Below are 57,671 nucleotides of genomic sequence, written 5' to 3' on the forward strand. Positions count from 1 at the left end.
AATCTTATTTACTTCTTCAAATTTTACAATATCAAAATGGTCTACTAAAAACTCTGGGAGTAATAATTTCAAGATTTCAGTTTCGTTTAGCATCCTACAAATTTACTACTTCATTTTAATTTCTCCCCAAGTTTTGAGACTGATCCCGTATAACCTTGATTTTTCTAGTGTTCTGAAGATAGATTTGTACGTGTTTTCCAAAAAAAAACCACCTACATTACTGTAAGTGGTTTCAAAAAGTAGCTCCTCCTCTTGGGCTCGAACCAAGGACCCTCTGATTAACAGTCAGATGCTCTAACCAGCTGAGCTAAGGAGGAATTTTTGCCTTTTTTAATTGCGTGTGCAAATATAGGAACTTTTATCTTTCCACCAAAATAAATTGAAAGAAATTTTAAAATTTATTCATTATTAATTTATAAATGTCATTTCCGAAGATTAAAAGCATCAATCCCAATAGAAATACAACGCCAATCATCTGTGCGCTTTCCAAAACTTTTTGAGGTACAGGTTTTCCTGTTATCATTTCCCAAAGCGTGAAAACTACGTGACCGCCATCTAAACCTGGTATCGGCAATAAATTTAAGAAAGCCAACCAGACAGAAAACATTGCTGTAAAACTCCAAAATTTAGTCCAATCTATGCTAAAGTCGCCAGATTTGCTTTTATCAACAGGCATCATGTTTACGATAGCAATTGGTCCACCAACGCTTTCATATCCTTTAATTTTGGAATTAAAAATCAATCTGAATTGTTTTACCTGCTTGGTCAAAGATCCAATGGTTCTTTCAAAACCTCTTGGGATGGATTGTAGAAAAGTATAATTTTCTGTAGTTCCCATATTTCGGAAAAAACTGGTATCTGTAGTTAAGCCTATCTTTCCGTTTTTATTAATTGGAACATTTTCTATAACTTGTTGTTGCCCGTTTCTCTCTATGGTTAAATTTATATTTTGTCCTTTAAGTTTTTCTAGATATCCAGAAGCTTCGTCAAAAAATGAAATTTTATTTTCACCAATGGCTACTATTTTGTCATTTTTCTGCAAACCAGCTGCCGTTGCACTTGTACCTACAGAATCCAAAACCATCGGGATTCTAGGCGTTAAAAATAGGCCTGCTTGTTTTTGTTTTATCACATCGCGTATACCATCTTCATTTACGGCGAAAGTTTTTTCTTGTCCGTTTCTTTCAACAGTTACATTATTACTTAACAAGATATCAAACGAAGATTCTTCTAATCTGGTAACGGGTTTTCCGTCTACTTTTAATATTTTATCACCACTTTCAAAGCCCATCTTTTTGGAAGCTTCAGTTACGCTCAATCCGTGATCAAATTTTCTAAAATCTGTGTAAGATTCTCCATTAAAATAACTTAAACCAGAAAAAATAAGCCACCCTAAAAAGAAATTCACAATTACGCCACCAAGCATTATAATTAATCTTTGCCATGCTGGTTTACTTCTAAATTCCCAAGGTTCTGCGGGTTTTTTCAGCTGTTCTATATCCATACTTTCATCTACCATACCAGCAATTTTTACATAGCCTCCCATTGGAAGCCAGCCAATTCCCCATTTGGTGCTCTCGGTATGTTTTCTCCAATCGCTATCTGGAAGATTTTCTAAATTAATAGCAACTTCTTTTTCCTTTCCATCTACAATTATTTTTTCTGTATCTGGTTGGTTCATCGTAAAGAATTTTGTTTCCCATTTCCCGTTTATTTTTTTCATAGAGAAAAGGGAAAAGTAAGGATCAAAGAAAAGATAAAACTTTTCTATTTTGGTTTTAAACCATTTTGCGGGTAAGAAATGCCCCAATTCATGCAAGACAACTAATATTGATATGCTCAAAATGAATTGACCAATTTTTAATGCTAATTCCATTTATATTTTTAAAATTTAAGTATGCAAAGGTACGCATTCACGATTTCTATGCCAAATAAAAAAAATCCTCAAAAATTTGAGGATTTTCTTAGTAAATTGAAGATGAAAAATTTTATAAATTAAAAGAAACACCGATGCTTCCATTATTTCCAGCCTCTAAATAGATTCCAACTTTTGGAGTGAAATAATATCTTACACCAATGTAGCCACCAAGTTCAGTGCTATCTCCTAATACACCTAAATTTATTCCAGGATAGATATCCCATTTCTCTGGCAAACCAAGAGGATCTTGTAAATGAAATCCTAATCTACCAAAAAGATATACATTATTATCTTTGTTATCATCTTTATATCCGTCAAAAATCAGATTTGCACCTGCTCCAATAGATATTATTTTTGATAAGCCGTAATCGTATGTTCCAGTAATCCCTGTTCCATAACCGTATCCATTTAATCCTATTTGAATTTTTTGGTCGCCTTTTCCGTTCCAAGCTTGTGCAGAAGCCGTAGAGCAAATGAACATCATCATTAATACAATCGCTAATTTTTTCATAATTTTACTTTTTTAATTAACCTGCAATGTAAACATTTTTTAATAATAATATTAAAATAATAAAAACTCAACAATATTATGATCGTAAAAGGTATCAATTTAGACATCAAATGGAAAAGTAAATCTGAAAATTTTAAAATTATTGAGGATGCATTTTCGAGTGAGGAATCAGATTTGTTTGTGCTTCCAGAGATGTTTTCTACTGGTTTTTGTATGGATGCAGAGGAAATTGCGGATAGAACTGAAGAATCTTTATCTTGGATGAAATCTTTTGCAAAGCAAAAAGGTGCCGCAGTTTGTGGTAGTGCTTCTGTGGAAGAAAAAGGAAGGTTTTATAATAGGATGTACTTTGTAGAACCTAGTGGTAATGTTGTTTTCTACAATAAAAAACATTTGTTTTCCTATTCTGGAGAGCATAAAATTTATACAGCAGGAAACGAACGGGTAATTGTAAACTACAAAGGTTTTAGAATATTGCTTCAAGTTTGTTTTGATTTAAGGTTTCCTGTTTTTTCTAGAAATAATAATGATTATGATGCCGTTTTGTTTGTTGCAAATTGGACAGAAAGTAGAGTTGTAGCCTGGGAAAGCCTGCTAAAAGCTAGAGCAATAGAAAATCAGGCCTACGTTTTTGGCTTAAATAGAATTGGCAAAGACGGGAATAATCTTAATTATATAGAGAGTTCGCACTGTTTTTTTGCAGACGGTGCAGAAATTTCTATCAAAAATAATAATTTGGTAGAAGCAGAATTCAATTTGGAAAAACTAGAAAATTATAGAAATCAATTTCCATTTTTAGATGATAGAGATGAATTCTATTTTAAATAAATTTTAAATCGGTTACAAATAATCTACTATTCCGTATGATCGGAAATAATCTTCCATCCGTTTTTAAATTTTTGGAAGATCAAAGTATAAATTCCACCCAAATCTCCTTCTGTTCTTTGTAGATGCCACTTGCCGAAAACTTGCGCATAATCTTTGCCTAACATTTTTATTTTTTGATCTGTGAAAGAAAGTGTTCCCATTTTTTCTTTCGTAGGATACGATTTTTTATAATTATCCAAAGTTTTTTGCCAACCATAGTTTGGTCCACTTTTCCCAATAAACATCATTTCCTCGCTGTTCCAATAGCCTTGCATAAATTGGTCTAAATTGCCTGCATTCCAAGCAATTTGTTGATTTGCCATTACTTTTAAAATATTTTCTTCTTGAGCCGAAAAAATTTGTAGTACGCTAAAAAATAGAAGCAGAAGAACTTTTTTCATTTTTATACGTGTTGATTGATCAATTTCGTCAAGGTATCTACATCATGCACACCGCTTTCTTTCCAAAGTAATTCTCCTTTTTTGTAAATAGCTAATGTTGGAACACCGCGAACATTGTTTTCTGACGCAATTGTTGGGTATTGATCGATATCAATTTTCACAATTCTAGCTTTATCTCCGATATTTTCTTTTACAGAATTCAAAACTGAAGATTGCACTTTGCACGGACCGCACCAAGTAGCAAAAAAATCTACCAAAACTGGACGTTCAGACTGTATTAATTCTTGAAATTTTTGTGACATAATTTTTAATTTTAATTAATTTTTAAATTAGAAAATTTAAGTTTTTTAATCTTCTATTTTATTTTTCTTAGGTTCTAACGTGCAATTTCCTGCAGCACAACCGAAACCAAAAACCGCCATAGAAACTGCATAAATTCCTATAATGGTTACGATCCAAAACTGATCTATAATACTTGAAACAATAAAGAAAATACCCACCAATAGATAAATAAATCTCTTTATATTCCAATTTGTTACAATATTTTTCATCCTAATTTATTTTTTAATCCAGACCAACTACCGCCGTTATATGCTTCATAGCCTTCATTTTGTAATATACTTTTCGCTGATCCACTTCTTATTCCACTCGCACAAATTGTGATTACTGGTTTCGTTTTATCAATTTGTTGAAAGCTGTTTCTCAGATTTTGCAATGGTATGTTTTTCGAATTTCTAAGGTGTTCGTTTTCATATTCTGCTACAGTTCTCACATCTATAATTTGTGCTCCATTTTTCACCAGATTTTTAAAATCTACCGTTTTTATACCAAAGAATTTTTTAATAGAATTAAGCATTTTCTTGTTGTATTTTAGATTTTTTAAAAATAGAAAAGGTTAAATATCCCATTAACATTCCATAAGCGGTTGAATTGAAAGGCTTAGAAGTAATTGCGCAAGTGCCTGTAGAACATCCAATAAAATGATAATAGGCATAGCCTAAAATTCCGCCGAAAAATATACCGACAATTCCTAATTTATATTTATTGATAAATGATTTCATGATTTTTCTATTTTTTTGAGATTAATAAAAACCTCGCTTCCTTTTCTTGCTTCTATGCTATTGTAGCATTCTTCCATGGTGAGAATTTCAAAATATTTTTTAAATATAAACTGATATTCTGCGATACTTCCACCAAATGGCGGACCTTTTTTTTCGAAGTTTCTATTGAACATTACTCCGATTATTCTACCATTTTCTTTTAATAAATAGTGCATCTTTTCTGCATACTTCGATCTTAATAATGTTGGTAGTGCACAAAAAAAAGTCTGTTCTACCACCAAATCATAATTCCCAATATGATTGAAAAAATCTTCACAAATTATAGAAACACCTTCTAAATCTTTGTATTTTCTTTTTAAAATTTGCACTGCATTTGGTGCAATATCTACTACGGTAATGTTTCTAAAACCTTGGTCATAAAGGAATTGAACTTCATAAGCATTGCCACAACCTGGAATTAATACACTTGCTTCTTTGTTGGTGTACTGCAAAAGATATGCCTCTATTGCTGGCGAAGAATAGCCAATATCCCAACCTGTTTCTTTGTTTTGCCATTGGTTTTCCCAGTAATTTTTATCCAGATTTGTTTGGCAAGATATTGTACCACAAGAAAGTTCTTCCATTTTTATAGTTCTTGAGTAAGCGTAAAAAGGTTTTCATTAGAAACGCCAGTTACTTCATGTTCTACATTTACAGGTATTTCAAAAATATCAAACTGACGAAGTTGAGTTTTTTCTTCTCCAATCATGAAATTTATTTCACCTTTCAAAACCAATAATGTGGTTGGAACTGGCGCTGTATGTTTTTTCAAAACGGCATCTCTACCAAGTGCAATTGCGATATATTTTATCTTATCAGATTTTTTAAGAAGAAAAACGCTGGGCTTTTCATTGTTAAAAGTGATATTTTCTATTATATTATTCATCTTAAATTATTTTAAAGTTTTGCTCTGGCAAACGAAATTAGAAACGGGCACTTTTCCAGTTTCTGCTATCGCTTTGAAACCACCTTCTATTTCAGAAAAATTTCTAATTCCACGAGCATTTAATATACTTGCCGCAATCATACTTCTATATCCACCTGCACAATGAATGTAAAAATGTTTTGTATCATCTAAAGTTCCAGCCCAATCTGCTATAGCGTCCAATGGTTTGCTGTAGGCTTCATCTACGTGTTCCGCTTCATATTCAGCTGGTTTTCTTACGTCTATTACTATAGAATTTTCATTAAATTCTTCATTAAATTCTTCTGCAGAGATTCTATTAATTTCATCTTCTTCTTTTCCAGAATTTTTCCAAGTTTCAAAACCTCCATCTAAATATCCAACCACACCATCAAAACCAACTCTGGATAATCTTGTAATAGCTTCTTCTTCCTCCCCAATTTCTGTAATTAATAAAATTGGTTGTTTCACATCTGCAATCATTGCTCCAACCCAAGGTGCAAAATCTCCTTTCAAACCGATGTTTATAGCATTTGGTATGTAAGATTTTTGAAATTCTGCAGCATTTCTGGTATCCAAAATTACGGCGCCAGTTTCTTCTGCAGCAGTTTCGAAATTATCTGCAGAAAGTGCGGTATTTCCTTTGTTCATCACGTTTTCAAAACTCTCGTAACCACCTTTGTTCATCGCTACATTCATCCCGAAATATTTTGGAGGTGCAGAAAGTCCATCTAAAACGGCTTCTACAAAGGCTTCCTTATTTGGTTGATTTAAAGCGTAATTGGTTTTTTTCTGATTCCCTAGTGTGTCTACAGTTTCCTTCTGCATATTTTTTCCACAAGCAGAGCCAGCTCCATGTGCAGGATACACGATGATATCATCTGCTAAAGGCATTATTTTGGTTTGCAAACTATCATACAGAATTCCAGCCAGATCTTCCTGTGTTAAATGTCCTACTTTTTGAGCTAAATCTGGTCTGCCTACATCGCCAAGAAATAAAGTGTCTCCGGAAAAAATGGCGGTCTCTTTTCCATTTTCATCTATTAAAAGGTAAGTAGAACTTTCTAAAGTATGACCAGGTGTATGTAAAACTTTAATTTTAATTTTCCCTATTTCAAAAATTTGCTCGTCTGTTGCAATAATTGCTTCAAAGTCTGGTTTTGCGGAAGGTCCAAAAACAATAGGTGCTCCAGATTTTTTGCTCAAATCTAGGTGGCCAGAAACAAAATCTGCATGAAAATGTGTTTCGAAAATATATTTTAATTTCACGAAATCTCTATTTAATCTGTCTAAATAGGGCGAAATTTCTCTCAAAGGATCTATAATTGCAGCTTCTCCATCCGAAGTAATGTAATACGCACCTTGCGCAAGACAACCTGTATATATTTGTTCTATCTTCATTTTTTCTTTATATGTGTGCAAATTTCGGGAATAATAATTTTTGAATCAGACATTTAACTGCTGATAAGAATCAATTTAAAATTCTAAAATTCGTTAATTTTTATTTAAGTTCCTTTTAAAATTATTTCATTAATAACAATCCAAAGTCCTAATATTAATACAATCCAACCAAATAATGGTTTTAGTTTTCTGCTTTCTATTTTTTTTGCAAATTGAACTCCCACCAAAATTCCAACTACCGAAATGGATGTAAATATTAACAAAAATGGCCAGTCTACAACTATTTTATCAAGTGATGATGCAAAACCTATCAAAGAGTTAAAAGAAATAATGAATAAAGATGTGGCTACAGCCTCTTTCATAGAAATTCCAAGTAGCATTACCAATGCTGGTACAATTAAAAAACCACCTCCTGCTCCCACAAATCCTGTTACAATCCCGACCAAAATACCTTGGGAAATAAGCAAAGTATAATTCGGTTTTTCAGATTTTTTGATGCGTTCTCTATCAGATTTTTTAATCATTTTTATAGATGAAATCAGCATCAAAACGGCAAATAACAATAGAATAAACATGTCTTTTGTTAATTCTATTCCCCATCTATTGATAATGAAATGCGGCAAATGTGGCAACACAACTCTTCTAGAAAATAAAATTCCTAAAACAGATGGCAAACCAAAAAGTAGCGATACTCGATAATCTACAATTTTGCGTTTCATGAAATCTATAGAACCTACAGAACTCGTAACTCCGACTACAAATAGGGAAAATGCCGTGGCTGTAGTTGCGTCTATTTTAAATAAATAAACAAATACGGGAACACTCAAAATGCTTCCGCCACCACCAATTAATCCCATTACCAAGCCGATAATTATTGCAAAAAAATAGCCTACAATTTCCATTTTTTAAAATAACTAATTGATGGATTTAATTTCTAATTTCTGATCGCCCATCATTATTGTATCTCCGATTTTTTTATCTTCCACTATTTTGAAAATTGGCGCATCATCAGAAAATGAAACTACTTTTTTACCCTCAAATTCAAAAACTGGAACGGAAATGCCAACGAATAAATAATTTTTTTCTGTGGAAATGAGTGCGCCATTTTCTATTTCAGTGTGGTTTTCTTCCATTTCAGTTTCCACAAATGCTAAATTTTGCTCTTCTATTCTCAACATATTTTCATAGCGAAGTTGCATATCTTTTGCTTCCGCTTGATGAGATAATTCTTCTGGATCTGAAGCACTGTTTTCTTCCAAATTAGAAGCGATTTTATATCGTGCTACAGAATTTTCTAGATTTTCTATAATGTTGTTTTGCTCTTCTATTATTCTTTTTAATATCTTTTTTCTTTCCATAATATACTATTTTGTTGTCTTTCAAATTTACTCAATATATTTGGAATTTTCTATTTCTTACGGTCTAATATTTACAAATCCTTTTAATTTTACCAATTGAAATTGAAGTTGACAAAGAAATTTCTTCCTGTTCGTGGAATTTTGTTCCAATCTGAATACGTGGTAAAATTGCGATCGAAAATATTTTCAACCCCAATTTTTGTGAAAATTTTCGTTTGACTAAGAGGAAATAAATAGCCAAAATTAGCATTGAAAATCGTGTAATCTGGTGTTTCAGATTCGCCATATTGCGGTGCAAAATCCCGATGTTCTGTGTTTCCTAAAGCGGAAATTTCTGTAGAAAATTTATTTTTATCGTATCTTAATGAGGTTTGATAACTAAACGGGCTCATAAATGGTAAATTGCCATTGTTATTGTCTTTTCCACGAGTGTATACCAATTGTGTAGTCCATTTCAAAGGTTCTATCACTTGCAATTCTGTGGATAAACTTATATTAAATAAATTGGCATATTCTAATGCTGTATAGCTTTTTACTCCACTTCCACCAATCGTCATCGGAACGAGATTATTGATGATTTTCCCCACGATATAATCTGAAATATGAAAATAAGAAGTAGAAATTTTGGCGTTAAATTTCTCTTTTTTCATACTAATGAAAGCATTGGCTTCCATAGAAGATTCATTTTTAAGATTCGGATTTCCGATGTAATCATACTTCTCGAAACTATTGAATAAATAAAACCCATACCCTTCGGAAACGGAAGGAGCGCGATCTCCATATCCTAAACCAAATCCTGCTTGAAATGCATTTTTATCCAACTGATAATTAGCCGCAAAACTCTTCAAAATTCTGGATTTTTCAGCAGGCATTTCTGGGTAAAAAATCTGCAAACTATTCAAGCCAAATTCGCTTTCTATCTTATTTTGATGCATCGTTGCAGAAGCAGATATTTTTAAACTAGAATTTTGGTTAAATTTTATTTGATCTTCCAAATAAAGCGATTGAGCAAGCGTTCTTACATCTGGCCAAGTCAACATAAACATGAGTTTTTCGGATTTATTTACAGGATACATCGTCATTTCTGCACGGGATTTATTTAAAAATCCGTTGATATTTAATAGAAAATTGTGCTTATTTAAAACCGATTTCAAGTGAGAATAATAACCGTAAGTTTTGCTCCAACCAAGCATATCCATGTGTATTGCTACGTTTGGTCTTGTGGTATCGTCCATTCTATGCATGATGGTATTGAAGTAAATTTTGGTTTCCCAACTTTTCAGGAAATCACTTTCAGGAAGCATTTGAAATTTCAAAGACGTTATTAATGCTTCTGCAAGAGAAACATCCATTGGTAATGCGGGATAACCTACATCATTGGCTTTGTCGTAAATAACGGAAGCTTCTACTAATTTATTTTTTCCCAATTTAACCCCAGGAATCCCCGAAATATTAAATTTAGAAAATTGAGAATAAGGAATTTCTACATTTCCGCCGGCTTTATAATTTTCTGCATCTCGCATCATAAAATTCACATCGGTATAGAATTTTTCTGTTTTAAAATTGGTTCCGATTCCAAAAATCTTTTGCTGATTTGTAGTTTCATACCCTGTATTTACGTTGAAATTCCATTTTTCCTGACCAAACATCATTTTGTTTCTTTTCAAATCGATAGAACCGCCAATCGTATTACCATGCAAAGAACCTTCTTGTCCAGAACTGATTTTAGCTTCCGACAAATTAGAAATTTCGAGATAAGAAGTAATCGGATCCATTTTATCGGTACATGCTCCAAAAATCCGCATTCCATCCATAGTTACTAAAGTTCTTTCCGTTGGCAAACCATTGATTAAAGGTTCCCAAGCATAAGCTCCCCGTTTTACCATATCTACTTTCGCAGATTTTTGCAAATATTCGTCTATAGAACCTAAAGGTTTATTTTCCGTGGTAGAAATTTTGGAAGTTCCAAATACAATTACTTCTTGAATATGTTGTGTTTTTGTAGAATCTGAAGGATTTTCCTGTGCAAAACTATTGGAAAATAGCAATACAAGGAAATTCGCAATTAAGAATCGTTTCATAATTTTGCGTATTAATTAGAAAGATGCATTACATTTTAATTAAAAAAATAAATGCATCTGAAAATTGGAGGAAAATCAAAACTATCTGGCAATCAATTAGTTTTGATTTATGTGTATTGAATTTTAGAACTCAATCTCGAAATACATACTGCTTTCAGTAACGGTACCTGCGATTTCTTCACCTTTCAAAATGGTACCATCAGCTTTTGCTAATTGAAGATTAAGCTTCCAGTAACCCGTCATCGTTAAAGATAGTTTTCCGTTGTACAAATTTCCTGCAGAAGTTTGCGTTAGGTTTACATTATTCGGAGAACTGTGATTTCCCATTCCTGGCATTCTTGGGTCTAATTTTACGATATAACCATCTACCATTGGAAAAGTCATCAAATCTTGCGTTTTCCAAACGCCAACTACCATATCATTGATGGCAACTTTCGGCGTTTTTGGATCTACATAAGCAACTACATATTGCACATTATCTGTTCCCTTAAATGATGTCACAACTTGTTTAGTTGCAGCAGGTACGCTTACTCCAGTAGTTGCTGTGTAAGTAGTAGTTCCAATGGTGTAATCAATTTTTAAATCCCAATATTCAGAAGTGTTTTCTGGCATTTGGAAAACGATATATCCAGAATAAAGAGAACCATCTGCTGTAACTTTTTGAATTGTTGAACGTGGGCAAGAATGCATCATAGAAGTCATGTGCATTAATGGCGTCCAAGTGATGCTTGCATTTTTCTCATATTCACTGCTTGCAAGGTTTTTTATACGAATTTTAATATCGTTATAGCCTTGTTTGGTTGTTCCAGTTTGTGAATACAATTCAATTTTATGGGTGCTATTGGTAACTTCTTTTATCAGAACTAAACCTTCTGTTTCAGAAGTTGGGACAATTATTTCTTCGGAATCCGATGTTCTACAAGAGATTACAAGGAATGCCATTGCCAAAACGGCAAATATCGATTTTAAGGAAAATTTCATTTTGTTTGATTTTAAATATAATTTGTTTCGAAAATTTTTCTCCATTTTTAGAGAAGGTGAGACCACTTCAATTCTATTAAGAAATGAAGAAGTTTTAAAAAAAAGTTCAAATTATATTTGCGGAGGAATCGCCGGTATTTTCAGGAATATTGTAGGAACAAACAATTCCTGATATTTAAATTTAGAAGTTTCTGCTTTCAACAAGGGTTGATTTTCTACTAAAAACTTAAAAGGTGCAGAAGGTAAAATTTTGAATTCAAAAGAATATTTTACTTGGCTAAATGGGTTGGACGTTTTTTCAGTTTCCTTCTTCGCCTGACATTTTCCGTGACAATCGAGCTCAGGTTTTGCCTTATTAATACAATGAATTTCATAAAAATCTTGATTAATTTTATAGTCTATCATAAAAAGAGAGTTCTGAAAACTTGCTCCAAATACAATTAATGAAAATAAAAAATTGATTACGATTTTCATAATCTGCAAAATTAGAACTTTTTTAGAATAAATAAATCATTATATGGGAGTATTTGACGCAAAAATTTAGCTCAAATAAAATATTACTCTTTTATATTTTTTATCTTTATACCTTGAAAATAAAATCACATGGCAGATAAAGCAAAATTCATCCAAGAACTATCCACCAGATACACTCCAAAAGGCGAATTTATTACCTTAGGAAAGGGAATGTTCAATGGTGAAATAGTAACCGAAGTTGATGTAACTATTCCATTAAAAACAATCAACCGACACGGATTAATTGCTGGTGCAACAGGAACAGGTAAAACCAAAACTTTGCAGGTTTTTGCAGAGCAACTTTCTCATCACGGAATTCCAAGTTTGGTTTTAGACGTGAAAGGAGATTTTTCTGGTATTGCAGAAGCTGGGTCAGAAAATGCAATTATCGAAGAAAGGTATGGAAAAACGGGTTTCTCCTATGAACCACAACCATTTCCAGTCGAACTAATGACTATTTCTGGTGAAAAAGGCGTACAACTTCGTGCAACAGTTACCGAATTTGGACCTTTGCTTTTAAGTAAAATTTTAGATCTGAATGATACGCAAAGTAGCATTATGTCTATTGTTTTCAAATATTCTGATGATAAAGGATTGCCATTAATTGATCTAGAAGATTTAAAAAAATTATTACAATACGTAACAGATAATGACCAAGGAAAAGCAGATTTAAAAAGTAATTATGGCTCAATTTCTTCCGCTTCTTTAGGAGCAATTTTGCGTTCAATAGTTGCTTTGGAACAACAAGGAGCAACAGGATTTTTTGGTGAGCCGAGTTTTGATGTGCACGATTTGCTTCAAACCCGAGATGGAAAAGGCGTCGTGAATATTCTACGAGTTCAAAATATCCAAAGTCAGCCACAGCTTTTTTCCACATTTATGCTATCGCTCTTTGCGGAAATTTACATGACATTTCCCGAAGAAGGAGATTCTGGAAAACCAAAATTTGTATTGTTTATAGATGAAGCGCATCTTATTTTTAATGAAGCTTCAAAAACTTTATTAGCGCAAATAGAAACTATGGTAAAACTCATCCGTTCAAAAGGAGTGGGAATTTATTTTATCACGCAAGTTCCAGGAGATGTGCCAGAAAATGTATTGAGCCAATTGGGAATGAAAATTCAACATGCTTTGCGTGGTTTTACTGCAAATGATAGAAAGGAAATTAATAAGGCAGTTCAAAATTATCCAATTACTGAATATTATGATTCTGGCCAGCTTATTCAAAATTTAGGAATTGGAGAAGCATTTATCACAGCTTTGGACGAAAAAGGAATCCCAACTCCGCTTGTGCACACCTATTTACTTTCACCAGAATCTAGAATGAATATCTTATCAGATTTAGAGGTTGCAGAGCTTACAAGCAAATCTGCTCTTGTTGCCAAATATGAACAAGCAATAAACAAAGATTCTGCTTACGAAATGCTTACCAGCAGAATGGAACAAGCCGTAAAAGAATCTGCGCCCGTTGTGAAAAGTAAAGCTACGAAAGCAGAGCCAAATGTTTTTCAAGAAGTGATAGGAAGTAGAGCGGGCAAAAGTTTTATGACCACTTTGGCAAGAGAAGGAGCAAAATTTGTTTTGGGAATGTTGACTGGAAAAAGGTGATAATTTTTGAAAAAAAATTAAAAAAAATTTAATTAAAGAAATAATAATTGTACACAATCATAGACATAGAAGGAAACGGTGCTCCTTTTAGAAAAGAAAAAATAATAGAAATTGCTATATATCGATATGATGGCCACAAAATTACAGATCAGTTTTTATCTTTGGTAAACCCGGAAAGTAAGATAACTCCTTATGTTCAAAAATTGACGTCCATTTCCGAAAAAATGGTAATTACCGCCCCAAAATTTCACGAATTGGCAAAAAGAGTCGTGGAGATTACAGAAGGAACAACGTTGGTAGGCCACAATATAGATTTTGATTACAGAATGCTGCGCCAAGAATTCAAAACATTGGGTTATGATTTTGAAATCGATACCATTGATACCATTCCGCTTGCTAAAAAATTGCTTCCAGACGAAGAAAGTTATTCGTTAAGTAAACTCGTGAAATCTCTTGGAATACCATTAACGAATGCGCATAGAGCAAGTGGAGATGCAAGAGCAACTTTGGATTTATTTAAATTATTATTGATAAAAGATCAAAATTCAGAGATATTGCAAATGCACAAAGAAGATGTGCATTCCAAAATTTATTTAAATAAAATAAGAGAACTTACCCATGATTTGCCCAATGATAAAGGCATTGTTTATTTTCAAAATAGAGAAGGTAAAATTCTGCACATGGATTTTACAGACAGTATTAATAAATTTGCAAAGAAAATCTTGAGTGCAAAATCTTCCGATTGGGAAAATGTACAAGAGGAAATAGGCCAAGTTAATTTTGAATTCACCGGAAGCACAGTAATCTCTAAACTAATTCTTGCCACGAAAGGGCTGCAAAAAGAAGAAATATGGAAATTTGGATTGCACTATAGAAACGGAAGATTTAGAGTAGAAAAATTAAAAAATAACGAAGAGCCATTGTTGAAATTTAATTCCTACACACAAGGTTTGAAGGCCGTGAAGTATATTAATTCTCTAGAAAAATTTCAAAACTTAGAAGAATTTCAATTATTTTTAAAGCTTGAAAATAGAAACGAACTTTGGCTTTCTAGCGGAAGAACTTTGGGAGAAAAGTGTTTTCTAATTTTAAAAAATGGAAAGGTAACTTCTTATGGTTTTTATGAACTATACACACAAATAAAAAATGAAAAAGCTATTTCCAAATTAAAAATTGAGGTGGAAATTAAAAATTTAGAAAACGATCTGAAACTAGCTTTATTGAAAAATGAGTTTCAAATTTTACCTTTACCTGAGAAAATTTGATTATAAAAAATATATTATTAAAAAATGACAAATAAAGATTTACTAAAAATTGCCTCAGAATTTGGCACTCCAACCTATGTTTACAACGCGGAATCTATTAAAATTCAATATAAAAAACTAACAGACTCTTTCACCCAAAACACGAGATTTTTTTATGCTTGCAAAGCACTTTCTAACATCAATATTTTAAAATATATCGAGAAATTGGGTGCATCTTTGGATTGCGTATCCATAAGTGAAGTAAGATTAGGAATAAAAGCAGGTTTTACTTCAGATAGAATTTTATTTACACCAAACTGTGTAGATTTTGCAGAAATTGAAGAAGCTGTAGCTTTAAATGTACACGTAAATATTGATAATATTTCTATTTTGGAACAATTTGGAAACAAATTTGGAGATTCTTATCCTATTTTCGTTCGCATCAATCCGCATATTTTTGCCGGCGGAAACTACAAAATTTCTACCGGACATATAGATTCTAAATTTGGAATTTCTATTCATCAATTAAGGCATATAGAAAGATTGGTGAAATCTACAAATCTACGTGTAGAAGGACTTCACATGCATACGGGAAGCGAAATAAAAGACACCGATGTATTTGTGCAAGGTTTAGAAATTTTGTTTGAAATCTCCGAGCATTTCCCAGATTTAAAATATCTAGATATGGGAAGTGGTTTCAAAGTGCCTTACCAAGATGGAGATTTGGAAACAGATGTAAAATCATTAGGCAAAAAAGTAGAAAAAGTACTTTCAGATTTTAATAAAGAACAAGGCAAGAATTTGGAACTTTGGTTTGAGCCAGGAAAATTTTTAGTAAGTGAAAGCGGACATTTTGTGGTAAATTCCAATGTGATAAAACCAACTACAGCAACTACTTTTGTGGGGATTAATTCTGGATTTAACCATCTAATTCGCCCAATGTTTTATGATGCTTACCACAAAATAGAAAATTTATCCAATCCAAAAGGTGCAGAAAGAATTTACACCGTTGTAGGTAATATTTGCGAAACAGATACTTTTGCGTGGGATAGAAAATTGAATGAAGTTCGCGAAGGCGATGTTTTGGTGTTCCGCAATGCTGGAGCGTATGGTTTTGAAATGAGTTCTAATTTTAATTCAAGACTGAAGCCAGCCGAAGTTTTATTTCTAGATGGTAAAGCACATCTGATCAGAAAAAGAGATGAATTTGAAGATTTATTGAAAAATCAAATTGAAGTTTTATAAATTATAAAATTAAAAAATTATTTTAATTTTCAAATAATTATATGAATTCCACAATATCAAAATATTTTGCAACCGCTTTACTTCTTGCTTCAACATTATTTGCGGCGCAAGATGTTTTATTCCACTATCCCGATGGTCAAGAAAGCTATGTAGGCGGGAAAAGACAATTTTATAAAGATTTTAATAAAATATTAAACGATCAAAAAATTCAACCATGTGAAAGCAAGGAGGAATATTATGAATTAAACGTACTTATAAAAGCAGATGGAAAAATTAGCTTTGTTGCAGACAATGAAAACTATGACGAAACTACAAGCAAATGTGCAAAAGATTTGAGCAGAGAAGTTGCAAAATATTTGGATGGTTGGAATGCTGCAACTGTAGATAACGAAAAGGTCTCTGCCATTGCAAGTTTCATGGTTATTCCTAATCAATTGTATGGCACTTTGAAAGATGGATATATAGCAGAACCGACCCAAACGTTAGCAGAATTTCCTGGTGGCATGAAAGAGTTTAGACATCTTGTAGCAATGAGAGCAGATACAAGAAAATTCACATATGATAGAACATTTAGATTAGAAATTACCTTTGTTATAGATAGAGATGGAAGCATCGTGGATGCACAACTTGCGCAATCATCCGGATCAGATGATTTTGATTACGTGATTTTATCTGCTGTTTCTAAAATAAGAAAAAAATGGAAGCCTGCAACTATAAACGGTATTCCTGTAAGATACCGGTTTAGAATTCCATTGACTTTTCAGCTATAATTTAAATATAATTACGAACAGGAAGAAATAAAGTTTAATCTGCCATTCTGTCCCATTTTTTATATCTTTGCATTTGCATTAAGCCTAAAGCTTTTTGCTTAAAGCAAGAAATCAATGGAAAAATATATAGACGAAACAAAACAAGGCGAAGCAATTGCACTTGCAGAAAGACCAGAAAATGGCAAAAAACTTTTTCTGGAAAGTTATGGCTGTCAAATGAATTTCTCAGATTCAGAAATTGTAGCTTCTATCTTAAATGATCAAGGTTACAACACTACAAAAGTTCTAGAAGAAGCAGATTTAATTTTATTAAATACCTGTGCAATTCGGGATAAAGCTGAGCAAACCGTGAGAATGCGTTTGTCTCAATTTAAAACATTAAAAAAAGAAAAACCAAGCCTTACTGTAGGAGTTTTGGGTTGCATGGCAGAACGCTTGAAAACCAAATTTCTAGAAGAAGAACAATTGGTAGATCTTGTAGTTGGTCCAGATGCATACAGAGATTTGCCCAATTTATTAAAAGAAACCGATGATGGAAGAGATGCCATCAACGTGATTTTATCCAAAGAAGAAACGTATGCAGACATCAATCCGGTTCGTTTAGGTGGAAATGGCGTAACCTCTTTCGTTACGATTACAAGAGGTTGCGATAATATGTGTACTTTTTGCGTAGTTCCCTTTACCAGAGGAAGAGAAAGAAGCCGAGATCCACATTCCATCATCGAAGAATGTAAAAATTTAGCAGAAAACGGCTACAAAGAAATTATGCTTCTTGGGCAAAATGTAGATTCTTACTTATGGTTTGGTGGAGGTCCAAAAAAAGATTTCAAAAAAGCTTCAGAAATGCAACAATCTACCGCAATTTCTTTTTCACAATTATTAGAAATGGTTGCCATTGCAGTTCCTAATTTGAGAATCCGTTTTTCTACATCCAATCCGCATGATATGACGGAAGACGTCTTCCACATGATGGCGAAATACAAGAATATTTGCAACTATTGCCACCTTCCAGTTCAAAGTGGAAGCGATGTAATTTTAGAAAAAATGAACCGTCAACATACACGAGCAGAATATTTGCATTTAATCAATAGGGCCAAAGAAATCGTACCTGGAATTTCATTTTCCCAAGATCTAATCATCGGATTTTGCGGCGAAACCGAAGAAGATCATCAATTAACTTTAAGTTTAATGCGCGAAGTTGGTTTCGATTATGGCTATATGTTTTCTTATTCTGAAAGACCAGGAACACCCGCTCACAAAAAATTTGAAGACGATATTTCCGCCGAAGAAAAGCAAAGAAGATTAGCAGAAGTCATCGCTTTACAAGGCGAATTGTCCCGAAAAAGAATGGAAGGCTACGTTGGAAGAAACCACGAAGTTTTGATAGAAGGAATTTCTAAAAAGAACAAAAACCAATGGAAAGGCAGAATTTCCGAAAACGCAATGTGTGTTTTTGATATGCAACCCGGGCAAAAATTAGGAGATTTCGTGCAAGTTTATGTACACGGAAACACGCAGGGAACTTTGTTGGGAGAAACCGTATAATGTAATTGCGATCCCGATAAATATCGGGAAAAGCAATCTATTTGGGTAGCAATTTGACTACGTCGAAAGCTTATTTAATATTTTTTTATGGCAGCAATTTCCGCCTTCCGTTCCCAATCTTTTTTTTTCAAATGCAAAAAAAAAGGATTTCCACTCAAGTTGGGCTGCAAAGTATCGCAAGTTGCAAGAGTTTAGATAAAATGTAAGATTAAATTTTAAATGAAAGATTTACAAAACCCACAATTGCTACAAAATATTTCCGCATTATTAGAAAATGCAAGGAAGAAAGTTGTTATTGCTGTAAATCAAACCATCGTTCTTACCTACTTTGAAATAGGCAGAATGATCATAGAAGATGAGCAAAACGGAGAGAAACGCGCAAAATATGGAGAGAATGTATTGAAAGATTTAGCGAGTCATTTAACGCATACATTTGGAAAAGGTTTTTCTGAAACGAACTTGCGTCAAATGAGAAATTTTCATCTTGCATATTCAGATGCGAATCAGCCGACGCTGTCTGCTGAATTGCAAAACCGAATGTCACAGACACTGTCTGCTGAATTGCAAATGGACGAAAATCAAAATTTTAGAGCAAAAGTTGCGAAAAAAACGTTCACTTTAAGTTGGTCTCATTATTTAAAATTAATGCGGATAAAAGACATTAACGAAAGAAATTTCTACGAGATTGAAAGTTTTAAAAACAATTGGAGTTTGCGAGAATTGCAAAGGCAATATGATTCTGCATTGTATACAAGACTTTCTTTAAGTAAAAACAAGGAAGAAATTATTCAACTTTCAGAAAAAGGTCAAATAATTGAAACTGCAAAAGATGCCATAAAAGATCCTTATGTTTTAGAATTTCTGGGAATACAAGAAAATTCTAACTATTCTGAAAGCGAATTAGAACAGGTTTTAATAGATAAATTAGAACATTTCTTGTTAGAATTGGGAACAGGTTTTACCTTTGTTTCTCGCCAAGAGAGAATCACTTTTAATGAAAAGCACTTCCGAGTAGATTTGGTGTTTTACAATAGGCTATTGAAAAGTTTTGTTCTGATTGATCTAAAAATTGGTGAATTAAAACACCAAGACATAGGACAAATGCAGATGTATGTTAATTATTACGATAGAGAAGTAAAGCTTCCTGCAGAAAATAAAACCGTCGGTATTATACTATGTCAAGATAAAAACGAATCTTTAGTAAAATATACTTTGCCTGAAGAAAATGAACACATCTTTGCAAGTAGGTATATGACAGTTCTTCCCTCAAAAGAAGATTTCAAAAAATTATTGGAAGAGAATATTTAAATAATTATCGCCCACCATTCAATATTTACAAAAAAATGACAGAACTACAATCCATAAAAACGCGCTTCGGCATCATCGGAAATTATCCTGTTTTGAACCGAGCTTTAGAAAAAGCCGTGCAAGTTGCACCAACCGATATTTCTGTTCTAGTAATGGGAGAATCTGGTGTTGGGAAAGAATATATTCCCAAAATAATCCACGGAGAATCTCGCAGAAAACACCAACCTTATATTGTAGTAAACTGTGGTGCAATACCAGAAGGTACAATAGATTCAGAACTTTTTGGACATGAAAAGGGTGCTTTTACCGGTGCAACTGCAACAAGAAAAGGATATTTTGAAGTGGCAGATGGTGGAACTATTTTTTTAGATGAGGTAGGAGAATTGCCTTTGCAGACGCAAGTTCGTTTGTTGAGAGTTTTAGAAAGTGGCGAATTTATGAAGGTCGGATCTTCTCAAGTACAAAAAACGAATGTGAGAATTGTTGCAGCTACCAATGTGAATATGATGAGCGCCATCAACGATAATAGATTTCGGGAAGATTTGTACTATCGATTGAATACTGTACAAATAGATATGCCTGCTTTGCGAGAAAGGAAAGGCGATATACACTTGCTCTTCCGCAAATTTGCCATAGATTTTGCGGAAAAATACAGAATGCCAGAACTAATTTTAAGCGGGGATGCAATACAATATTTAGAGAGTTTTCCCTTTCCAGGAAACATCCGTCAACTGAAAAATTTAGTTGAACAAATGACCGTGGTAGAAAAGGAAAGAACCATCAATGCCGTAAAACTTTCGGAGTACATTCCGTTGCAAAATCAACTTCCTGCCGTTATCAACAAAAATGGAGAAGCCAGCAATTCTAGCTCAGAATTTAGCAATGAAAGAGAAATTATGTACAAAATCCTCTTTGATATGCGCAATGATATAAATGATTTAAAATCCTTAACTTCGGAGCTTATAAAAAATAAAGATAATTCGGATTTTAGCAATCAAGAAAAGAGCTTAATAAGTAGAATTTATACTCCAGAATCTGGACAAAATACCCAAAATTCTTTGCTCTATTTTGAAGGTGGAAACAAGCAAAACTATGCAAATTCTACCGCGGAATCTGATGATAAAGATCATTTTGAAGATGTAGAAGATGTGGAAGATGTAGAAACAAAACCAGAATCTCTTTCTCTTCAAAATAATGAAAAAGAATTGATAGAAAAAGCCCTGGAAAAACACAACGGACGTAGAAATAAAGCTGCTGCAGAACTTGGAATTTCGCAAAGAACGTTATACAGAAAAATAAAACAATATAACCTAGAAGAATAAAAACTATGAACACTATGAATAACTTCAACCCAAAACAAATTGAATTCAAATTTGGAGACTACATCAGCCAAGGCTTTGAACTTTTTAAAAAAGACATCTGGAACTTTGTAGTTGCATATATCTTTGTAATGATCATGTCTATGATTCCATTTTGCAATATAATGGCAGTTGGGAATTTTTACAAATATTGCAGAAAAAAAAATAGAGGAGAAGAAGCAACTCCATCAGAAATTTTTAATTTTGATCAATTTGGAACCTATTTTATATTAAATTTAATCATTATAGGATTGTCGCTTTTTATAGCAGTTCCTTATTTTATGTTTATTGGTAGTATGGCAACTTTGGGAGAAACTGGCGAAGTTTCTGCAGTTTCTTCAGGATTATCTATGATTTCTGGCTTGTCAATTTTTGTGGGGGTAATTGTAATTTATTATTTAATGTTGAAAGCATTTTACATCACAGGTTTAATTTCATTAGAAGGCGAAAATGATTGGAAAAAGGCCTGGGAAAAATCTAAAATAATGACGAAAAATAATTTATTGATGATTTTATTATTCGTTTTTGTGATCAGTTCTATTGCTCAATTGGGTATTATGGCATGTTGCATTGGTATATTTCTTACAATGCCATTATCCCAAATTTGTAGTTATGTTGCTACAGAAGACGGCCTAAATCAAATAAAAAATGATGAAATTAACGAAATTGGAATTACAAAAAGTTATTAATTAATTTCTCTTCAAAAAAGAATTTATGTTCAAAATAGTAAGAATTTTTTCACTTTTCACTTTCTCTTTTATTCTTTTTGGCTGCTATAGTTTCACAGGATCTTCTTTGAGCCCAGAAACTAAAACAGTGCAAATAAATGAGTTTAGAAATAATGCTGCACAAGTAAACCCAACTCTTGCGCAGCAATTCTCTATTGATATACAAAATAGATTTCTACAAAGAACCACTTTGAAAGGAACGAAAGAAAATCCAGATATTTTGATAGAAGGCGAAATTACAGATTATAGTATCACGCCAACCACCATTTCTACTTCTGTAAATGCTCCTGGCGGAAATATACAAGCAGCACAAAATAAACTTACCATAACCGTAAAAGTACATTATGAAAACAATGTACCTAATGAAAAAGATAAAAGCTTTGATAGAAGCTATACAGATGAGGTGGTTTTCAGCAGTGCATTAGACATTACAGCGATAGAGGCTTCGCAAGTGAGGTTGGTGAACGAAAGAATCATTAATAAAATATTCAACGATATTGTAGCAAATTGGTAGTATGAAGGCAAGAATTTTAGAATTAATAATCAATCCAGAAAGTATTGAGAACGAAGATCTTCCATTATTACAGGAAGAAATCTCCGTTCAACCCTATGCTCAAAGTTTGCGAGCGTTATATCTTTTGGGGATAAAAAAATATAATTCTACAGAATTTCAAAAAGAACTTTCTACCACTGCAGCTTTCACTACAGACAAAAAAGTGCTTTATCAATTCATAAACGGAGAAAAATATGAGGCGAAAAGTCTGCAAGATGAACAAGAATCTGTAGCAGAAAATATTGAAGAGTCGCCAAAAGCAATTGAGGAAATTTCTATAGAAAATACCAAGGAAAACACCAAGGAAAATACCGAAGAAGGAAATTGGCTTGCAGAAATTCCAAGAAAGGAAATTCCTAAAGAAGTTGAAATAGATGGCGCCGTAAACAGGATTTTATTTGAAGGTGAAGAAAATTTTTTAAACGAAGAAAACGATTTAAAGATAGATCTAGAAGCAACAGCAGAATCTGGCGTTTTGGTCGCAGAAAAACAAGGAGACGAAAAAATTGAAACCTCTAAACCAATAATCGATAAAGAGAAATCTCCCGAAAAATTTAAAAATGATTTGCTTTCTATAAAATCTGAAATTTTAGCTACCGAAGCAGAAAATAGCACAGAATTAAATGTAGATTCAAAAAATGAAATTATTGAAGAGGAAGTAGTGGAAAATATAAATATGCCAGAAGAAAGCTCAATAATTAAAGAAAAACTGCCAGAAAATAAATATGAAATAGAACGTAAGAAAATGGCGGAAGAGATTGAAAGAAAAATGTCTCAACTAAAAAAAACTACGCAAAAATTAGATGTTATTGTGGAGAGTGAAGAGCAAAATGCCACTGTAAATTTCTTTCATTCGCAAGAATTTTTAATCAAAAATGAAACAACTCAAAACTTAGAAAATGAATTGGTTGTAGATAATAATTTAAACGAAAAATCAAAGGATGCTATTGAAGAATCAACAGGTTTAAATTTTGAAAATACTTCGTGGGAACCAATGCACGAAAAAGAAAAGACAGCTTCAAGATTTAAAAAAGACACGCTTTCGGAGAATGTAATTGATGAAACTGCACCAGAAATCATTCCGGAATCTGTTGTAGCAAATACAGAAATTCCAGCCTTAAACATTTCATTTTTCACCCCAGAAATTTCTTCTATTGAAAAGGAAGAAACCATAGAAGAGCCAATTGTAGAGCTTGTTGAAGAACCAAAAGAAATTGTGAAAAGTAATATCCCTATTTTTATTAATACTTGGCAAAATTGGTTGAAAATAAAACGACCAGAAGAGGTAATAGAGGAAAATTTGCCAATTGCTAAGGAAACTAATAAACTAGATGCTATTGAAAAATTTATAGATAATGCCCCAAAAATTTCTAAATTTAAAGAAGATAACGACTATAAAATTCTAGAAAAAAAGGATGATATTACACATTTGATGACGGAAACTTTAGCCAATCTTTTTTGGACACAAAAACTATATTCTAAAGCAACCAACGCCTATAAAATTTTAGGAGAAAAACACCCTGAAAAATTAGAATATTACCAAAGTAAAATCGAAGAAATACAAGCTTCTAGACAAAAATAAAATTAAATTTTTAGCTGAGGATCCTTATTTTTATTTCTAAATTTTCTATATATTTTTTTACTGTAAAAGAAAACTAATATCACCAAAATAATGGCGATAAAACCTGCGATAATAGGTGCGAAAATTGTGAGAATGCTAAGAATTCCAGCTCCTGCAGTTTCGCCTGTCGCAACTACAGAATTCCCGATTCCGCCAGTTGTAGCACTAGATACAGCTCTTGTCCCAGCAAAGCCAGAACTTATTGTGGCTGCAGTTCCACCACCTGCAATCAATGCTAAAGACCATTGTGGAAAAGTGCCCAAATCTGCAAATTGACTCGCAAACAAAACCGAACCAGCGATGGTAGCCAACGGAATGGAAATGGTATCTAAAAGTGAATCTACAAAAGGAATGTAATATGCCAAAATTTCTACAATCATGGCAATTCCGGTCGTAATTAAAGTGGGCAATCCAGAGAGCCACTCAAAACTATCCGTCATCGGAATCCAACCTAAATAAGAGGCAAGACTTACGGCAAACATGGGCAAGAATACCCGAAATCCAGAAGCAGCAGCCAAACCAATACCGATGAAAGCCGGCAAAATTGCACTCAAAAAAGGAATATTATCTAGCATTGTTAGTATTTTATCCAAACAAATGTAGCAAAAGAAATTCACTATTTTTTGCGAGCCTCACAAAATTCTAGAAATGCCTTTTCGATTTCAGCATAATGCAAAGGTTTTTCAGGCGAAATATAGAATAGCATCGCAATTTTATTATTTCCAAAGGCATCTTTGTACAGGTCTTTATTTAAGCGATATACCTCTCGCAACAATCTTTTTATTCGGTTTCTATCCACCGCTTTTTTATAGAGTTTCTTTGCTACAGAAACTCCAAATTTTGGCGAACTTTCTGCTCCATGTTTCACAAAAACAATACGCAAAGTGCCATGAGAAAACCACTTTCCTTTTTTGAAAAGCAATGCTGTATCGTCTTTACCTTTTAGTTTTTCGTGTTTTGGATATCCTTGCGTTTTCAAATTTCTGTGTGTTTTTTTAAGATAAAATTGATGGTTTCTGCGGCGGCATACAAACCAAAAATTGCAGGCATATAGCTTATAGTTCCGTAAAAAGATCTTTTGTAATTTGCGCCATCCGTTAATTGAAGGCTTTTATCGTCTTGTATTTCTGTAGAAAATACGCAGCGAATTCCTTTGTTTATTTTTGCTTTTTTCAATCTTTTCCTCACGGTTTTTGCCAAAAAACAACTGGTAGTTTTGCTAATGTCTAAAACCTTTACTTTAGAAGGATCCATTTTTCCGCCAGCTCCAAAACAACTCACCATTTTTACGCGATTTCTTTTCGCCATTTTGATGAGTTCTACCTTCGGGGAAACGCTATCGATACAATCTACAATATAAGAAAATTGGGAATTTTTGAATAAATTTTCCATCATTTCTGGTCCCAAAAATTCTGGAATTTCTATCAGATTTAATGTAGGATTGATGTCTTTCAGCCTTTCTGCTACGATTTCTATTTTTTTCTTTCCAATTGTGGAATGTAATGCGGGCAATTGTCTATTGATGTTGGTAATATCTACCTCGTCTCCATCCACTATCGTTAATTTCCCTACTCCTGCTCGTGCCAAAAATTCTGCGGCAAAAGAGCCAACACCTCCTAAACCAACCACCAGAATGTGAGCATTTTCCAAAGCTTCAATTCCGTTTTTTTTTATTAAAAGTTCTGTGCGTTCTAGCCAACTTTTATCCATTAATAATAAATTCTAAATTCTTATTGATTTGATTTTTAATAGTTTTCAAACTTTCACTCCTTATTTCTGCTATCTTTTCATACAAATTTTCAATGTCGAAATCTGCATCATCGGTTTCAAGAAAATATTTTTCTTTGGGAATGTTCTTCACTATTTCTTGCAAAGATACATTGTGAAGTACAGCTTTTCCAAAACTTAAAAGAAAATCTTCTTTTAATAATGCATCTGCAACTGCCGTATTTTTATTAAATCCATGCATTATCAAAGGTGTTTTTGCTATTTTTCTGAAAGGAATTAAATCATAATGCTTCCTCACACAATGGATGATTATAGGTTTTTTTAAAGAGTTTGCGATTACAATATGTTTTTGAAAAATTTTTTTCTGTATTTCCAAATCTATTTCTACAAGACCATCTAGTCCACATTCTCCAATTGCAAAGCAGTTTATGTTTTTAGTAATTTCTTCTAACCAGAGAAATGCTTCATCATTATTTGATGAAATATCTTTTGGATGAAGACCTGCCGAAAATGGAAAATCTACCGCATTGCCAAATAATGGTATATTATAAATTCCGTTTTTGGTATTTATGTGATGATGATGAAAATCAAAATAGGTCATAATTTATTATTAATGGTCAAATTTTTAAACATTTGTTTCAACTACTATTAAAATTACTTAAATTTACTCAAACATTCAATAATGAAAACAACTTTTACAGAGAAACAAATGCATATTTTGACCGTTGCAGAAGAATTAATAGCTAAAAAAGGTTTTGAAGGTACTTCTGTGAGAGATATTTCTTCAAAAGCTAAGATCAATGTTGCGATGATTTCCTATTATTTTGGCTCCAAAGAAAAAATGATGGCAAATCTTTATCATTTCAGAGTTCAAAAAACGAGAGAGCATTTCGCGGAATTTGCAGAAACCATAAAAGATGGAAGACCAGAAATGCAGATGCGAGAAATCATCAAGTATTTGACAACGCAACTCTTTAAATATAATTATTTCCACGGCTTCGTTACCCAAGAATTACGACATACAGAGCATTTAAAACAAGATTTGCTAGATTTCTACAAACTTTGCGTAGAAAAAATAGATGAGATTATTAAAAAAGGAGTAGTGACTGGTACATTCAGTTTTGCACCAAAACCAGAGGATGTTCTTGTTAATATTCTAGGTTCTACACTCTTTACGATCAGAAATAAAAATTTTATAGAACTTTCTGTACCCTTTAAAAATGAAGAGCAATATATGAAAGAGGCAGAAAAAAAACTAAGAAATAGCCTTACTTTTACCACTTTTGCTATTTTGGGGTATGTAATTGATTAAAATAAAGTTAAAGTCTCACAAATAAAATTTAATTGATAAAATTATTTTATTTTTGCAAATTGGTAAACTACTTTTTACGTAAAGTAAAACCTTACAAATTTATTTATGAAAAAATACATTCTTATTCTTCTTGCATTTTTTACTGTTGCTGCTTGTAATTCTCAATACGATAAAGCGATGAAAAGCGCAGATAAAGATCTGATAATAAAAGCTGCAAACGATTATTACGCCAAGAAAAAATGGACAAAAGCATTAGGTCTTTATGAAAGAGTAACCAATCTTGTTTCTGGTACAGATGAAATGGCAAACGTGGTTTATAATACAGCATATGCAAATTATTACGACAAAAACTACAAATTAGCAGGTTATCAATTTAAAAACTTCTCTGTGAGTTTTCCGCAAGAGGATAGAACAGAAGATGCAGCTTACATGTCTGCACTATGCTACTACAAAGGTTCTATGCAATATAATCTAGATCAATCTAGTACAGACTCTGCCATCAACGAGCTTCAGAACTTCATCAATAATTATCCTGAATCGGAGAAATCCAAAAATATTAATGATTTAATAGATGAACTTTCTTACAAATTAGAATTTAAAGCGTACGAAAATGCAAAGCAGTATTACAAAATGGGTGAATACAAAGCTGCAAACGTCGCCTTCGAAAACGTACTGAACGATTTTCCAAGCACAAAATTGAGGGTTGATATTGTAGATTACCTAATGAAAGATCGATTTGAATTGGGTATGAAATCTAGTTATGATTTGAAGGAAGAACGTTTAGAAAGTGCAATAGCATATTCTAAACAGCTAGAAAGAGAGTTTCCTAATACAGATACGAGCAAAGATGCCGTAGCAATGAGAAAGAAACTAGAAGCTGAAAAAGTTTCATTTGGAAAATTAAAACTAGAAAGAAATTTTAAAATTGCAGAGCTTACAGCTAGACAAAAACGTGAAGAAAACCGATTGGCAGATAAAAACAATAAGGAAGAAAACATGAAAAATCAGGAAAAAAGCGAAATCAATACAAGACAATCTTTACGTGATAGTGCAAAAATTGCAACACCTCCACCAGCAGCAACTTTCAAAATTAAAAGATAAGTTGTAGATTTGCAAAATCATTAGATAAATAATATACTGAAAATGAGCGTAGAAAAATCCACAGCAGAATTAAGTACCATAACATATGATAGAAATAAAATAGAAGCGAACGTAGGTTCCATCTATGAAGCTATCGTTATTATGGGAAGAAGATCCGAGCAGATAAATGCAGAAATTCGTACAGAATTGCACAATAAATTAGATGAGTTTGCAGTACATAATGCAACTTTGGAAGAAGTTTTTGAAAATAGAGAGCAAATAGAAATCTCTAAACATTACGAAAAAATGCCAAAACCTACATCAATTGCTATTGCAGAATGGTTGAATGATGATATCTATTACAGAAAAACGGATAAATAAAATCCATTTTTCTTACAATACCAAAAGCCGCAAAAATTATATTTTGTGGCTTTATTTTTTATTTAAATCAGAGTTTCTCAAAATTTCTGTAAATTAGTACCATCAATTAGACAACATGATTTTTCAAGGAAAGAAAATTTTAATCGCGATTTGTGGTGGTATTGCTGCCTATAAAATAAATCTACTCATACGTGATTTTGTAAAAGCAGGAGCAGAAGTCCAGATCATTATGACCGAAGATGCAGAGAAATTTGTTTCAAAAGTTACACTTTCTACACTATCTAAAAATCCTGTATATTCTACATTTTATGATCAAAATGGAACTTGGCACAACCATGTAGAGCTTGCCTTGAACGCAGACGTCTTCCTAGTCGCTCCTTGTACAGCAAACACTTTGGGCAAAATGGTACACGGAATTTCCGATAATCTTGTTTTGGCAACGTACCTTTCCGCGAAATGTCCAGTATTCATCGCACCAGCAATGGATTTGGATATGTATGCACATCCTTCTACCCAACAAAATTTAGCAATGGCAGAAGATTTTGGAAATATCATTATTCCTGCAGAATCTGGGGAATTGGCAAGTGGTTTGAATGGACTTGGAAGAATGGCAGAACCAGAAACGATTGTAGCATTAATAGCAGAATATTTTAGCGCATTTAATATAGAACAAACATTCTTAAATAAAACTACCCTCATAACGGCAGGACCAACATACGAAGCTCTAGATCCTGTAAGATTTATAGGAAATCATTCCTCTGGAAAAATGGGATTTGCAATGGCAGAGGAAGCTGCGAATCGTGGTGCAAATGTTATTCTAATTTCTGGCCCTACAAATTGCAAAGCTAAAAACGAAAATATAAAAACCATCAATGTGGTTTCTGCAAAAGATATGTTTGCAGAAGTTTTCAATTATTATCAAGAGGTTGATATCGCTATTGCTTCTGCCGCAGTTGCAGATTATGCGCCAAAGATAATAGCAGATGAAAAAATTAAAAAAAATGATCTTAATTTTACGCTAGAACTGATCAAGAACCCAGATATTTTGTTGGAAATGGGTAATCAAAAAAAGGATCAGTTTTTGGTAGGTTTTGCACTAGAAACTGAAAATGAAGAAGCAAATGCCAAAGGCAAATTGAAAAAGAAAAACCTAGATATGATTGTTCTAAATTCCCTCAGAGATAATGGAGCAGGTTTTAAAGGGGATACCAACAAAATAAAAATAATTACAGAAAACGACATCCAAGAATTTGGTTTGAAATCTAAAAAAGAAGTTGCAAAAGACATTCTGGATAGCATACAAAACATTTTAAAATAAAAATTTTAAGGTATCGTTATAGTAAAGCTAGAAAACAATGAAAAAAATATTATACATACTCACATTTCTACTTTTTGCGCAATTTGCAACTGCACAAGAACTTTTGGCAAACGTGAATATCAATACGCAGCAATTGCCAGGAAGCAATGTGCAAACCTATAAAGTGCTAGAAAGAGATGTTCGGGATTTTATAAATAAAACAAGCTGGACGGGCAAAACCCTAGAGAATTTTGAAAAAGTAAAGTGCAATTTCTCCATGATTATTACTGGTAGAGATGGAAATAGATTTAGCGGAAGCATCGTAGTTCAATCCGTTCGTCCTGTTTTCAATTCCACTTATGAGTCTCCCATTTTAAATATAAACGACACAAAAATGTCTTTCGAATACGTTGAAAATGAAAATTTAATTTTCAACGAAAGACAATTTTCTGGCAAAAATCTTACGGATATCATAAGTTTTTATGTTTATTTAATTCTTGGCTACGATGCAGATACTTTTCAACAAAATGGTGGTCAACAGCATTTTGCAAAAGCACTGCTGGTCTCGCAAAACGCGCAAAATAGAGGTTATGATGGTTGGAGCCAAATAGACGGTCCAAAATCTAGAGGTTCTTTGATAGACGATATCGTTAATCCAAACTTTGCGACTTTACACAATATCAATTATGCCTACCACCGTTCTGGTTTAGATAATATGTATCTTCAAGATCAATCTCAACCTAAAAAAATTATTGCAGACGCACTATTAAAATTGAAAACCTACGAAAGTACATTTCAACAAAATTATGCAATCAATCTTTTTCTAGATGTGAAAAGCCCAGAAATCTTTAATATTTTTGATTCCAACAATAACGGCGCTGTGAATATGCAAGAAATAAAACAATTAATGACGACTTTTTCCCCAAAAAATATAGATACAAAATGGAGCAAATGGAAGTAAAATTCTAAAGTTTTTTCCTATTTTTGGGCAGCTTAATCCACCTTCCAATCTCAAAACGAGGAACGAGTTTCGATGATTCAAATAAAAATTATGAATCAATCTTTTTGTTCCGCGTTGCTAGACAAAACGGATTTCATTCAAGTCGGGCTGCACAACGCTACTTTATCTCATCTTATCAATCATTATTTATCATTCATCAATCTTTCCAAATGCTTACAAGAATTTTTATCCAAAATTTTGCCTTAATAGAAACACTAGAAATTAATCTGCAAGATGGTTTGCAGGTAATCACTGGAGAAACTGGTGCAGGAAAATCAATAATATTGGGAGCATTGCGTCTAATTTTAGGAGAAAGAGCAGATTTGAAATCTATTGCAGATGCTGCAAAAAAAAGTGTAGTAGAAGCAGAATTTTCTATTCAAGACAATTTAAAATCTTTTTTCGAAAAAAACGATCTAGATTTTGAATCACAAACCATCATCCGCAGAGAAATTTTGCCCTCTGGGAAATCTCGAGCTTTCATCAATGATGTTCCCGTGACATTAGAAAACTTAAAAAAACTTTCCGAAAATTTAATAGATATTCATTCCCAATTTGAAAGTTCAAATATTTTTCAAGAAGAATTTCAATTCAAAATAATTGATGGTCTTTCCAAAAATAAAAGCTTTTTACCAGAGTATCAGGAAGTTTATGTGAAATACCAAGACTCTAAAAAAAGATTAATTCAATTAAAAAAAGATTTTGCAGAAGGAAATAAAGAAGCAGATTACAAAAATTTTCTTTTGAATGAATTGTTAGAAGCCAACCTGGAAGAAATGGATTTAGAAGATCTAGAAGATCAACTCAATACGCAAGAAAACGCAGGTGTAATTTCAGAAAATTTGAGCGAAATATTTGCCCGTTTAGATCAAGATGAAGTGGGAATGCTAGAATCTTATGCAGATATTCGCCAAAAATTATCTAAAGTTGCAGCACTTTCTCATCAATTTACAGAGTTGAATGATCGATTAGAAAGTAATTTCTTAGAATTCCGAGACGTAGTTTTTACGCTTCAAAACCTTTCTGAAGATATGGATTCTAATCCTGTTTTGTTGCAAAATTTAAGGAATGACATCAATAAAATCCAAACTTTATTTTCTAAACATCAAGTAGAATCTGTAGCAGATTTAATAAGAATAAAAAATGATTTAGACGGAAATCAACAAAATTTTCTAGATTTAGAAAATCAAATTGAAAAAGAAACGCAAGACTTAATTAAAATAGAAAAAATACTTTCCGAAAAAGCAAAAATACTTTCTGAAAATAGAAAAAAAAGCATTCCTATCTTTATTAAAAAAATGGAAGCTTTGCTTTTTCAATTAGGTTTAGAAAAAGCTAATTTTCAAGTAGAATTGCCAGAAATTGAAGGTTTTTCTAAATTTGGAAATGAATCTATAGAATATTTTTTCCGTGCAAATACCGGGTTTCCATTAAAGCCGATACAATCTGCAATCTCTGGTGGCGAACGATCTCGAGTGATGCTTGCTGTGAAGAAATTAATGGCAGAAAACTCTGAACTTCCAACGCTGATTTTAGACGAAATAGACACGGGTGTTTCTGGTAAAATTGCCAACGAAATGGGAAATGTGATGCAGGAAATGGCAAAAGATATGCAATTAATCGTCATCACTCATCTTGCACAAGTTGCTGCAAAAGGAAACCAAAATTATAAAGTTGTGAAAGAAGAAATTGAGGGCAAAACAAGATCCAACATTATATCTTTAAACCAAAAAGAAAAATTGCAAGAAATAGCGCAATTGCTTTCTGGCAGCAAAGTTACAGATGCAGCTTTGCAACAAGCAGAGGAACTGATGAAATAAAATACAAAACATGAAAAATTTTTTGACGGTATTTACCATTCTTATTTGCAATCTTATTTTTGCACAAAATGGCTACAAAATCACTGTGAAAACAAACGGAACTACAGATGATTTGCTGTATCTTAAACTATACAATGGTACCTACAGCAGCAATAATATTATAGATTCTGCTAGAATAGACTCCAACAATAAAACCGTTACTTTTAATCAAACTAAAAAAATTATTGGTTCCATTTATCGGCTTGAATTAAAATCTAATCCTAAAATAAAAGCGGATATTATAATAGAAAACAATAGTAAACCTATTTTTACTTTAGAAGGAAATAGTTTGTTTGCATTATCCACAGAAAATCAACTTAATAAAGATTTTTTAGCATACCAAAAAATGTCAGGAAGTAACGATCCAAAATTAGCTGCATTACAATCTCTTCAAAAAAAATCGCCCAATTCTGCGCTCAATCTATTTACAATTTTGGAGCAAAAAAGGTTGATGAAAATACCCGAAGATCTTTCTGCTAAAGTTTTGGTGAGAAATGAATTTTTCAATGGGATAGATTTGAATGATAAACAAATAAAATTGATGCCCAATTTTTTTCAAGTTTTGTATAGGTATATCACAATTTTGCCAGTTGATAATGATAATTATAAAGAAAATGTTGATATTTTGCTAAAAGGCCAAAATTGCGAGAGCAAGAATTTTATTTTTTATCTGGGTTGGATTTTCAAAAATTTAGAATATTTCAGTCAAAATAATATGAACGAAAGTTTTAATTATGTTTTTAATAAATATTTGAACGATGAAAAATGTATTAAAACGAATAAGATATTTTATGATCAAAATTTGCTAAGATTAAATTCTTTGGAAGCAGTTCAGATTGGATCGATAATTCCGCAAATAGAAATGCAAGCTTTTGAGGACAAAAACTATTTGCTTTCTAATATTTATTCGAAATCTAAATATACCTTTATGATGTTTTTTGATCCAGATTGTAGCCATTGTAATGAACAAGCTCCCAAAGTTGTAAAATATTTTGATGAATTGAAGTTGAAGGGAATTGATGTACAAACGATCTCTTTTCTAAACACGCCAAATGAAATAGATTGGCAAAAATTCACCAACGAATATATGAGAAGCGGTTGGATAAATGTAAAAAATAAAAATAGCAAAACAGATTATCAAGCAAAATTGCAAACGTACAGTAATCCAAATTTTTTCCTCCTTGATCAAAATGGAAAAATATTACTAAAAATTTTTAGCGAGCAACATATAAATAATATTATTTCAGATAAAGCTAAGGAATAAAGAGAATTTGCGTTGGAATATTGATGACTATTGTAACTTTTTTCTAAATTCTATACTAATAACTTAAAGTAAGAAAATGTACAGAAAACTATTGCGTTTAGAATTCAAAAATTTTTTTAGAAATCCACAATTGAGTGCCAATATTGCCATGAAAATTTTCATGGGATTTGGAATTATCTATTTTAGTTTGGCATTTATTGGTGCTGCTTTTGGTTTATTTTTCTTTGTAAGGAAAGAATTAAATGCAGATCCAGTGCAGATTTTTTGTCGTTATTTTATCTATTATTGGGCTGCAGATTTGCTGATCAGATACATGCTGCAGCAAATGCCAACGCAAAATATCAAACCCTTTCTCACTCAAAATATCACAAAGAAAAAACTCGTTTTGTATACCATCATCAAGACGATAAGTCATTTTTTCAACTGGGCAATTCTTCTATTTTTAATTCCATTTTGCGCATTGATGCTGTACTATGATTATTCTATCATTGGTACCATCGGTTTTTTTCTGGGGATTTTTTCTATAATACTATTTAATAATTTTTTAAATATATTATTAAACGGAAAGACGCTTGTTCTCGTCATTACATCCATTTTAATTTTCGGTTTAGCAGCTTTAGAATATTTTGGAATCTTTGCAATTTCCAACTATTCAGAATTGTTTTTTTATAGTTTGTACAATACAATAGGTGCTTTCGTCATTCCTTTAGCCCTACTATTTGCTGCTATGTATTTAGCTTTTAAAAGTATTTACGATGATTTTTATTTAGATCAAGGTTTAGAATTAAAGAAAGCTGAAGGCAAAACAGAAAATATAGAATTTCTAAATAAATTTGGAGTTATCGGTACATTTTTAAATAATGACATCCGGCTTTTGAAAAGGAGTAAAGCGGCAAAGCAAGCCGTTTTTGGCAGTTTAATGTTTCTGTGTTATGGTTTGTTAATTTACACACCTGGTTCTTTTTATCAGTCAGATTTTATGAAATTCTTCTGTGGCTTATTTGTTACGGGTGGTTTTGTGTTTATGTTTGCCCAAAAAGTTCCAGCATGGGATAGTTCTTATTATCCATTGATGATGACGCAAAATGTGCCCTACAAACAATACCTTAAAGCAAAATGGTCTTTAGTAGTAGTAGCTGTTTTGCTTTGTATGGTCGTTTCTACTGCTTATATTATATTAAGCTGGGAGTTTTATTTAATCATTTTTGCGGGCGGATTGTACAATATCGGGGTCAATTCTTATCTCACGTTAATTTCTGGTGCTTACAACAAGCAACCCATAGATCTAAATTCTAAAGCAAAATCTATGGGCGGCAAAAATAATTTTAATATTAAATTGATTTTAATGATGCTTCCACAAATGCTTTTGCCAATGGCAGTTTTTTCAGGGATGAAATATTTTTTTGGAATGACAGCAGCAATCGCTGCGATAGGTTTTTTAGGATTGATAGGTTTTCTGCTGAGAGATAAAATCTTTGATTACATCGTAAAAATTTATAAAACAGAAAAATATACTACTATAGAAGCCTTCAAAAAGACAGAATAGTTAATTTCAAAAGTTGATTTATCAATTGAGAAAAATTCAATGATAAGTTATTCAGTTATCATCAACCATTAATTATAAAATTATGATTTCAGTTCAAAATATTTCAAAAACCTACGGTGCAGTTTGCGTACTTAATATTGCATCTTTAGAAATTCCAAAAGGAGAAACTTTTGGTTTGGTAGGGAATAATGGTGCCGGCAAAACTACCTTTTTTAGTCTGCTTTTAGATCTGATAAAACCATCTTCTGGTAGCATTTCTATTGCAGATGAAAAAGTGAACGAAGGTGAAAAATGGAAAAATAAAGTAACCGCTTTTATAGACGAATCCTTCTTAATTGGCTATTTAACGCCAGAAGAATATTTTTATTTCTTAGGAGAATTGCGATCCCAGACAAAAGCTCAAGTAGATGAGTTTTTAAAACAATTTTCAGAATTCTTTAATGGAGAAATTTTGCAAGGAAAAAAATATATCCGAGATCTATCTAAAGGAAATCAGAAAAAAGTGGGAATTGTGGGAGCGTTAATTGGCAATCCAGAAATTATTGTTTTAGATGAGCCTTTTGCAAATTTAGATCCATCTACACAATTCAAACTAAAAAAACTAATTAAAGATTGGTCTGCAAACGAGCAAGTTACCTTCTTGATTTCCAGCCACGATTTGGCTCATACCACGGAAGTTTGCAACAGAATTGTCCTGTTAAATAAAGGCGAATTGGCGAAAGATATTAAAACTACACCAGAAACTTTACAAGAATTAGAAAATTTCTTTTCGGCATCTGTAAATGATAATGGTTTAGTTTAATTTTTTTGATTAATCTACATCTTTTTAAAGATATAAAAAGCCTCTCAATGCATACATGAAAGGCTTTTTTGAATCTAATATATTTTTTAAAAAATATTGTACCCTAAAGCAAATGATAAATTTTGATAACCTGTATCTGCATTATTAGGAATAATAATTCTTTTAGGTGAATTATATCTTATTTCTGCACTTATCTTTTTATTGTAATTGTACCCTACCCCAATTCCTAAAGTTAATTGTGACAACCCTTCCGAATTTTCAATAATTGTACCATCTTCAGTTTTAAGAGTAAAACTTGATTGCTTATTAAAATTGGTTACAAAAAAAGTATTTACAAAAAATTTTGATTTATTATCAATGAAAATATAATACCGAAATCCAAATTCTAAATCTAAAGACTTGTAATCAATATTCGCAATGAGGTTGCCACCATAACTTTTAGGAATTATAAATGTGTTTTCGGCTTTGTAAGTTTGGAAACTTGGCTCAAAAATTAAAGCCAGTTTTTGGTTTGTGAAACCAGGTAAATATTCTAGCTCTAGACCAAATCCAAAAGAAGATTTGCTATCCATTTCAAAAATTTGACCAGGTACATTTGTGTTAAATTGTAAATTATTTAAATTTAATCTTGGACGAATATAAACATTAAATTTCCCGCTAGATTTTTTCACCTCAAGTTTTGTGTAATCAGAATCTACGCAAAGGTTGATGGCGTTAAAATATTTTCGTAAATCCACTTCGTAATAATCCGGTGTTCTTAGTTTGTCTGAAACGTTATCACAAGTGACTTCTTTTTCTATTTCGTCTATATATTGTTTGTTGTACGCAATAGAGCCAGTTTTAATTTCATAAGGTTTATAGATCAAAGGTCTTATTTTGCCGTCTCCTTTTCGATAGTAAAAAGTTGTTTGTTTCCCCACCAAATATTTAAATAAATCGTACTCTCCGTCTACAACAATTCTTAAAAATAAATTTTTAGATTCGAAGTTTGGGTTTTTGTTCGTGTCTAAATTTCTAATATCACTATCATATTTTTCAAAATCTACTTCTGCACCTACATATTTAGCGACATCGTAAATTTCGAAATAGGAGACAGATTTTGGAGATTTTTTAAGTAAAACATCACTGTTTTCAAGTTTATATTCAAACTCTTGCGGAGTTTCACTTCTGTCAAAATTTTTAATTACACAATCAATTCTTGTTCCCTCGTTATCAATAAAGTAGCCTTTATCAAACGTGAATTGTGCATTGAAAAAAAATGGAAGAATCAGCGTAAAAAATAGTAATTGTTTTTTCATAGAATATTTGTTTTGGTTGCTAAGATAATTTAATTTTCTAAATTATATGATAACATTTATTTTCGCTCTGAAAAAAAATCTAGGTCTATTAAAAATCGTACTTTTGCACTTGTAAAACTTTCCCTTAACGAAAGCGTAACTTAAAATATGAAAATAGTAGTAGGACTTTCTGGAGGCGTAGATTCCAGTGTTGCAGCGTATCTGTTGCAACAACAAGGGCATGAAGTGATTGCCCTTTTTATGCGAAATTGGAACGATGCTTCCGTAACTTTGGAAGATGAATGTCCGTGGATAGAAGATAGCAATGATGCGCTTTTGGTGGCGCAAAAATTGGGAATTCCCTTCCAAGTGATAGATATGAGCGAACTCTACAAAGAAAAAATTGTAGATTATATGTTCGAAGAATATCAGAAAGGAAGAACTCCAAACCCGGATGTACTTTGCAACCGAGAAGTGAAGTTTGATGTTTTTATGAAAACAGCCTTATCTCTTGGTGCAGAGAAAGTTGCAACGGGACATTACGCACAAGTGAATTCTACTTTTGATGAAAATGGTAAAGAGATTTTCCATCTTTTGGCAGGTGCAGATTCTAATAAAGATCAATCTTATTTTTTGTGTCAGTTGAGCCAAGATCAACTCTCAAAATCTTTGTTTCCAATTGGTCATTTAGACAAACCACAAGTTCGTGAGATTGCACGAGAAATGAAATTGGCAACAGCAGACAAAAAAGATTCTCAAGGTCTATGTTTCATCGGTAAGGTGAAATTACCCACGTTTTTACAACAACAATTGGAACCGAAAGAAGGCGAAATTGTAGAGATTTTTAAAGATTTTCCAGAATTTCATCAAGAAGTACCTCAATTTTCTTCAAAATTAGAAGAATTGCAATTCTTATCTAAAAAAATAGTTTACAAAAAATCTGACGGAAAAATGATTGGTAAACATCAAGGTGCGCATTATTTCACGATCGGACAAAGCAAAGGTTTGGGAATTGGCGGCCACAAAGAATCTTGTTTCCTCATTTCTCGCGACATGGAAACCAACACCATTTACGTAGGCGAAGGAAAAAATTTCCCTGGACTTTTCCGTTCTGCTTTAAAAATTGAAAACGAAGAAGTTCATTGGGTTCGCGAAGATTTACAACTAAAAAATGGGGAATCTATGCAAGTTCTTGCCAGAATAAGATACCGACAAACTTTAGAAAAGGCTAGCATTTTTCAGTTTGAAGATGGCTTTTATATAGAATTTGAAAATCCACAATCTGCGATTGCAGAAGGACAATTTGCTGCTTGGTATTTGGGTGATGAGTTGATTGGGAGTGGGGTGATTTCGTAGAAACTTTCATAAAAAATGAAAACAATGTATTGTCTACTTGGAATATATATGATTCAGTAGCGATTTACAAAACGAAAATTATTAAACTTAACAAAGACACGCTGATTTCACAGAATTTCTGTGATTCAATAATCTTATATTATTCTAGGAAAGAAAAAGGTTTTTCTAAATAAATTTTGTTTTATAAGTAAGTTTACTTCATGAAAAAGTTCCTGCATTTTCCTATTCCAAAACCAAATCCTATTGAAGCCATCAAATTCCGAATGGAGCAGAGAAATATGTCTGAAAGTAAATTAAGTAAGATTTTGGGAACGCGTTCTCGCAAATCTGAAATCCTATCTGGTAAAAGGAAATTGAGCCTTACAATGATCCGAAATTTGAGAGAAAAACTGAATATCCCTGCAGAAGTTCTTATTCAATTATATTGAAAATTTAAATTTATTATTTTAAATTTTTCTCATTAAAGATATTTGTATAATAAGGATTTCCTACACCAACCAATCCTTAAATTCCTTCACGCGATCTCTGCTTACAGAAATTTCTTCCTCTGGTTGAAATTCTAATTCTACCTTGTAAGTTGGCGATGTGTGGATGTTTTTAATATAATTTAAACAGATAATAAACTGGCGGTTTACACGGAAAAATTGCTTCTCATCCAAAACCTCTTGCAATTCGTCTAAAGTGAAATCCGTCGGATAATTTCTTTCTTTGGTTTGTAGATATACAATCTTATTTTCGCTGTAGAAACAAGAAACTTCTTCGGTTTGGATGATTTTTAAATTATATCCAATCTTTACTAAAATTCTGGAAAGATTTTGCTTTTCCTCTTTAATTAAAGATTTAATTTCCAGGGTTTTATAAGATGAATCTGAAGGCAAGAAACTTTTGTATTTATCAATGGCTTTTTCTAGATCTTCTTCCATTATGGGTTTCAAAAGGTAATCTATAGAATTGAGTTTGAAGGCTTTCAAAGTATATTGATCAAAAGCTGTGGTGTAAATCATAAAACTTTTGGTGGGTACTTTTTCAAAAATATCAAAGGACAAACCATCGCCCAAAACGATGTCGGAAAATATCAAATCTGGATGCGCATTTTCTGCAAACCAATCTACACCTTCTTCCACGGAATGTAGTGTTGCAACCAACTGCAAATCAGGAAATAAACTCAATAGTCTTTCTAGCTTTCTAGCTGCTGGTTTTTCATCCTCAATGATGACGGTTTTTATCTTATTTTCTGTTTGCAATAGATTTAATTTTTACAATTTGTAGTTCCTGTTTTTTTCCATTATTTCTTGTATTTTTCTTTCTTCCCAATTATTTCCTAGAATAAAATTAGGCAGAAAAACACTCAATCCATGAGCTGAAAGTCCGATTCCCCAGAAGAATAAAGTTACAAAATTTTGCCATTGAAAATAGGTTTCTCCAGGTTTTAAGTCTTGAAAATTAAGATAAACAATCAATAAATTTACACAAACATAAATTAAAAAATGAATGTAAAATCCTTTGATGCGTTTAACCCTCTTTTTCGCTTCCAAATACTTGATATTGTCTTCATTAAAATTTTCCATAATTAGTTTGTTTTAGTTCTTTATCCATCATTTTACGTTCCCAATTTCCATTAAAAAAGAATAGTTTTGCACTTTTTATGGCTAAAATGATGCCCCAAATCCAAAATATAACAGAGATGTTTCTCTTATCCATAAATATGATATCGCCAGATAAATAATACCTTCTCATACTATATGCTGCAAATATGATGATGAATATTGCAAGACTGGTATAGAATTTTTTCAATTTTTGAACTCTTTCTTTCGCAAAAGAATAATCGATTTCTTGTTTGGTTAGATTTTCCATATTTGTTATTGTTTTTTATTTAAAATTTTCTGAATTTGCTTCTCTTCCCAATCTTTTCCTACACCAAATGTTTTCAATGCGTGCATTCCGAGACCAATTCCCCAACCAAACATCGGCCACCAAAACCATAGGTAATTAGAAGATGTGAAGAGGTTTATAAAAATTAAAGTCGGTATTACCAGACAATAAGAGGTTAAATTCGAGTAGAAGCCTTTCAATTCTTGTACTCTTTCTGCTGCGTTTTGGTAAGCGATGGCATCGCTGTTTTTTTGTATTTTCATGTTAGAAATTTTATTTGTTAAGATTGGAATTTTTACTCGGAAAAATTCGTTAGATTTTTCTATCGAAACATTTAGTTTAGATAATAAGGAATAGCGTTGCACGATGTTTGAAAGCCCAATTCCAGCGCTTTCTTTCATCTGCTCTCTTTGTTGTAGGTTATTTTCTATCAATAAATATCCGTTTTCTGAATAGATTTTTATGAATAGTGGTTTGCCAGAAGTTGCAAAATTGTGTTTGATGCAATTTTCTAATAAAAGCTGCAAGGAAAGCGGAACTACAAATTTTTTCAGCATATTTTCCTCTACTTGAAATTCAAAATTTACGCTGTCTTCAAATCTTGTTTTTAATAGTTCACAATATGTTTTTGCAAATTCTATTTCTTCTTCTACGGTTATCAATTCTTTGTCTTTTTGTTCCAAAACGTAGCGGTATATTTTGGACATTGATGCGGTAAATCTTTGCGCTTGGCTGGGATTTTCATCTATTAAAGAACTTAAAACATTTAAAGAATTAAATAAAAAATGTGGATCTAATTGATTTTTAAGACTTTCAAATTGTGCATTAGCAGATTTTGCAATAAATTTTTGCTCTACAATTTCTTTTTTTGAGGCTTTTTTCCATTCATCCATGAAACTTTTTGCATGCAGAATGGCAGAAATTAAAAGCGCGATGTTAATGATCAACCAATTTATAGTTCCCATCGAACCGGAAAGAAATTGGGCAGGATTTGCTTTTTGCAACCAAATGAAATTTACGTAGTTGCATCCTAAAACTAAAACGACATTTACTAAAATTGTTGCAATAATTCCCGTGGTAATCCTTGTTTTCGTATCTTCTATCCAAGAATATTTGGTGTTTAGAAAATCATTGAGCAAACCGTTTCCAAAAGTGAAAACTGATGTGTATAAAAATGCTACAAATAAACTTAAAAGCAAATTCTCTATGCTGCGATCACTTGTAAAAAAGGTGAAAAAGAAAGTTCCGGTTGCAAATGAAATCAAAAGCATTGTAGAGATTCTTATTTTCATTTTTGTTGTTTGCATTCTTTTTTATTTTTAATGATTTGAATATTTATCGCAGCAATAGATTGTATGCAGCAATAACTTTTATTTTTTTATCAATTCTGCTATCGCTTTCAGCACTGCGTCTTTATCTTTTGTAAATGCTTCTAGATGATCTCCATCGTATTTCAAAAATGTTTTTGGATTTTGTGCATTGTCAAAAACTACTTTTCCTTGCGATATCGGTATCGTTTTATCTCCATCACTATGGATGAATAGTTTTGGAATCGTCACAGTTTTAATATCTTCTTTTGCAGCATAGGGAAATGCAATCGCGTTGATGTAGCTTTCATACTGCGGAGCAAAAATAATAGCAACATCATTGAAAGACGAGATGCAACCATCTAAAACTAATGCTGTAATTTTCATCGAGTTGTTTTTTGCTAAATGCGTTGCAACTTCGCTTCCCATTGATGCGCCATATAAAATTACTGGCTTATTTTTAACTTCTTCTAGGTTTAGAGAATAATCTAAAAATTTCTGACCATCTTTTGCAATATTTTGATGTGTAGGAATTCCTGTAGATTTTCCATATCCGCGAAAATCAACCATTAATACTTGATATCCTGCTTCAACCAAAGGTTTCGTCATAAACATGTAGCTAGAAACATTTCCGCCAGAACCGTGGAAAAATAGGATTGTCGCTTTTGCTGTAGTTTTTGGTTTGATGAAAATTCCCGTGATGGTTTCTGTATCTACAGGAATTTTGAAATCTGTATAATTCAAGCCTTCAATGATTTTCAATTCTGTGCTTGGTTGATAAAATTTATCGTCCATTTGTGCAAAACAAATTTGAGATAAAAAAAGTAGGATAATTGCGATAGTAGTTTTCATGATATTTAATTTTTGGTTTTTATTATGCTGTAAAGATATATGCACCAATCATCAATTAAAAATTTATCAAACTGAACGGTCAATTTTCAATACTGAATCGTCAAAAAATGTAAAATCAAAAAATTATACGTTTTAAAACTATAAAATTACACGGAAAATAATGAAAACTAATTTACTGCATTACAAAATAAGCATGTGCAATATCAAATATTCCAGCTAGTTAAAACTTATGAAAATGCCCTGGAAATGCATCTTCAGGTTTTTTTCTCAATACATTCAGCACGAACCAAGATTTTAGAAATCCATATCCATAGGCAAATAATTGAATGAAAGAAGCGATGATTGCCATAGAAGCAATACTCAGATTTTTTGTTTTAAATAATGCGTGGAAAAAAATTAAGAATGTGTATAAGCCATACATTATCAACAACATACTTTGTTTGAACCAAAAATATTCTACAATTCCCATGATGTATCCTAGAAGGAATATAGAAGGAAATGCGAAAGAAATTTTCACGTAATTGGGATGTCTTTGGTTCAGAATTGGTCTTGCAACTCCAAATTCGTAAACTTGTTTGGAAAATTTACCAAAATCTGTTCTTCGTTTGTGATAGACACCAATATCATCAAAAAATGCGGTAGAAAATCCGGCTTCCCAAAGCGACATAGAGAGATCTGGATCTTCGCCAATGCGCATTTCTGAAAAACCACCTACTTGATCAAAGGCAGACTTTTTCACTCCCATATTGAAACTTCTTGGCTGAAATTTGGACATAGATTTTTTGTTTCCACGAATTCCACCCGTCGTTAAAAGGGACGTCATTGCATAAGAAATTGCTTTTTGCATGAGATTGAAACCTTTGCTGGCTTTATCTGCGCCACCAAAAGCATCGCAATTATTTTTGTTTAAATTATTTTTGATGCTGGAGATATAATCTTTCTCCACAATCACGTCTGAATCTACAAAAACGAGCCAGTTTTCTTTATCGGTATTTGTTGAAACTTTGCCCGCTCCAAAATTTCTAGAAAGTCCAGGACCAGAATTTGTTTTGCGAAAGAATTTTATATTGAGTTGATCTTCAAAAAGTTCAATCGTTGGAAGCAGAGCGATTTTCGATCCGTCGTCTACAACGATAACTTCAAAATCTTTATCCGTTTGAAAAGCTAGTGAACTCAACAACTCAAAAAGTTCGTCTTTTCGGTTGTATATGGCGATTATTATTGAGATTTGGTTTTTCAATTCTGAAAATTTTAATAAATTATTTTGGAAGAGATTTTAAAAAATAGATTCGCCTGTTTGTGTGGTAAATTCTTCTAAAAACTTCATCCCTCGAAAAGAATTTCCTTTTAGATTTAATTTTGGACTCCAAACAGTGATGCAGTAATGATAAGGAAATAAGGCAACAATTCCACCACCGACACCACTTTTTCCTGGTAGGCCAACACGAAAAGAGAACTCACCAGATTCATCATAAAAGCCACAGGTGAGCATGATGGCATTAATTCTTTTTGTTTTGCTAGAAGATAGAATCGTTTCGTTATTTTTCGGGTTTTTTCCACCATTCGCAAGGAATAGACAAGATTTAGACAAATTTTCGCAAGTCATTTCTATAGAACAAATATGGTAGTATAAGTCCAAAACATCTTCGGGTTTATTTTTAATATTACCAAAAGATTTCATGTAATTACACATTGCAGCGTTTCGAAATCCGTTTTTTTCCTCGCTACTAGCAACTTTTGTATTAAAATTGATGTTTTCGTGTTGCGAAATTTCTCTAATAAAATTCAGCATTTCATTTTTCGGATTCTCAAAAATTTCTAGCATAATGTCACATATTACTAGCGCTCCAGCATTGATAAAGGGATTTCTTGGAATTCCATTATCTGCCTCTAGTTGTACCAAAGAATTAAATGCATTTCCAGAAGGTTCTACATCAACTCTCTTCCACAATTTCTCGCCAAGATTTTTGTACACCAATATTAAAGAAAAAACTTTTGAAATACTTTGGATAGAAAATTTCTCTTGAAAATCACCTTTGCCAAAACTATTGTTATTTAAATCCAAAAAAGCTACGCCAAATTTATGATCAGAAATATTTGCTAATTCAGAAATATAATTGGGGATTTCGCCAAGATTTTCACCACTTACAATTTCGCTGTATATACTTGATATGATTTGCTGATAGTTGTTTTTCATAAAAAATTTACCCAATAATTAATTCAAAATATTTGTCGATTTATAGTGTAAGCCCACTCAGCAAATCAAATAGTTCGTCTTTTCGGTTGGAGATGGCTAAGATTATGGAGATGGAATTTTGCAAGGATAATTTTATTTTAAATATTAAATCAATGTAAAAAATTATTGGTGAAATTTAACACAAGGATACAAAGATTTCACAAAGGTTTGTATTTAAATACTTTTTATGACACAATGCTTAAAAGTAAATAACCTATTCATTATAACTTTCCATTAATTACTCTTTTCACGCCGTCCTTAAATAAAAATGTATTGAAGTTAATGAGCAAACCTAATTTACAATTGCTTAATTTTAAATAGGTTAGCAATTGTGCAAGATGTATATTTTCTAAAGATACTATAGATTTTACTTCAATTATAAATTTGTTTTCAATCATTAAATCTACTCTGTAACCTGCGTCCAATTTTATGCCTTCGTAAACAACGGGCAAAATTTTTTGTTTTTCAACGAGTAAATTTGTTTTTGAAAGCTCATGAAATAAACATTGTTCGTAAGCACTTTCTAGCAAGCCTGGACCTAAAGTTTTATGAACTTTTAAACCAAGTTCAAAAACAATTTTGGAAATTTCATTTTCTGTCATAAGAATCAGTTTTGCTAGTCAATTCTCTTTGTGCCATATAACCCAATAAAATTTTTGTGAAATGCTTTGAGTCTTCGTGTTTAAAACCTAAATCTCTTCATCTTCAAAATACTGAAACAGAAAATCATTATATGGAAATCTAGAAATGTGTATCCTTTGTATTTCGTCGTACATCATTTTTTTCATCTCGGGGAAATTTTCTTTTGTGAGTGCAGAAATGAAAACCGTTGGATGTTTAGAGTTTGCCATCCAAGTTTTTTTCCAGTCTTCTAAAGAAATATTTTTTCTAGTTTCTGGGGATAGATCGTCTTCATCTTTTTTCTCGTAAGAAAAATCATCAATTTTGTTGAAAATCATGATCATCGGTTTTTGGCTTGCATCAATTTCTTCCAAGGTTTGATTCACAGAATTCAATTGATCTTCAAAACCTTCATGAGAAATATCAATCACGTGTATCAATAAATCTGCTTCCCGAACTTCATCCAAAGTAGATTTAAAACTTTCTACCAATTGTGTTGGCAATTTTCGGATAAAACCAACGGTATCCGTTAATAGAAATGGCAAATTCCCGATGACAACTTTCCGAACGGTGGTGTCTAATGTTGCAAATAATTTGTTTTCAGCAAATACATCAGATTTGGAAATAGCATTCATCAAAGTAGATTTTCCTACGTTGGTGTATCCAACCAAAGCAACGCGCACCATTTTTCCACGGTTGTTGCGTTGTGTAGCCATTTGCCTATCAATAACTTTCAATTTATCTTTTAGTAAAGTAATCCTATCTCGGATAATTCTTCTATCCGTTTCTATTTCCGTTTCACCTGGTCCACGCATTCCAATTCCACCTTTTTGCTTATCGAGGTGAGACCACATTTTGGAAAGTCTTGGCAAAAGATATTGATATTGAGCCAATTCCACTTGCGTTCTAGCATAAGAAGTTTGCGCTCTTTGTGCAAAAATGTCTAGGATAAGATTTGTTCTGTCTAGAATTTTTACTTCAATTTCTTTTTCTAAATTTTTCAACTGAGACGGCGAAAGTTCATCATCAAAAATAATGGTATTGATGCCATTATCCTGCACATATTGTTTTATTTCTTGTGCCTTTCCACTTCCTACAAAAGTTTTTGGATCTGGAGTTGTCAGTTTTTGTACAAATCTATTTTCCACAGTTGCACCTGCTGTATAAGCTAGAAATTCTAGCTCATCCATATATTCTATTAGTTTTTCTTCATCTTGCTTTTGTGTAACCAAGCCTACAAGTACAGCTTTTTCATATTGATGATCAGATTTTTCTATCATATTTTCTATTCTTCTAGCCTATTTAATTATAAACTAAGCCTCTTTACACAAATATAGGGTTTTTGTGAATTAAATATTGCTTTAAGTGATAATTTTAAGGCCGTTTTACAAATTTATTTTAGTAAATTAGCCTCATTAAACAATATTTAAAATGAAAAAGATATTACTATTATGTACGTTTCTATTGAGTTTCGTGCCAATGAAAGCAGATGAAGGGATGTGGTTGCTCATGTTCATCAAAAGATTGAATGGGGTAGACATGCAAAAAGAAGGGCTTCATCTTTCGCCAGAAGAAATTTATTCCGTAAACAATGCCGCTTTAAAAGATGCAATCGTGAGTTTTGGTGGATTTTGTACAGGTGAAATCGTATCTGATCAAGGTTTAGTTTTCACAAATCATCACTGTGGTTATGATGCTATTGCATCTGCTTCTACGCCAGAAAAAAATTATTTAAAGGATGGTTTTTGGGCGATGAAACAATCTCAAGAATTTAATGCTGAAGGTCTTTACGTAAGATTTTTGGTAAGAATGGATGATGCTTCACAGCGCATCAATTCTAAATTGAACAATAAAATGTCTGCCGAAGAAAGAGCAAAAGTAATTGCTGCTGAAACAAAAGCAATACAAGCAGAAAATTCCGAAAATGGAAAATATACAGTTGTTGTAAGAGATTTCTTCAATGGAAACGAATTTTATTTCTTTGTTTATCAAGACTATAAAGATATTCGTTTGGTTGGTGCACCACCATCTTCTTTAGGTAAATATGGTGGAGATACAGACAACTGGGAATGGCCAAGACATACAGCAGATTTCTCTATCTTTCGTGTGTATGCAGATGAAAACGGAAATCCTGCAGAGTTTTCTCCAAAAAATATCCCATTAAAACCTAAACATTTTTTACCAGTTTCTCTAAAAGGATATAAGCCAGGAGATTTTGCAATGATATTAGGTTATCCAGGTAGAACAAATAGATACCTAACATCTTTTGGTATTAATCAAATGGTGAATAAAGATTATCCAGCTTGGGTAAAAGCATCCAAACTTTCTATGGATGTGATGAAAAAATATATGGACAGAGGAGAAGCTACAAGATTAAATTATGCTTCTCAATATGCAAATGTTGCCAATTACTGGAAAAATAGACAAGGAACTATTGATGCCGTAATACAAAACGGAACTATTGCAAATAAACAAAATCAAGAGTTTGAATACAAAAAATGGGCGTTGCAATCTGGAAACGAAGAGTATGCTTATATTTTAGATGATATAGATGCTTATTACAAGCAAACCTCTGATAGAAATGTGGAAAGAATGTATTCTTCCAACGTGCAGAGAAATGCAAAATATATCATGACTGCATATCAATTGGGATCATTATTAAAAACTTATGCTGCACAAGACATGCAAGCAAGATTGGCGATGAAACCTAGAGTAGAAGAAGCATTGAAAGGTGTTTATGAAAATTTTGACTCAGAATTAGAGGGCGAAATGTTAAATTCTCTAGTTAATTTATACCAAAAAAATGTAACAAAAGATGTTGGTTCTCCAACTTTGATGAATGTGAATGCTGGTAGTTTATCTATCCTTGCGCAGTCTTCTATTTTTGCTAATAAAGCTTCTGTTACTAATTTTATCTTAAATCCAGATCGTTTGAAGTTGGATGCAGATCCACTATACAAAATGGCCAATTCATACGTAGAAGATGCAAGACTTTCGGGCGAAAGATTCGCTATAATTGATGCAAATTTTGCCAAAAACAATAGAATATTTTTAGCAGGTTTGATGAAATCTCAACCAGATAAAAAATTCTATCCAGATGCTAATTCTACAATGAGATTAACGTATGGAACAGTAGATACTTTGCCAAAAAGAGATGATAGAAATTATGATGGAATTTCTGAAAACTACTATACTACAATGGATGGTATGGTTGCTAAATATAAAAAAGGAGACGAAGAATTTGATCTTCCTACCAAAGTAATAGACCTTAATTCTGCAAAAGATTACGGAATGTATGGAGATGCTGCGGGATATATGCCAGTAAATTTTCTTACCAACAACGATATTACCGGAGGAAATTCTGGATCTCCTGTAATAGATGGAGATGGAAACCTGATCGGGATTGCATTTGATGGTAATAGCGAAGCTTTAAGTGGTGATATTGTATTTGAAGAAGCAGTACAAAAAACCATCAATGTAGATGTGAGATATGTACTTTGGGTAATAGATAAATACGCTGGAAATAAGAGATTGATAAAAGAATTAAAATTGATTACCGACGAAAATACACCGAAAGAACCAAAGAAGAAAAGAGTAAATACTACCGACGAAAAAAAGTCGAAAAGAAATAGAAAGTAAATTTTAATATTTCTACATAATAAAAATCCGAAAGATGAATTTCTTTCGGATTTTTTTGTGACGTTGAAGGGAAGTTAAGTTTTGAAAATCTGATTCTAGATCCTAAAATACCTAATAATGACCCGCTAATATGGATGTATAGAAAATTTATTCATTTAGAGATTTCTCGTAAAAAAGATTTTGCTTGAGAAGATAATTACAGCTGATCAAAACTGTCAAATGAAGATTTTTGTTCCATGAATTATTAGTTTTTCCAGCTATCTCTATCCAAACTTCTATATTGTATCGCTTCAGAAATATGGTCGTTTTCTATCGTTTCGCTCAACTCTAAATCTGCTATTGTTCTGGCAACTTTCAATATTCTATCATACGCTCTTGCAGAAAGCCCGAGTTTTTCCATCGCTACTTTTATTAATGTTTGAGAAACGTCCGTCAATCCGCAATATTTTTCAATTTGTTTCGGTCCCATTTGAGCGTTGTAGTTGATTTCCAAATCTTTGTAACGTTCACTTTGCATGTCGCGCGCCTTCATCACACGATCTCTGATGCTTACACTCGTTTCGCCTTTTCGTTTGTCTGTCAGTTGATCAAATTCTACTTTTTGCACTTCAATATGAATATCGATCCTGTCTAGAAGTGGACCAGAAAGTTTGTTCATGTAGCGTTGCATTTCAAAAATAGACGAAGTATTATTAGGATCATCTGGGAAAAATCCACTGGGACTTGGGTTCATGCTTGCAACCAACATAAAACTTGCAGGATAATCTACAGTAAATTTTGCCCGCGAAATTGTTACAATTCTATCTTCCAAAGGTTGGCGCATTACTTCTAATACGGTCCTTTTAAATTCTGGCAATTCATCTAAAAACAAAACGCCATTTTGCGCCAAAGAAATTTCTCCAGGTTGCGGATAACTTCCTCCTCCCACCAAAGCAACATCCGAAATCGTGTGATGAGGCGAGCGAAATGGGCGAACCGTCATCAAAGAAGTATCTGTTCCCATTTTTCCGGCAACAGAATGTATTTTTGTGGTTTCCAAGGCTTCTTTTAAAGATAATGGGGGCAAAATACTGGGAACTCTTTTCGCCAACATTGTTTTTCCACTTCCTGGTGGACCAATGAGAATAATGTTGTGACCGCCAGCTGCAGCAACTTCCATAGCACGTTTTGCAGTTTCTTGCCCTTTCACTTCCGAGAAATCAAATGGAAAATCGTTTACTTTTTCTTGAAATTCTTTTCTGGTATCAATCGTCGTTCTTTCAAGAGGTTTTCCTTCATTAAAAAAATCGATCACTTCTTTGATGTTTTCTACTCCATATACTTCTAAATCGCTAACTATTGCGGCTTCTCTGGTATTTTGTTTGGGTAGAATAAAACCTTTAAAGCCTTCTTCTCTGGCTTTTATGGCAATTGGAAGTACTCCTTTTATCGGTTGCAAATTTCCATCTAAAGATAATTCTCCCATGATGATGTAATCTCCCACATTGTCTGCAACTATTTGATCAGACGCTGCCAAAATTCCAATTGCAATACTCATGTCATAAGAAGATCCTTCTTTTCGCAAATCGGCGGGAGCCATATTGATGGTGATTTTCTTACCTGGAATTTTAAAACCACAATTTTTTAGCGCCGCAGAAATTCTATAGCTGCTTTCTTTTATAGCATTGTCTGGCAAACCAACGAGGTGATAGCCAACTCCACCTGTATCTACATTTACTTCTATCGTTATAGTTTGTGCAGAAACGCCGAAAAGTGCGCTTCCAAAAATTTTTACCAGCATTGTTTTTTATTTCTAAATAAATATAGGAAGATTTTCAACGATTCTGTAGCAATAATTAAATAAATTTCTACATTTAATCAAAATAATTGAATATAGCCAAATTCTCATTTAGCTTTAATTATCTTTATAGATTAAAATATCTATCTTGAATTTAAAATCTCTTAGCAATATTCTGCAATACGTCATCGCTGCAGTTTGGCTAGCAAATGGCCTTTTCTGTAAAGTGTTGAATCTCATTCCACGGCATCAAGAAATTGTAGCCAGAATTTTGGGAGAAGAATATGCTTCAATTTTTACTATATTAATTGGATTTTCAGAAATTGCGATGGCAATTTGGATTCTATCAAAGTATTTCTGGAAGTTAAACGCCATTTTGCAAATAGGAATTATTATTTTGATGAATATTTTAGAATTTATTTTAGCACCAGATTTATTGCTTTGGGGAAGATTTAATATATTATTTGCGCTACTTTTCGCATTGCTTATTTATTATCAAAATTTTGTTTTAAAACCGAAAATTTCATTTTTAAAATGATTTTTGAAATGAATTTTTGCAATGCGAATCGACTTTGCAGTAGTTCAAACGCATTAAAAAAGTAGCATATAGATTTTCTGCAAATTCTGTATGTTTTTCTGGCTGAAATTCTGTTTTTAGTTGATTATCAGAACTGTTGAAGTGCAAAAAGTACATTTATCAGTAGTAATCTGTGGCTAAATAGCCTTTAATAATTTTACTGCTTTTGCCCTGGTTTTGCAGAATTAAAAAGATTTATATTAAAAAAATATTCCTGAACTCCGCAATCAAAAAATTTATTTCAAAAATTCAAAATAATCTACAAGAACTTTCGCATTTTCAATTCCTTGTGTATTTACCTCTAAAATTTGAGGTTTAGGACTTGGCTTGAAAAAATTTTCTAAAACCCTGCCCATCGTCAAATCGTCTTCCACTTTTGTATAGATAAACCCGAAATGTTTTGCCAATAGTTCTGCGTTTTTGGAATGCGTAGTTGCGATAAATTCATCCAACGCATTTTGAGCTTTTGCTGGTCCAGGTATTATTTTAAAAATATCTCCACCACCATTATTAACGATTATTATTCTAGTATATGGTGGGATATAAGGATTCCAAAGACCGTTAATATCATAGAAAAAACTTAAATCTCCCGAAACAAAAAGTGTTGGATTTTTGTCTGCCATGGCAAATCCCATTGCTGTAGATGTGCAGCCATCAATTCCGCTCGTTCCTCGGTTGCAGTAGACTTTGTTTTTATTAAAATGAAAAAGTTGCGCATATCTAATTGGTGAACTATTCGCAAAATGCAGATTGTAATTTTCTGGTAAAATATCAGACAGCATTCTATATAATTGGAAATCGCAAAAATTTACAGATTGTAGAAACCGCTTGTGTTTCGCATCTTTTTTATCTCGCAAACTGTCCCAAAGGTTGTAGAAGGCTTTCGGTTCTAGCTGAATTCCTTTCAGCAGCTTTGTAAAGAAAACTTCTGGTTTGGTTTCAAATTTATTTGTTAAAGAAAAATAAGTGTCTGGTTGCCAATTAGCATCTAAATGCCAATGATTTTTTGGCTTGGCTTTTCTTAAAAATTGTTTTACTTTTTTGGAAACTACATTTTGCCCAACGGTTATCAATAAATCTGGTGCAAAGAGGTGCATTTCTTCTTCCGTGAAATTAAAAACGTAACGATCTATATGCTCAAAAAATTTATCATTATTAAGATTAGAGGTTACTTCGGTGAGTATTACCGCAGAGTGATTTTTTGCTAATTGAGAAAGCTGCATTTGCAACTCTTCAGAGTAATTTTGTGTACCTACTAAAATTAATATTCTTTTTGAAAGGTTCCATTCTGCTATGAATGTAGAATCTAAGGTAAAATTCTTTTTAGCAATTGTATTTTCAAATTTTGGCAAAGTAGGAAGTTCGGAAACTAAATTGTACAAAGGTTCTTTCAGAGGAATATTGATGTGTACAGGTCCGTTTTTTTCTATGCAAATTTGCATTGCTTTTTTAGAAATTTCTAAATTTTGAAATTCAGAATCTTCTTCATCATCTTCCAGTAATTGAAAATCTCCGTAAGAATGTTGCTGAAAAAGCTGATTTTGACGGATAGTTTGTCCATCAAAAAGATCTACAAAATCTACAGGTCTATCTGCGGAAAGTATCAACAGAGGAACATTTTGATAAAATGCTTCTGTGACTGCCGGATAATAATTTGCAGCTGCAGAACCACTGGTACAAATGACTGCTACTGGTTTTTGCAAACTTTTCGCCATTCCCATCGCTACGAAAGCAGCACTTCTTTCGTCTACGATGCTGTAACAATTGAATTCATCTGTTTCTGAAAAATGAATCGCCAAAGGCGCGTTTCTAGAACCAGGGGAAATTACAAAATGAAAAACACCCATTTCTTTGCAAACGTGCGCCAAGACTTGTACAGAACGAATAGAGGAAAATTGCTTCATAAAATATTGATGGAATGCAAATTTACAGTAATAATATGAGTTGAATTAATTTCTGTTCGCAATTACAGTCCATTTTTTACAAATTTTCTCTACCTGCAGATATTTCTCTTTAAGTTTATTTTCTACCCAAAATTGCGATGAAAATCTCCATATTCTTTCTCATAATCTTTATCTCGGAAATAATTTCTTACTGCCATTAATCCTAAAACAACCGCCAATCCAAATGAACTGGCAAATATAACTTGTGTATTCTTATTCATTTTTTAAATTTTTAACAGTACCAAATTACAAAATAATTCAGTTTTAAAATGTTAACGAATTGATAATTAACAAATTTTTGGCTAATTTTATAAAAATTTAAAATTATGTCTTTAAAAATATGCTGTCTTGCAGCACTTGCTTTATTTTCTACAAAAATTATGGCTCAAAAATCTAACCTAAACTACCCAAAAACTGAAAAAGGAAATCATATAGATAAATATTTTGGAGCAGATGTTGCCGATCCTTATCGTTGGTTAGAAGATGATAGAGCCGAAAATACCAAAGCTTGGGTGAAAACACAGGTTGCCTTCACTCAAAATTATTTAGATAAAATTCCTTACAGAAATGATATTGGTAAGCAACTAAAAGAAATTTGGAATTACGAAAAAATAAGCGCACCTTTTGAAGAAGGAAACTACACTTATTTCTACAAAAACGATGGTTTGCAAGCGCAATCTGTTTTATACAGAACCAATACATCTGGAAAAACAGAAGTCTTTCTAGATCCAAATAAGTTTTCTGATAAAGGAACAACTTCACTTTCTGGCGTTTCATTTAATAAGAAAGGAAATTTGGTGGCTTATTCTATTTCCGAAGGTGGAAGCGATTGGAATAAAATCATCATCATGGATGTAGAAACAAAAAAAATTCTAGACGAACCCGTAACTGCAAAATTCAGCGGTGCATCTTGGTATAAAGATGAAGGGTTTTATTATTCTAAATATGATCAGCCAAAAGAAGGCAGTCAACTCTCTGGAATGACGGATATGCACAAAGTGTATTTTCACAAACTAGGAACTTCTGTTTCCGATGATACATTGATAAAAGGTGGCGCAGATTTTAAACGAAGATACATGAGTATTGGCGTTTCTGATGACGAAAGGTATTTAATTCTTTCTGCCTCCGATGCAACCAATGGAAATGAACTTTACATAAAAGATTTAGAGAAAAAAAATAGTGAATTTGTAGCTATTCAAACAGGCTATGATTTCAATACAGATATCGTAGAAACCGTGGGAAATACTATTTATGTTTCCACCGATAAAAATGCACCAAACAAAAAATTGCAAAAATTTGATATTAATAATCCGAAAGTTTGGACCGATGTAATCCCAGAAACTGAAAACGTTCTAAGCATTTCTACAGGTGGAGGTTTTCTTTTTGCAACATACATGAAAGATGCAGTTTCAATAGTAAAGCAATACGATTTTAACGGGAAGTTGATGAGAGAAATTGCACTTCCAGGAAAAGGAACTGCAGGTGGTTTTGGCGGGAAAAAATCTCAGAAGAATTTGTACTATTCTTTTTCAAATTTTATTACACCAAGCACAACTTTTAAAATAAATGCAGCTACTGGAGTTTCTGAGGTTTACCAAAAACCAAACGTAAAATTTAGTCCAGAAAATTATATTTCTGAGCAAGTTTTTTACACCTCCAAAGACGGAACCAAAATCCCAATGATGATTTCCTACAAAAAAGGATTGAAAATGGATGGCAAAAATCCTACAATTCTCTATGGTTATGGTGGTTTCAACATCAGCATCACGCCTTCTTTTTCTGTGGTGAATGCTATTTGGATGGAAAACGGTGGAATCTATGCCGTTGCAAACATTCGTGGTGGTGGAGAATATGGGAAGAAATGGCATGACGCGGGTACAAAAATGCAAAAGAAAAATGTGTTTGAAGATTTTATAGCTGCAGGAGAATATTTACAAAAGAATAAATATACTTCACCCAATTTCATGGCGCTTTCTGGCAGATCTAATGGTGGGCTTTTGGTTGGCGCAACCATGACGATGCGACCAGACCTTGCGAAAGTTGCCTTTCCTGGTGTTGGTGTTTTAGATATGTTGAGATACAATAAATTTACAGCCGGAGCAGGTTGGAGCTATGATTATGGAACTGCAGAAGATAGCAAAGAAATGTTTGAATATTTGAAATCTTATTCTCCAGTTCATAATGTGAAATCTGGCAAATGCTATCCATCCACAATGGTGATTACGGGAGATCATGATGATCGTGTAGTTCCAGCACATTCCTTCAAATTTGGAGCGGAACTTCAAGCAAAACAAGATTGCAAAAATCCTGTTTTAATTAGAATAGAAACCGATGCAGGACATGGAGCAGGAAGATCTACAGACCAAGTGATTGCAGAAAATGCAGATATCATCAGTTTTGCTTTGTTTGAAATGGGTATCGAAAAATTAAATAAATAATAGAAATTTTATAATTTTAACTATTCTGAAAATAGTAAATTTAAAAAAATTAAAAAATATGGAAAATACGAGCGAAAATATGAAGACTCTAAGTCAAGTTATGACGATCTTGGCAAAAAGAGGCGTGACAAAAGAATTTCGGATGAATGAAAATAACGAAATGAAATTAGAAAATGGAGAGAAAAACTATAATTCTGATGAACTCATAATCGCAAAAACATACCGATTTGAAGGCGATAGCAATCCAGATGACAACGCTGTACTTTTACTCGTGAAATCTACCGATGGAAACATAGGTTTTATTTTAGATTCTTATGGCGCAGAAAGCAATTACAGCGGCGAGGAATTTGACGATTTTTTAAGAAGAATTCCAGAATCTGAGGATCCAGAATATAATTTAGATTAATTTTTAAAAGGCAGAAATTCAATTTTTCTGCCTTTTATTTTTTCTTAAATATTCTTTTAAATATAGTTTTTCTTTTTGGAGTCTCTTTTGCGGCTTGCTCTACTTTTTGCAAAGCCTTTATTTCTTCCTCATTATCTGGAAATTCTTCCGTGGTGTCTACCTTTTGTGCCTTAGAACCTAAACCGACTAATGATTTTTTCAAACCTGCTTCTATACCTTTATACAAGAAATTGAAGAAAGATTTCGTATTATCTCGTTCCACATTTTCTATCAAAATAGCAGCTGGATTTGGACCAGAATCATTTTTCACAAATAAATTTGCGATAGCAGAAAGTACTACTTTTTTGTCCCCATCATCTTGTAGCATTTGTACTTTTAAATCTTTATTTATCATTTTGAAAGTACCACTTATCGTTTTTACATTACCAGTATAAGCAAACGCTAATTTTTGAATTTCACCTGTAGCACGCACTTTCAAATAAGGTTCTGTAAATAAATTTAAATCTGGAGCAGGCATCAATCCTGTGAAACCTGTTACCGTAAAATAATCGTCTTTCCTGGCAGTATCAAATTCCCAATTCACCGTCAATGGTGCAGAATCCATCAACATGGTGTTGATGACAATAGGAACGTTGGTTGGTTTCCCTGCAAATTTTCCAGAATTTATATTTTTCGCGTTCAAATTGAATTTTCCAAATACCAATTTCCCTGGTCCATCACTTTTTTTCGTGTCTTCCTCGTAGACTAATCTAGAGTTTTTGATATTCAAATCTTCCACAAACAAAGGAAATTTCAAACTTGAAAGCATCGAGCCATAAAGAGGTTTTATCTTTGGATCGTCTGTAGGAATCTTGCTGCGAAATATATTCGCATCCATGTTATCAATATTTAAATTATTCACATAGATACTCAACTGATTGCTAAAAAAATCCCATTTTCCGTTTGCACTTAGTTGTTTGATATTCAAGTTGTATAAATCTTTTTCTACAGGTTGCCGTCTCACAAATTCCGCTCTAGAGACAGTGGGTTTTAATAGCAGATTAGTTAAATTTATTTTACTGTCGTTAATGTTTATAGTAGCAATTT

General features: G+C 32.6%; 59 protein-coding genes and 1 tRNA gene (1 of these 60 running past the window's edge). 26 read left to right on the forward strand and 34 right to left on the reverse strand.

All coding sequences use genetic code 11. The features are described from left to right. Positions 1-243: 243 nt before the first annotated feature. The 3 genes from HNQ03_RS11870 to HNQ03_RS11880 all read right to left on the reverse strand — a co-directional run bounded on the left by HNQ03_RS11870 (position 244) and on the right by HNQ03_RS11880 (position 2,429). A tRNA-Asn gene (locus HNQ03_RS11870) sits at positions 244-317 on the reverse strand. A gap of 74 nt (positions 318-391) precedes the next feature. After that, positions 392-1,876 (reverse strand): RIP metalloprotease RseP, encoded by a 1,485-nt coding sequence (rseP, locus tag HNQ03_RS11875; protein WP_173779904.1) that lies wholly within the window; start codon positions 1,874-1,876, stop codon positions 392-394. 112 nt (positions 1,877-1,988) lie between these two features. Continuing rightward, on the reverse strand, positions 1,989-2,429 hold the full coding sequence (locus HNQ03_RS11880; protein ID WP_173779905.1) for a DUF6646 family protein: 441 nt from the start codon (positions 2,427-2,429) through the stop codon (positions 1,989-1,991). 78 nt (positions 2,430-2,507) lie between these two features. On the opposite strand from HNQ03_RS11880, the gene HNQ03_RS11885 reads away from it, so the two are divergent. Continuing rightward, positions 2,508-3,257 (forward strand): nitrilase-related carbon-nitrogen hydrolase, encoded by a 750-nt coding sequence (locus tag HNQ03_RS11885; RefSeq protein WP_173779906.1) that lies wholly within the window; start codon positions 2,508-2,510, stop codon positions 3,255-3,257. A 26-nt stretch (positions 3,258-3,283) separates the two neighbouring features. Here the strand turns inward: HNQ03_RS11885 and HNQ03_RS11890 are convergent, their stop codons facing one another. The 13 genes from HNQ03_RS11890 to HNQ03_RS11950 form a co-directional block, all read right to left on the reverse strand. Beyond that, the gene (locus HNQ03_RS11890; protein ID WP_173779907.1) at positions 3,284-3,697 is read right to left on the reverse strand and encodes a YybH family protein; all 414 of its coding nucleotides are present in this window, start codon (positions 3,695-3,697) and stop codon (positions 3,284-3,286) included. 2 nt (positions 3,698-3,699) lie between these two features. Beyond that, positions 3,700-3,999, reverse strand: a complete 300-nt coding sequence (trxA, locus tag HNQ03_RS11895; RefSeq protein WP_173779908.1) for a thioredoxin — start codon at positions 3,997-3,999, stop codon at positions 3,700-3,702. Positions 4,000-4,044: 45 nt separating this feature from the next. Continuing rightward, a complete protein-coding gene (locus HNQ03_RS11900; RefSeq protein WP_173779909.1) occupies positions 4,045-4,248 on the reverse strand; it encodes a hypothetical protein in 204 nt (67 codons plus the stop codon). Continuing rightward, on the reverse strand, positions 4,245-4,553 hold the full coding sequence (locus HNQ03_RS11905; RefSeq protein ID WP_173779910.1) for a rhodanese-like domain-containing protein: 309 nt from the start codon (positions 4,551-4,553) through the stop codon (positions 4,245-4,247). Before HNQ03_RS11905 ends, HNQ03_RS11900 begins: the two co-directional genes overlap by 4 nt. Next, positions 4,546-4,758, reverse strand: a complete 213-nt coding sequence (locus HNQ03_RS11910) for a DUF6132 family protein (protein ID WP_173779911.1) — start codon at positions 4,756-4,758, stop codon at positions 4,546-4,548. The genes HNQ03_RS11905 and HNQ03_RS11910 overlap by 8 nt, the downstream gene beginning before the upstream one ends. After that, the gene (locus HNQ03_RS11915; RefSeq protein ID WP_173779912.1) at positions 4,755-5,381 is read right to left on the reverse strand and encodes a methyltransferase domain-containing protein; all 627 of its coding nucleotides are present in this window, start codon (positions 5,379-5,381) and stop codon (positions 4,755-4,757) included. The genes HNQ03_RS11910 and HNQ03_RS11915 overlap by 4 nt, the downstream gene beginning before the upstream one ends. A 2-nt stretch (positions 5,382-5,383) precedes the next feature. Beyond that, positions 5,384-5,683, reverse strand: coding sequence for a cupin domain-containing protein (locus HNQ03_RS11920; RefSeq protein ID WP_173779913.1), 300 nt, complete (start codon positions 5,681-5,683; stop codon positions 5,384-5,386). Positions 5,684-5,689: 6 nt separating this feature from the next. After that, positions 5,690-7,102 (reverse strand): MBL fold metallo-hydrolase, encoded by a 1,413-nt coding sequence (locus tag HNQ03_RS11925; protein WP_173779914.1) that lies wholly within the window; start codon positions 7,100-7,102, stop codon positions 5,690-5,692. A gap of 104 nt (positions 7,103-7,206) precedes the next feature. Further along, positions 7,207-8,004, reverse strand: a complete 798-nt coding sequence (locus HNQ03_RS11930; RefSeq protein WP_173779915.1) for a sulfite exporter TauE/SafE family protein — start codon at positions 8,002-8,004, stop codon at positions 7,207-7,209. A gap of 12 nt (positions 8,005-8,016) precedes the next feature. After that, on the reverse strand, positions 8,017-8,460 hold the full coding sequence (locus HNQ03_RS11935) for a hypothetical protein (protein WP_173779916.1): 444 nt from the start codon (positions 8,458-8,460) through the stop codon (positions 8,017-8,019). Between the two features lie 89 nt (positions 8,461-8,549). Continuing rightward, the gene (locus HNQ03_RS11940; RefSeq protein WP_173779917.1) at positions 8,550-10,541 is read right to left on the reverse strand and encodes a TonB-dependent receptor plug domain-containing protein; all 1,992 of its coding nucleotides are present in this window, start codon (positions 10,539-10,541) and stop codon (positions 8,550-8,552) included. Between the two features lie 123 nt (positions 10,542-10,664). Continuing rightward, positions 10,665-11,522: a hypothetical protein gene (locus HNQ03_RS11945; RefSeq protein WP_173779918.1), complete on the reverse strand. Its 858-nt coding sequence runs from the start codon at positions 11,520-11,522 to the stop codon at positions 10,665-10,667. Between the two features lie 111 nt (positions 11,523-11,633). After that, positions 11,634-11,996 carry a hypothetical protein gene (locus tag HNQ03_RS11950; RefSeq protein WP_173779919.1) on the reverse strand — a complete coding sequence of 121 codons (363 nt, stop codon included), beginning with the start codon at positions 11,994-11,996 and terminating at the stop codon, positions 11,634-11,636. Between the two features lie 129 nt (positions 11,997-12,125). Between HNQ03_RS11950 and HNQ03_RS11955 the strand changes: the two genes are divergently transcribed. The 10 genes from HNQ03_RS11955 to HNQ03_RS12000 all read left to right on the forward strand — a co-directional run bounded on the left by HNQ03_RS11955 (position 12,126) and on the right by HNQ03_RS12000 (position 23,976). Further along, positions 12,126-13,643, forward strand: coding sequence for a helicase HerA-like domain-containing protein (locus tag HNQ03_RS11955; RefSeq protein WP_173779920.1), 1,518 nt, complete (start codon positions 12,126-12,128; stop codon positions 13,641-13,643). A gap of 47 nt (positions 13,644-13,690) precedes the next feature. Next, positions 13,691-14,908, forward strand: a complete 1,218-nt coding sequence (locus HNQ03_RS11960) for a 3'-5' exonuclease (RefSeq protein WP_173779921.1) — start codon at positions 13,691-13,693, stop codon at positions 14,906-14,908. A gap of 24 nt (positions 14,909-14,932) precedes the next feature. Next, positions 14,933-16,132, forward strand: a complete 1,200-nt coding sequence (lysA, locus tag HNQ03_RS11965; protein WP_173779922.1) for a diaminopimelate decarboxylase — start codon at positions 14,933-14,935, stop codon at positions 16,130-16,132. A 41-nt stretch (positions 16,133-16,173) separates the two neighbouring features. After that, positions 16,174-16,902 (forward strand): energy transducer TonB, encoded by a 729-nt coding sequence (locus HNQ03_RS11970; RefSeq protein ID WP_173779923.1) that lies wholly within the window; start codon positions 16,174-16,176, stop codon positions 16,900-16,902. A gap of 114 nt (positions 16,903-17,016) precedes the next feature. Then, positions 17,017-18,447: a tRNA (N6-isopentenyl adenosine(37)-C2)-methylthiotransferase MiaB gene (gene miaB / locus HNQ03_RS11975; RefSeq protein WP_173779924.1), complete on the forward strand. Its 1,431-nt coding sequence runs from the start codon at positions 17,017-17,019 to the stop codon at positions 18,445-18,447. Between the two features lie 219 nt (positions 18,448-18,666). Then, on the forward strand, positions 18,667-19,755 hold the full coding sequence (locus tag HNQ03_RS11980) for a PDDEXK nuclease domain-containing protein (RefSeq protein ID WP_173779925.1): 1,089 nt from the start codon (positions 18,667-18,669) through the stop codon (positions 19,753-19,755). A gap of 35 nt (positions 19,756-19,790) precedes the next feature. Continuing rightward, positions 19,791-21,077 carry a sigma-54 interaction domain-containing protein gene (locus HNQ03_RS11985; RefSeq protein WP_173779926.1) on the forward strand — a complete coding sequence of 429 codons (1,287 nt, stop codon included), beginning with the start codon at positions 19,791-19,793 and terminating at the stop codon, positions 21,075-21,077. Positions 21,078-21,082: 5 nt separating this feature from the next. Next, positions 21,083-21,802 carry a hypothetical protein gene (locus tag HNQ03_RS11990; RefSeq protein WP_173779927.1) on the forward strand — a complete coding sequence of 240 codons (720 nt, stop codon included), beginning with the start codon at positions 21,083-21,085 and terminating at the stop codon, positions 21,800-21,802. Between the two features lie 25 nt (positions 21,803-21,827). Beyond that, the gene (locus HNQ03_RS11995) at positions 21,828-22,355 is read left to right on the forward strand and encodes an LptE family protein (RefSeq protein ID WP_173779928.1); all 528 of its coding nucleotides are present in this window, start codon (positions 21,828-21,830) and stop codon (positions 22,353-22,355) included. 1 nt (position 22,356) lies between these two features. Further along, entirely contained in the window at positions 22,357-23,976 is a 1,620-nt protein-coding gene (locus HNQ03_RS12000; RefSeq protein ID WP_173779929.1) for a hypothetical protein, read from the forward strand. Between the two features lie 2 nt (positions 23,977-23,978). On the opposite strand, the gene HNQ03_RS12005 is transcribed toward HNQ03_RS12000, so the two are convergent. The 4 genes from HNQ03_RS12005 to HNQ03_RS12020 are packed head-to-tail and all read right to left on the reverse strand — an operon-like array spanning position 23,979 to position 26,344. Next, a complete protein-coding gene (locus HNQ03_RS12005; RefSeq protein ID WP_173779930.1) occupies positions 23,979-24,590 on the reverse strand; it encodes a DUF4126 domain-containing protein in 612 nt (203 codons plus the stop codon). Between the two features lie 41 nt (positions 24,591-24,631). Beyond that, positions 24,632-24,994: a ribonuclease P protein component gene (gene rnpA, locus HNQ03_RS12010; RefSeq protein ID WP_173779931.1), complete on the reverse strand. Its 363-nt coding sequence runs from the start codon at positions 24,992-24,994 to the stop codon at positions 24,632-24,634. After that, complete coding sequence (locus HNQ03_RS12015) at positions 24,991-25,725, reverse strand: tRNA threonylcarbamoyladenosine dehydratase (protein WP_173779932.1); 735 nt, start codon at positions 25,723-25,725, stop codon at positions 24,991-24,993. Before HNQ03_RS12015 ends, rnpA begins: the two co-directional genes overlap by 4 nt. Then, a complete protein-coding gene (locus HNQ03_RS12020; RefSeq protein WP_173779933.1) occupies positions 25,718-26,344 on the reverse strand; it encodes a TatD family hydrolase in 627 nt (208 codons plus the stop codon). The genes HNQ03_RS12015 and HNQ03_RS12020 overlap by 8 nt, the downstream gene beginning before the upstream one ends. An 81-nt stretch (positions 26,345-26,425) precedes the next feature. On the opposite strand from HNQ03_RS12020, the gene HNQ03_RS12025 reads away from it, so the two are divergent. The 9 genes from HNQ03_RS12025 to HNQ03_RS12065 all read left to right on the forward strand — a co-directional run bounded on the left by HNQ03_RS12025 (position 26,426) and on the right by HNQ03_RS12065 (position 36,284). After that, complete coding sequence (locus HNQ03_RS12025) at positions 26,426-27,055, forward strand: TetR/AcrR family transcriptional regulator (protein WP_173779934.1); 630 nt, start codon at positions 26,426-26,428, stop codon at positions 27,053-27,055. Positions 27,056-27,160: 105 nt separating this feature from the next. After that, complete coding sequence (locus HNQ03_RS12030) at positions 27,161-28,156, forward strand: outer membrane protein assembly factor BamD (RefSeq protein WP_173779935.1); 996 nt, start codon at positions 27,161-27,163, stop codon at positions 28,154-28,156. Positions 28,157-28,198: 42 nt separating this feature from the next. Continuing rightward, the gene (locus tag HNQ03_RS12035) at positions 28,199-28,516 is read left to right on the forward strand and encodes a DNA-directed RNA polymerase subunit omega (protein ID WP_173779936.1); all 318 of its coding nucleotides are present in this window, start codon (positions 28,199-28,201) and stop codon (positions 28,514-28,516) included. 115 nt (positions 28,517-28,631) lie between these two features. Then, entirely contained in the window at positions 28,632-29,834 is a 1,203-nt protein-coding gene (coaBC, locus tag HNQ03_RS12040) for a bifunctional phosphopantothenoylcysteine decarboxylase/phosphopantothenate--cysteine ligase CoaBC (RefSeq protein ID WP_173779937.1), read from the forward strand. Between the two features lie 37 nt (positions 29,835-29,871). Then, entirely contained in the window at positions 29,872-30,774 is a 903-nt protein-coding gene (gene porD / locus HNQ03_RS12045) for a type IX secretion system protein PorD (RefSeq protein WP_173779938.1), read from the forward strand. Positions 30,775-30,983: 209 nt separating this feature from the next. Beyond that, positions 30,984-32,633 carry a DNA repair protein RecN gene (locus HNQ03_RS12050; protein WP_173779939.1) on the forward strand — a complete coding sequence of 550 codons (1,650 nt, stop codon included), beginning with the start codon at positions 30,984-30,986 and terminating at the stop codon, positions 32,631-32,633. Between the two features lie 10 nt (positions 32,634-32,643). After that, a complete protein-coding gene (locus tag HNQ03_RS12055) occupies positions 32,644-33,936 on the forward strand; it encodes a peroxiredoxin family protein (protein WP_173779940.1) in 1,293 nt (430 codons plus the stop codon). A gap of 76 nt (positions 33,937-34,012) precedes the next feature. Next, a complete protein-coding gene (locus HNQ03_RS12060) occupies positions 34,013-35,482 on the forward strand; it encodes a DUF5687 family protein (RefSeq protein WP_173779941.1) in 1,470 nt (489 codons plus the stop codon). Positions 35,483-35,564: 82 nt separating this feature from the next. Continuing rightward, the gene (locus tag HNQ03_RS12065) at positions 35,565-36,284 is read left to right on the forward strand and encodes an ABC transporter ATP-binding protein (protein WP_173779942.1); all 720 of its coding nucleotides are present in this window, start codon (positions 35,565-35,567) and stop codon (positions 36,282-36,284) included. Positions 36,285-36,370: 86 nt separating this feature from the next. Here the strand turns inward: HNQ03_RS12065 and HNQ03_RS12070 are convergent, their stop codons facing one another. Next, positions 36,371-37,582 (reverse strand): outer membrane beta-barrel protein, encoded by a 1,212-nt coding sequence (locus HNQ03_RS12070; RefSeq protein ID WP_173779943.1) that lies wholly within the window; start codon positions 37,580-37,582, stop codon positions 36,371-36,373. A 147-nt stretch (positions 37,583-37,729) separates the two neighbouring features. Between HNQ03_RS12070 and mnmA the strand changes: the two genes are divergently transcribed. Both mnmA and HNQ03_RS12080 read left to right on the forward strand, forming a co-directional pair. Then, a complete protein-coding gene (gene mnmA, locus HNQ03_RS12075) occupies positions 37,730-38,917 on the forward strand; it encodes a tRNA 2-thiouridine(34) synthase MnmA (RefSeq protein ID WP_173779944.1) in 1,188 nt (395 codons plus the stop codon). 200 nt (positions 38,918-39,117) lie between these two features. Continuing rightward, positions 39,118-39,345 (forward strand): helix-turn-helix domain-containing protein, encoded by a 228-nt coding sequence (locus HNQ03_RS12080; protein WP_226927507.1) that lies wholly within the window; start codon positions 39,118-39,120, stop codon positions 39,343-39,345. Positions 39,346-39,405: 60 nt separating this feature from the next. Here HNQ03_RS12080 and HNQ03_RS12085 read toward each other — a convergent pair whose 3' ends face one another. The 9 genes from HNQ03_RS12085 to hflX all read right to left on the reverse strand — a co-directional run bounded on the left by HNQ03_RS12085 (position 39,406) and on the right by hflX (position 47,085). Then, complete coding sequence (locus tag HNQ03_RS12085; RefSeq protein ID WP_173779967.1) at positions 39,406-40,143, reverse strand: LytR/AlgR family response regulator transcription factor; 738 nt, start codon at positions 40,141-40,143, stop codon at positions 39,406-39,408. Positions 40,144-40,173: 30 nt separating this feature from the next. Then, complete coding sequence (locus HNQ03_RS12090) at positions 40,174-40,485, reverse strand: 2TM domain-containing protein (protein WP_173779945.1); 312 nt, start codon at positions 40,483-40,485, stop codon at positions 40,174-40,176. Further along, positions 40,472-40,771 (reverse strand): 2TM domain-containing protein, encoded by a 300-nt coding sequence (locus tag HNQ03_RS12095; protein ID WP_173779946.1) that lies wholly within the window; start codon positions 40,769-40,771, stop codon positions 40,472-40,474. The genes HNQ03_RS12090 and HNQ03_RS12095 overlap by 14 nt, the downstream gene beginning before the upstream one ends. Positions 40,772-40,776: 5 nt before the next feature. Continuing rightward, positions 40,777-42,081, reverse strand: a complete 1,305-nt coding sequence (locus HNQ03_RS12100) for a 2TM domain-containing protein (protein ID WP_226927508.1) — start codon at positions 42,079-42,081, stop codon at positions 40,777-40,779. 78 nt (positions 42,082-42,159) lie between these two features. Beyond that, complete coding sequence (locus tag HNQ03_RS12105) at positions 42,160-42,948, reverse strand: alpha/beta hydrolase (protein ID WP_173779948.1); 789 nt, start codon at positions 42,946-42,948, stop codon at positions 42,160-42,162. A 220-nt stretch (positions 42,949-43,168) separates the two neighbouring features. After that, positions 43,169-44,188, reverse strand: coding sequence for a glycosyltransferase (locus tag HNQ03_RS12110; RefSeq protein ID WP_173779949.1), 1,020 nt, complete (start codon positions 44,186-44,188; stop codon positions 43,169-43,171). A 36-nt stretch (positions 44,189-44,224) separates the two neighbouring features. Next, positions 44,225-45,145: a glutaminase gene (locus HNQ03_RS12115; RefSeq protein WP_173779950.1), complete on the reverse strand. Its 921-nt coding sequence runs from the start codon at positions 45,143-45,145 to the stop codon at positions 44,225-44,227. 260 nt (positions 45,146-45,405) lie between these two features. Continuing rightward, positions 45,406-45,786 carry a GxxExxY protein gene (locus tag HNQ03_RS12120; RefSeq protein ID WP_173779951.1) on the reverse strand — a complete coding sequence of 127 codons (381 nt, stop codon included), beginning with the start codon at positions 45,784-45,786 and terminating at the stop codon, positions 45,406-45,408. A gap of 87 nt (positions 45,787-45,873) precedes the next feature. Continuing rightward, positions 45,874-47,085, reverse strand: a complete 1,212-nt coding sequence (hflX, locus tag HNQ03_RS12125) for a GTPase HflX (protein WP_173779952.1) — start codon at positions 47,083-47,085, stop codon at positions 45,874-45,876. Between the two features lie 151 nt (positions 47,086-47,236). Here hflX and HNQ03_RS12130 point away from each other — a divergent pair, with 151 nt between their 5' ends. Continuing rightward, positions 47,237-49,444 (forward strand): S46 family peptidase, encoded by a 2,208-nt coding sequence (locus HNQ03_RS12130; protein ID WP_173779953.1) that lies wholly within the window; start codon positions 47,237-47,239, stop codon positions 49,442-49,444. 244 nt (positions 49,445-49,688) lie between these two features. Here HNQ03_RS12130 and HNQ03_RS12135 read toward each other — a convergent pair whose 3' ends face one another. Further along, positions 49,689-51,224, reverse strand: a complete 1,536-nt coding sequence (locus HNQ03_RS12135; protein ID WP_173779954.1) for a YifB family Mg chelatase-like AAA ATPase — start codon at positions 51,222-51,224, stop codon at positions 49,689-49,691. Positions 51,225-51,369: 145 nt separating this feature from the next. Here HNQ03_RS12135 and HNQ03_RS12140 point away from each other — a divergent pair, with 145 nt between their 5' ends. Beyond that, a complete protein-coding gene (locus tag HNQ03_RS12140) occupies positions 51,370-51,759 on the forward strand; it encodes a DoxX-like family protein (RefSeq protein ID WP_173779955.1) in 390 nt (129 codons plus the stop codon). 275 nt (positions 51,760-52,034) lie between these two features. On the opposite strand, the gene menD is transcribed toward HNQ03_RS12140, so the two are convergent. Both menD and HNQ03_RS12150 read right to left on the reverse strand, forming a co-directional pair. Continuing rightward, positions 52,035-53,702 (reverse strand): 2-succinyl-5-enolpyruvyl-6-hydroxy-3-cyclohexene-1-carboxylic-acid synthase, encoded by a 1,668-nt coding sequence (gene menD / locus HNQ03_RS12145; RefSeq protein ID WP_173779956.1) that lies wholly within the window; start codon positions 53,700-53,702, stop codon positions 52,035-52,037. A gap of 122 nt (positions 53,703-53,824) precedes the next feature. Then, entirely contained in the window at positions 53,825-53,962 is a 138-nt protein-coding gene (locus HNQ03_RS12150) for a hypothetical protein (RefSeq protein WP_173779957.1), read from the reverse strand. A 105-nt stretch (positions 53,963-54,067) separates the two neighbouring features. On the opposite strand from HNQ03_RS12150, the gene HNQ03_RS12155 reads away from it, so the two are divergent. Further along, positions 54,068-56,179 carry a prolyl oligopeptidase family serine peptidase gene (locus HNQ03_RS12155; RefSeq protein ID WP_173779958.1) on the forward strand — a complete coding sequence of 704 codons (2,112 nt, stop codon included), beginning with the start codon at positions 54,068-54,070 and terminating at the stop codon, positions 56,177-56,179. A gap of 58 nt (positions 56,180-56,237) precedes the next feature. Next, a complete protein-coding gene (locus HNQ03_RS12160; protein WP_173779959.1) occupies positions 56,238-56,585 on the forward strand; it encodes a hypothetical protein in 348 nt (115 codons plus the stop codon). Between the two features lie 34 nt (positions 56,586-56,619). Here HNQ03_RS12160 and HNQ03_RS12165 read toward each other — a convergent pair whose 3' ends face one another. Then, on the reverse strand, positions 56,620-57,671 hold the final stretch of the coding sequence (locus tag HNQ03_RS12165) for an AsmA family protein (protein ID WP_173779960.1). 2,026 nt of this gene lie beyond the right edge of the window; only the last 1,052 of its 3,078 coding nucleotides appear in the window; the start codon falls outside the window, past its right edge; the stop codon is at positions 56,620-56,622.

Source organism: Frigoriflavimonas asaccharolytica, from assembly GCF_013294015.1.
GTDB classification, from domain to species: Bacteria; Bacteroidota; Bacteroidia; order Flavobacteriales; family Weeksellaceae; genus Frigoriflavimonas; species Frigoriflavimonas asaccharolytica.

Coding starts and splice junctions, on each gene's coding strand:
- rseP (WP_173779904.1), bottom strand. CDS start 1,876: ATGGAATTAGCATTAAAAATTGGTCAATTCATTTTGAGCATATCAATA.
- HNQ03_RS11880 (WP_173779905.1), bottom strand. CDS start 2,429: ATGAAAAAATTAGCGATTGTATTAATGATGATGTTCATTTGCTCTACG.
- HNQ03_RS11885 (WP_173779906.1), top strand. CDS start 2,508: ATGATCGTAAAAGGTATCAATTTAGACATCAAATGGAAAAGTAAATCT.
- HNQ03_RS11890 (WP_173779907.1), bottom strand. CDS start 3,697: ATGAAAAAAGTTCTTCTGCTTCTATTTTTTAGCGTACTACAAATTTTT.
- trxA (WP_173779908.1), bottom strand. CDS start 3,999: ATGTCACAAAAATTTCAAGAATTAATACAGTCTGAACGTCCAGTTTTG.
- HNQ03_RS11900 (WP_173779909.1), bottom strand. CDS start 4,248: ATGAAAAATATTGTAACAAATTGGAATATAAAGAGATTTATTTATCTA.
- HNQ03_RS11905 (WP_173779910.1), bottom strand. CDS start 4,553: ATGCTTAATTCTATTAAAAAATTCTTTGGTATAAAAACGGTAGATTTT.
- HNQ03_RS11910 (WP_173779911.1), bottom strand. CDS start 4,758: ATGAAATCATTTATCAATAAATATAAATTAGGAATTGTCGGTATATTT.
- HNQ03_RS11915 (WP_173779912.1), bottom strand. CDS start 5,381: ATGGAAGAACTTTCTTGTGGTACAATATCTTGCCAAACAAATCTGGAT.
- HNQ03_RS11920 (WP_173779913.1), bottom strand. CDS start 5,683: ATGAATAATATAATAGAAAATATCACTTTTAACAATGAAAAGCCCAGC.
- HNQ03_RS11925 (WP_173779914.1), bottom strand. CDS start 7,102: ATGAAGATAGAACAAATATATACAGGTTGTCTTGCGCAAGGTGCGTAT.
- HNQ03_RS11930 (WP_173779915.1), bottom strand. CDS start 8,004: ATGGAAATTGTAGGCTATTTTTTTGCAATAATTATCGGCTTGGTAATG.
- HNQ03_RS11935 (WP_173779916.1), bottom strand. CDS start 8,460: ATGGAAAGAAAAAAGATATTAAAAAGAATAATAGAAGAGCAAAACAAC.
- HNQ03_RS11940 (WP_173779917.1), bottom strand. CDS start 10,541: ATGAAACGATTCTTAATTGCGAATTTCCTTGTATTGCTATTTTCCAAT.
- HNQ03_RS11945 (WP_173779918.1), bottom strand. CDS start 11,522: ATGAAATTTTCCTTAAAATCGATATTTGCCGTTTTGGCAATGGCATTC.
- HNQ03_RS11950 (WP_173779919.1), bottom strand. CDS start 11,996: ATGAAAATCGTAATCAATTTTTTATTTTCATTAATTGTATTTGGAGCA.
- HNQ03_RS11955 (WP_173779920.1), top strand. CDS start 12,126: ATGGCAGATAAAGCAAAATTCATCCAAGAACTATCCACCAGATACACT.
- lysA (WP_173779922.1), top strand. CDS start 14,933: ATGACAAATAAAGATTTACTAAAAATTGCCTCAGAATTTGGCACTCCA.
- HNQ03_RS11970 (WP_173779923.1), top strand. CDS start 16,174: ATGAATTCCACAATATCAAAATATTTTGCAACCGCTTTACTTCTTGCT.
- miaB (WP_173779924.1), top strand. CDS start 17,017: ATGGAAAAATATATAGACGAAACAAAACAAGGCGAAGCAATTGCACTT.
- HNQ03_RS11980 (WP_173779925.1), top strand. CDS start 18,667: ATGAAAGATTTACAAAACCCACAATTGCTACAAAATATTTCCGCATTA.
- HNQ03_RS11985 (WP_173779926.1), top strand. CDS start 19,791: ATGACAGAACTACAATCCATAAAAACGCGCTTCGGCATCATCGGAAAT.
- HNQ03_RS11990 (WP_173779927.1), top strand. CDS start 21,083: ATGAACACTATGAATAACTTCAACCCAAAACAAATTGAATTCAAATTT.
- HNQ03_RS11995 (WP_173779928.1), top strand. CDS start 21,828: ATGTTCAAAATAGTAAGAATTTTTTCACTTTTCACTTTCTCTTTTATT.
- HNQ03_RS12000 (WP_173779929.1), top strand. CDS start 22,357: ATGAAGGCAAGAATTTTAGAATTAATAATCAATCCAGAAAGTATTGAG.
- HNQ03_RS12005 (WP_173779930.1), bottom strand. CDS start 24,590: ATGCTAGATAATATTCCTTTTTTGAGTGCAATTTTGCCGGCTTTCATC.
- HNQ03_RS12015 (WP_173779932.1), bottom strand. CDS start 25,725: ATGGATAAAAGTTGGCTAGAACGCACAGAACTTTTAATAAAAAAAAAC.
- HNQ03_RS12020 (WP_173779933.1), bottom strand. CDS start 26,344: ATGACCTATTTTGATTTTCATCATCATCACATAAATACCAAAAACGGA.
- HNQ03_RS12025 (WP_173779934.1), top strand. CDS start 26,426: ATGAAAACAACTTTTACAGAGAAACAAATGCATATTTTGACCGTTGCA.
- HNQ03_RS12030 (WP_173779935.1), top strand. CDS start 27,161: ATGAAAAAATACATTCTTATTCTTCTTGCATTTTTTACTGTTGCTGCT.
- HNQ03_RS12035 (WP_173779936.1), top strand. CDS start 28,199: ATGAGCGTAGAAAAATCCACAGCAGAATTAAGTACCATAACATATGAT.
- coaBC (WP_173779937.1), top strand. CDS start 28,632: ATGATTTTTCAAGGAAAGAAAATTTTAATCGCGATTTGTGGTGGTATT.
- porD (WP_173779938.1), top strand. CDS start 29,872: ATGAAAAAAATATTATACATACTCACATTTCTACTTTTTGCGCAATTT.
- HNQ03_RS12050 (WP_173779939.1), top strand. CDS start 30,984: ATGCTTACAAGAATTTTTATCCAAAATTTTGCCTTAATAGAAACACTA.
- HNQ03_RS12055 (WP_173779940.1), top strand. CDS start 32,644: ATGAAAAATTTTTTGACGGTATTTACCATTCTTATTTGCAATCTTATT.
- HNQ03_RS12060 (WP_173779941.1), top strand. CDS start 34,013: ATGTACAGAAAACTATTGCGTTTAGAATTCAAAAATTTTTTTAGAAAT.
- HNQ03_RS12065 (WP_173779942.1), top strand. CDS start 35,565: ATGATTTCAGTTCAAAATATTTCAAAAACCTACGGTGCAGTTTGCGTA.
- HNQ03_RS12070 (WP_173779943.1), bottom strand. CDS start 37,582: ATGAAAAAACAATTACTATTTTTTACGCTGATTCTTCCATTTTTTTTC.
- mnmA (WP_173779944.1), top strand. CDS start 37,730: ATGAAAATAGTAGTAGGACTTTCTGGAGGCGTAGATTCCAGTGTTGCA.
- HNQ03_RS12080 (WP_226927507.1), top strand. CDS start 39,118: ATGAAAAAGTTCCTGCATTTTCCTATTCCAAAACCAAATCCTATTGAA.
- HNQ03_RS12090 (WP_173779945.1), bottom strand. CDS start 40,485: ATGGAAAATTTTAATGAAGACAATATCAAGTATTTGGAAGCGAAAAAG.
- HNQ03_RS12095 (WP_173779946.1), bottom strand. CDS start 40,771: ATGGAAAATCTAACCAAACAAGAAATCGATTATTCTTTTGCGAAAGAA.
- HNQ03_RS12100 (WP_226927508.1), bottom strand. CDS start 42,081: ATGAAAATAAGAATCTCTACAATGCTTTTGATTTCATTTGCAACCGGA.
- HNQ03_RS12105 (WP_173779948.1), bottom strand. CDS start 42,948: ATGAAAACTACTATCGCAATTATCCTACTTTTTTTATCTCAAATTTGT.
- HNQ03_RS12115 (WP_173779950.1), bottom strand. CDS start 45,145: ATGAAAAACAACTATCAGCAAATCATATCAAGTATATACAGCGAAATT.
- HNQ03_RS12120 (WP_173779951.1), bottom strand. CDS start 45,786: ATGACAGAAAATGAAATTTCCAAAATTGTTTTTGAACTTGGTTTAAAA.
- hflX (WP_173779952.1), bottom strand. CDS start 47,085: ATGATAGAAAAATCTGATCATCAATATGAAAAAGCTGTACTTGTAGGC.
- HNQ03_RS12130 (WP_173779953.1), top strand. CDS start 47,237: ATGAAAAAGATATTACTATTATGTACGTTTCTATTGAGTTTCGTGCCA.
- HNQ03_RS12135 (WP_173779954.1), bottom strand. CDS start 51,224: ATGCTGGTAAAAATTTTTGGAAGCGCACTTTTCGGCGTTTCTGCACAA.
- menD (WP_173779956.1), bottom strand. CDS start 53,702: ATGAAGCAATTTTCCTCTATTCGTTCTGTACAAGTCTTGGCGCACGTT.
- HNQ03_RS12150 (WP_173779957.1), bottom strand. CDS start 53,962: ATGAATAAGAATACACAAGTTATATTTGCCAGTTCATTTGGATTGGCG.
- HNQ03_RS12155 (WP_173779958.1), top strand. CDS start 54,068: ATGTCTTTAAAAATATGCTGTCTTGCAGCACTTGCTTTATTTTCTACA.
- HNQ03_RS12160 (WP_173779959.1), top strand. CDS start 56,238: ATGGAAAATACGAGCGAAAATATGAAGACTCTAAGTCAAGTTATGACG.